General features: G+C 69.0%; 44 protein-coding genes and 1 pseudogene (1 of these 45 cut by a window edge). 27 read left to right on the top strand and 18 right to left on the bottom strand.

Annotation, left to right across the window (positions count from 1 at the left end):
- Positions 1-824, top strand: partial view of a M23 family metallopeptidase gene (locus M2351_RS35955; protein ID WP_264660783.1) — the 3' portion only. 502 nt of this gene lie to the left of the window's left edge; 824 of the gene's 1326 nt are visible here — the last part of the coding sequence; its start codon lies beyond the left edge, outside the window; its stop codon occupies positions 822-824.
- Between the two features lie 30 nt (positions 825-854).
- Here M2351_RS35955 and M2351_RS35950 read toward each other — a convergent pair whose 3' ends face one another.
- Positions 855-1031, bottom strand: a complete 177-nt coding sequence (locus tag M2351_RS35950) for a hypothetical protein (protein WP_264660782.1) — start codon at positions 1029-1031, stop codon at positions 855-857.
- 65 nt (positions 1032-1096) lie between these two features.
- The gene (locus M2351_RS35945) at positions 1097-2101 is read right to left on the bottom strand and encodes a peptidoglycan bridge formation glycyltransferase FemA/FemB family protein (protein ID WP_264660781.1); all 1005 of its coding nucleotides are present in this window, start codon (positions 2099-2101) and stop codon (positions 1097-1099) included.
- Between the two features lie 252 nt (positions 2102-2353).
- Between M2351_RS35945 and M2351_RS35940 the strand changes: the two genes are divergently transcribed.
- Positions 2354-3211 (top strand): ABC transporter substrate-binding protein, encoded by an 858-nt coding sequence (locus M2351_RS35940; RefSeq protein ID WP_264660780.1) that lies wholly within the window; start codon positions 2354-2356, stop codon positions 3209-3211.
- Between the two features lie 56 nt (positions 3212-3267).
- On the opposite strand, the gene motA is transcribed toward M2351_RS35940, so the two are convergent.
- From motA to M2351_RS35925, 3 genes are all read right to left on the bottom strand, one after another.
- A complete protein-coding gene (gene motA, locus M2351_RS35935) occupies positions 3268-4128 on the bottom strand; it encodes a flagellar motor stator protein MotA (protein WP_264660779.1) in 861 nt (286 codons plus the stop codon).
- Between the two features lie 258 nt (positions 4129-4386).
- Positions 4387-6210 (bottom strand): phosphoenolpyruvate carboxykinase (GTP), encoded by a 1824-nt coding sequence (locus M2351_RS35930; RefSeq protein ID WP_264660778.1) that lies wholly within the window; start codon positions 6208-6210, stop codon positions 4387-4389.
- A gap of 384 nt (positions 6211-6594) precedes the next feature.
- On the bottom strand, positions 6595-7482 hold the full coding sequence (locus tag M2351_RS35925; RefSeq protein WP_264660777.1) for a HugZ family pyridoxamine 5'-phosphate oxidase: 888 nt from the start codon (positions 7480-7482) through the stop codon (positions 6595-6597).
- 262 nt (positions 7483-7744) lie between these two features.
- Here M2351_RS35925 and M2351_RS35920 point away from each other — a divergent pair, with 262 nt between their 5' ends.
- The 9 genes from M2351_RS35920 (at position 7745) to M2351_RS35880 (ending at position 16512) form a co-directional block, all read left to right on the top strand.
- Positions 7745-8443, top strand: coding sequence for a response regulator transcription factor (locus M2351_RS35920; RefSeq protein WP_264660776.1), 699 nt, complete (start codon positions 7745-7747; stop codon positions 8441-8443).
- A 16-nt stretch (positions 8444-8459) separates the two neighbouring features.
- Complete coding sequence (locus M2351_RS35915) at positions 8460-10181, top strand: stimulus-sensing domain-containing protein (protein ID WP_264660775.1); 1722 nt, start codon at positions 8460-8462, stop codon at positions 10179-10181.
- A gap of 126 nt (positions 10182-10307) precedes the next feature.
- Positions 10308-10772, top strand: a complete 465-nt coding sequence (locus M2351_RS35910; RefSeq protein ID WP_264660774.1) for a hypothetical protein — start codon at positions 10308-10310, stop codon at positions 10770-10772.
- A gap of 56 nt (positions 10773-10828) precedes the next feature.
- A complete protein-coding gene (locus tag M2351_RS35905) occupies positions 10829-11290 on the top strand; it encodes an HPr kinase/phosphorylase (RefSeq protein ID WP_264660773.1) in 462 nt (153 codons plus the stop codon).
- Positions 11291-11325: 35 nt separating this feature from the next.
- Positions 11326-12222, top strand: a complete 897-nt coding sequence (gene rapZ, locus M2351_RS35900; protein ID WP_264660772.1) for an RNase adapter RapZ — start codon at positions 11326-11328, stop codon at positions 12220-12222.
- Between the two features lie 88 nt (positions 12223-12310).
- Positions 12311-12712 carry a PTS sugar transporter subunit IIA gene (locus M2351_RS35895; RefSeq protein ID WP_264660771.1) on the top strand — a complete coding sequence of 134 codons (402 nt, stop codon included), beginning with the start codon at positions 12311-12313 and terminating at the stop codon, positions 12710-12712.
- Between the two features lie 4 nt (positions 12713-12716).
- Positions 12717-13061, top strand: a complete 345-nt coding sequence (locus M2351_RS35890; RefSeq protein ID WP_264660770.1) for an HPr family phosphocarrier protein — start codon at positions 12717-12719, stop codon at positions 13059-13061.
- Positions 13051-14823, top strand: coding sequence for a phosphoenolpyruvate--protein phosphotransferase (gene ptsP / locus M2351_RS35885; RefSeq protein WP_264660769.1), 1773 nt, complete (start codon positions 13051-13053; stop codon positions 14821-14823). The genes M2351_RS35890 and ptsP overlap by 11 nt, the downstream gene beginning before the upstream one ends.
- Before the next feature lie 39 nt (positions 14824-14862).
- Positions 14863-16512: a tetratricopeptide repeat protein gene (locus tag M2351_RS35880; RefSeq protein WP_264660768.1), complete on the top strand. Its 1650-nt coding sequence runs from the start codon at positions 14863-14865 to the stop codon at positions 16510-16512.
- Positions 16513-16545: 33 nt separating this feature from the next.
- On the opposite strand, the gene M2351_RS35875 is transcribed toward M2351_RS35880, so the two are convergent.
- The gene (locus M2351_RS35875; protein WP_264660767.1) at positions 16546-17490 is read right to left on the bottom strand and encodes a D-2-hydroxyacid dehydrogenase family protein; all 945 of its coding nucleotides are present in this window, start codon (positions 17488-17490) and stop codon (positions 16546-16548) included.
- A 2-nt stretch (positions 17491-17492) separates the two neighbouring features.
- The gene (locus M2351_RS35870) at positions 17493-18473 is read right to left on the bottom strand and encodes a phosphoribosylaminoimidazolesuccinocarboxamide synthase (RefSeq protein ID WP_264660766.1); all 981 of its coding nucleotides are present in this window, start codon (positions 18471-18473) and stop codon (positions 17493-17495) included.
- A 96-nt stretch (positions 18474-18569) separates the two neighbouring features.
- On the opposite strand from M2351_RS35870, the gene M2351_RS35865 reads away from it, so the two are divergent.
- Entirely contained in the window at positions 18570-19307 is a 738-nt protein-coding gene (locus M2351_RS35865) for a 4'-phosphopantetheinyl transferase family protein (protein ID WP_264660765.1), read from the top strand.
- On the opposite strand, the gene M2351_RS35860 is transcribed toward M2351_RS35865, so the two are convergent.
- A complete protein-coding gene (locus M2351_RS35860; RefSeq protein ID WP_264660764.1) occupies positions 19294-21147 on the bottom strand; it encodes an FHA domain-containing protein in 1854 nt (617 codons plus the stop codon). The two genes, M2351_RS35865 and M2351_RS35860, sit on opposite strands and share 14 nt — an antisense overlap.
- A gap of 179 nt (positions 21148-21326) precedes the next feature.
- Between M2351_RS35860 and dacB the strand changes: the two genes are divergently transcribed.
- From dacB to M2351_RS35840, 4 genes are all read left to right on the top strand, one after another.
- Positions 21327-22856: a D-alanyl-D-alanine carboxypeptidase/D-alanyl-D-alanine endopeptidase gene (dacB, locus tag M2351_RS35855; protein WP_264660763.1), complete on the top strand. Its 1530-nt coding sequence runs from the start codon at positions 21327-21329 to the stop codon at positions 22854-22856.
- Between the two features lie 83 nt (positions 22857-22939).
- Positions 22940-23593: a chemotaxis protein gene (locus tag M2351_RS35850; RefSeq protein ID WP_264660762.1), complete on the top strand. Its 654-nt coding sequence runs from the start codon at positions 22940-22942 to the stop codon at positions 23591-23593.
- A 64-nt stretch (positions 23594-23657) separates the two neighbouring features.
- Complete coding sequence (locus M2351_RS35845; protein WP_264660761.1) at positions 23658-24497, top strand: class I SAM-dependent methyltransferase; 840 nt, start codon at positions 23658-23660, stop codon at positions 24495-24497.
- Complete coding sequence (locus M2351_RS35840; RefSeq protein WP_264660760.1) at positions 24497-25492, top strand: endonuclease/exonuclease/phosphatase family protein; 996 nt, start codon at positions 24497-24499, stop codon at positions 25490-25492. Before M2351_RS35845 ends, M2351_RS35840 begins: the two co-directional genes overlap by 1 nt.
- A gap of 25 nt (positions 25493-25517) precedes the next feature.
- On the opposite strand, the gene M2351_RS35835 is transcribed toward M2351_RS35840, so the two are convergent.
- Positions 25518-26186: a hypothetical protein gene (locus tag M2351_RS35835; protein ID WP_264660759.1), complete on the bottom strand. Its 669-nt coding sequence runs from the start codon at positions 26184-26186 to the stop codon at positions 25518-25520.
- An 81-nt stretch (positions 26187-26267) separates the two neighbouring features.
- Positions 26268-26501 (bottom strand): hypothetical protein, encoded by a 234-nt coding sequence (locus M2351_RS35830; RefSeq protein WP_264660758.1) that lies wholly within the window; start codon positions 26499-26501, stop codon positions 26268-26270.
- A 210-nt stretch (positions 26502-26711) separates the two neighbouring features.
- Between M2351_RS35830 and M2351_RS35825 the strand changes: the two genes are divergently transcribed.
- Entirely contained in the window at positions 26712-27572 is an 861-nt protein-coding gene (locus tag M2351_RS35825; protein ID WP_264660757.1) for a cyclic nucleotide-binding domain-containing protein, read from the top strand.
- A 48-nt stretch (positions 27573-27620) separates the two neighbouring features.
- Here the strand turns inward: M2351_RS35825 and panD are convergent, their stop codons facing one another.
- Both panD and M2351_RS35815 read right to left on the bottom strand, forming a co-directional pair.
- Positions 27621-28055, bottom strand: coding sequence for an aspartate 1-decarboxylase (panD, locus tag M2351_RS35820; RefSeq protein ID WP_264660756.1), 435 nt, complete (start codon positions 28053-28055; stop codon positions 27621-27623).
- A gap of 34 nt (positions 28056-28089) precedes the next feature.
- Positions 28090-29739: an electron transfer flavoprotein-ubiquinone oxidoreductase gene (locus M2351_RS35815; protein ID WP_264660755.1), complete on the bottom strand. Its 1650-nt coding sequence runs from the start codon at positions 29737-29739 to the stop codon at positions 28090-28092.
- A gap of 148 nt (positions 29740-29887) precedes the next feature.
- Here M2351_RS35815 and M2351_RS35810 point away from each other — a divergent pair, with 148 nt between their 5' ends.
- The 6 genes from M2351_RS35810 (at position 29888) to M2351_RS35785 (ending at position 37761) form a co-directional block, all read left to right on the top strand.
- Positions 29888-30754, top strand: a complete 867-nt coding sequence (locus M2351_RS35810) for a uracil-DNA glycosylase (protein ID WP_264660754.1) — start codon at positions 29888-29890, stop codon at positions 30752-30754.
- Between the two features lie 384 nt (positions 30755-31138).
- Entirely contained in the window at positions 31139-33211 is a 2073-nt protein-coding gene (locus M2351_RS35805) for a lytic transglycosylase domain-containing protein (protein WP_264660753.1), read from the top strand.
- Positions 33198-33734 (top strand): molybdenum cofactor biosynthesis protein B, encoded by a 537-nt coding sequence (gene moaB / locus M2351_RS35800; RefSeq protein ID WP_264660752.1) that lies wholly within the window; start codon positions 33198-33200, stop codon positions 33732-33734. Before M2351_RS35805 ends, moaB begins: the two co-directional genes overlap by 14 nt.
- 28 nt (positions 33735-33762) lie before the next feature.
- A complete protein-coding gene (locus M2351_RS35795) occupies positions 33763-34752 on the top strand; it encodes a phosphotransferase (RefSeq protein WP_264660751.1) in 990 nt (329 codons plus the stop codon).
- 135 nt (positions 34753-34887) lie between these two features.
- Entirely contained in the window at positions 34888-36663 is a 1776-nt protein-coding gene (locus M2351_RS35790) for a tetratricopeptide repeat protein (protein ID WP_264660750.1), read from the top strand.
- Between the two features lie 81 nt (positions 36664-36744).
- Positions 36745-37761 carry a 4-(cytidine 5'-diphospho)-2-C-methyl-D-erythritol kinase gene (locus M2351_RS35785; protein WP_264660749.1) on the top strand — a complete coding sequence of 339 codons (1017 nt, stop codon included), beginning with the start codon at positions 36745-36747 and terminating at the stop codon, positions 37759-37761.
- 27 nt (positions 37762-37788) lie between these two features.
- Here the strand turns inward: M2351_RS35785 and M2351_RS35780 are convergent, their stop codons facing one another.
- Positions 37789-38289, bottom strand: a complete 501-nt coding sequence (locus M2351_RS35780; RefSeq protein WP_264660748.1) for a glycine zipper 2TM domain-containing protein — start codon at positions 38287-38289, stop codon at positions 37789-37791.
- A 747-nt stretch (positions 38290-39036) separates the two neighbouring features.
- Between M2351_RS35780 and oxlT the strand changes: the two genes are divergently transcribed.
- Together oxlT and M2351_RS35770 are read left to right on the top strand one after the other, a co-directional pair.
- Positions 39037-40362: an oxalate/formate MFS antiporter gene (gene oxlT, locus M2351_RS35775; protein WP_264660747.1), complete on the top strand. Its 1326-nt coding sequence runs from the start codon at positions 39037-39039 to the stop codon at positions 40360-40362.
- 112 nt (positions 40363-40474) lie between these two features.
- Positions 40475-40960 (top strand): hypothetical protein, encoded by a 486-nt coding sequence (locus M2351_RS35770; RefSeq protein ID WP_264660746.1) that lies wholly within the window; start codon positions 40475-40477, stop codon positions 40958-40960.
- 95 nt (positions 40961-41055) lie between these two features.
- On the opposite strand, the gene M2351_RS35765 is transcribed toward M2351_RS35770, so the two are convergent.
- From M2351_RS35765 to M2351_RS35755, 3 genes are read right to left on the bottom strand one after another with little or no spacing between them, the layout of a single operon-like run.
- Positions 41056-41778 (bottom strand): Bax inhibitor-1/YccA family protein, encoded by a 723-nt coding sequence (locus M2351_RS35765; RefSeq protein ID WP_264660745.1) that lies wholly within the window; start codon positions 41776-41778, stop codon positions 41056-41058.
- A gap of 30 nt (positions 41779-41808) precedes the next feature.
- Positions 41809-42666 (bottom strand): anti-sigma factor family protein, encoded by an 858-nt coding sequence (locus M2351_RS35760; protein WP_264660744.1) that lies wholly within the window; start codon positions 42664-42666, stop codon positions 41809-41811.
- Between the two features lie 2 nt (positions 42667-42668).
- Complete coding sequence (locus M2351_RS35755) at positions 42669-43214, bottom strand: sigma-70 family RNA polymerase sigma factor (protein ID WP_264660743.1); 546 nt, start codon at positions 43212-43214, stop codon at positions 42669-42671.
- Between the two features lie 166 nt (positions 43215-43380).
- Between M2351_RS35755 and M2351_RS35750 the strand changes: the two genes are divergently transcribed.
- Both M2351_RS35750 and M2351_RS35745 read left to right on the top strand, forming a co-directional pair.
- Positions 43381-44799: a cation-efflux pump gene (locus M2351_RS35750; RefSeq protein WP_264660742.1), complete on the top strand. Its 1419-nt coding sequence runs from the start codon at positions 43381-43383 to the stop codon at positions 44797-44799.
- 231 nt (positions 44800-45030) lie between these two features.
- Positions 45031-46365 carry an MFS transporter gene (locus M2351_RS35745; protein WP_264660741.1) on the top strand — a complete coding sequence of 445 codons (1335 nt, stop codon included), beginning with the start codon at positions 45031-45033 and terminating at the stop codon, positions 46363-46365.
- A gap of 170 nt (positions 46366-46535) precedes the next feature.
- On the opposite strand, the gene M2351_RS35740 is transcribed toward M2351_RS35745, so the two are convergent.
- Together M2351_RS35740 and M2351_RS35735 are read right to left on the bottom strand one after the other, a co-directional pair.
- Complete coding sequence (locus M2351_RS35740) at positions 46536-47270, bottom strand: amino acid ABC transporter ATP-binding protein (RefSeq protein WP_264660740.1); 735 nt, start codon at positions 47268-47270, stop codon at positions 46536-46538.
- Positions 47248-47500: pseudogene (locus tag M2351_RS35735) on the bottom strand (amino acid ABC transporter permease); the annotation flags it as partial. The gene M2351_RS35740 and the pseudogene M2351_RS35735, both read right to left, overlap by 23 nt.

Here is a 47500-nt window from a genome sequence, read left to right as displayed (position 1 = left end):
AGGCGGGCAGTGCGGCCAACGTCCCGGTTTCGGTGATGATGGCGCTGATCAAGGACTATTCCTACGACATCGACTTCCAGCGCGACCTTCAGCCCGGCGACCGCTTCGAAGTGCTGTACGAGCGCCTGGTGACCGCCGACGGCAAGGTCGCCGGCGAGGGCGACATCCTGTACGCGGCGCTGGTGCTGAGCGGTGAGGAGTTTCCGATCTTCCGGCACAAGAGCCGCGACGGCCGCATCGACTACTACAACCGTGAGGGCGAGAGCATCCGCCGCGCCCTGCTGCGCACACCCATCGACGGCGCCCGGATCACCTCCGGCTTCGGGATGCGCCACCATCCCATCCTGGGCTTCAGCAAGATGCACAAGGGGATGGACTTCGGTGCCCCGACCGGAACGCCGATCTTCGCCGCCGGCAGCGGCGTGGTGGAGGAGGTTGGGCCGCACGGCGGCTATGGGAACTACATCCGCATCCGCCACAACACCCAGATTTCCACGGCCTACGCCCACCTGAGCCGCATCGCCAAAAGCACGAAGCGCGGTGCGCGCATCGACCAGGGCGACGTCATCGGCTATGTCGGCACCACCGGCCGCTCGACCGGCCCGCACCTGCATTACGAGGTGCTGAAGGCCGGCCAGCAGGTGAACCCGAAGAGCGTCGACCTGCCCACCGGCGAAAAGCTGGAGGGTCGCGAGTTGCAGGCCTTCGAGCAGACGGTCCGGTCGGTGGAGAAGTCGTTCGAGCAGGCGCGCAGCGGCATGCAACTCGCGCGCAACCCGGGCGGCCACGACGACAAGAGCTGCACCAAGGCGACGACCTGCTGACGGCCGGCTGTCGCTCCGGCGTCGGACGATCTATTCCTGGTGAAGGAGCTTGCGGATGGCCGAGGCCAGGACCTGCAGCCCCTTCTCCTCGTCTTCGGCCATCTTCCGCAGGCGGTCGCGCACCGCCTGGACTTTCGGCTGGCGCTGGGCCGCCTTGGCGATGGCGAGCTGGGCCTCTTCCGGTGTCATGCCTTTGTCGTCGGCCATGCGCGCCTCCTTGTGCGGGCTCAGGATGCTGCAAGCGGCGGGACGAATCAACGCCCGCCTGTCGCCTACCGGTAGAGACCGATCGTCTCGATCGCCTGCCCTCCCGTGCCGAGCTTGAACTCCGTCACCCCGGGGGCGCTCTCCGGGTTGATGCCGCCGAGGTCGAGCCAATCAACCCCGCGCGCCTTCAGGGCCAACGCCGCCCGCCATAGCACCAGGCGCATAGCCCCGCTCTTGCGCCCGGCGTCGTTCGCCCAGCCGATCTGGTAGGTGGCCGACCGGCCATGGACGTAGAAGAGGCCGCATGCAACCGGCTTGGCGTCCTTCGCCCGGCTTTCCAGGGCCGCGGCCATCAGAACGCCGCCCTTCTTGTTATCGCCCTTTGCGCCATCGCCCTTTACACCATCACCCTTGACCAGAGCGTTGCGGATCCGGATGGCGAGCGGCCCGGTCATCGGCCGGAACTGTTTGGTCAGCGCCTGGTCATGCTCCTGCTTCATCAGCCAGGGAAGGTTTTTCGCCTCCCAATCCAGGTCGACGACCAACCCGGCCTTCTCCGCCGCCTTCAAGCGCTGGCGCCAATCGCGGGCCATGGCGGCGCGCAGTTCTTCCTCGCTGCGGCTGAGGTCGAGCCACACCGTGCGGTAACCCGGGCCGAAACGCCGGAACCCGCAGCGGTCGAGCAGCGCAGCCGTTTCCGGGTCGGCGGGCAGTTCCGGCAGCAGGCTGGCCCGGCTGAGCGGGTTGTCCGGGCAGGCACGGCGCAGGAGGCGGAATGTCTCCTCGCAGGTGGCCGCGTCCGGCGCGACGCCGTCGAACCACAGCGGCCCGCGGTGCATCTGGCGCTGGCGGAACAATCGCAGCAGGCGACGTTCCAGAATCTGAACGAGACCGATGGGCTCCCCATCCCGTCGGATCAAGCCGAGACGTGGCACGAAGCCATGAGTCCGCCCCATGGCCTGGGCATAGCCGAAGCATTGCGGCAGTGTCGAACGGGACACCTGAGCGAAGCACGCGGCCCATTCGCCCATGGTGCCGTCGTTCCAACTTATGGAAACATTCGTCTGCATACAAGTCCTTCGAGTCATAGAATTGAGATTCTGAGCAATATCCGACCCGGAAATCCGTATAGAATTTCGTAATTCCTTAGTGATGGCCATGCAAAAACCATCGAGGTTTGCGCGAACAGTAGCCGTTCGTTGTCGAACATTCTTCCAAGGAAACGCATGATGTGCAAAAGATTTTTCACAATCGTTCTGTTGGCTTTGGCGTTCGTCGGGACTGCCGCCAACGAAGGAGCGGCGGCGGATAAAAAGATCCTGATGCTGCTGTGGCGTGGCATGACCGAGCCGGACGCGGCCTTTCTCAACCGGTTGAAGACGCTTGAGGCGAACGCCGACACCGTGGTGCTGGATTCGAACCAGGATCGCGATACCCTGTCAAGGCACCTGCGCGAGCTGTCCGGCGACATCGAATCGGGAAAATTCGACGCCATCTACAGCTTCGGCACCACCGCGACGCGCGTCACGACCAACTTCGTGAAGGACCGGATCCCAGTGGTCTTCAACGTCGTTTTCGACCCGGTCGAAGCCCAGCTCGTCCAGGCCATGGACCGGCCGGGCGCCAACGTGACCGGCGTCACCAACGGGGTGCCGATCGCGGACCAGTTCAACGCCTTCCAGCGCCTGCTGCCGTTGAAGTCGATGATCGTCCTCTTCAACCCCAAGGAACCGAACTCCAACATGATCGCCGAGCAGGTCGCCCAATGGGGACTCGCCCACGGCGTGCAGGTCATTCCCCGGCGGGTCGGTCCTGCCAGCCCCGCCCTGGACGAGACGCTGGAGGAGATCAAGGCCGGATCGCTGCGGGCCGAAGCGCTCTACGCGGGCGCGGACAGCTATCTCTCGACGAAGGCCGACGCCATCAAGGCGGCGGTCGGCGACCGCATTCCGCTGCTCGGCGGCACGCAGTCCTACACGGCCAATGGTTGGCTCGCCGCCTACGCGCCCACGCTGGCCGACATGGGGGCCGCCGCGGCCGACGTCGCTGACCGCATCCTCAAGGGCGCGGACGCACGGACCCTGCCGGTCGTGCTGCCGCAGCCCAAGATGGTTGTGTCGAAGGCCGCCGCGGCGATCCACCGCATCACGGTGCCGGCCGACGCTCTCCTGGAAAACTGATCGACGAAAGGGGCGCGGGAGGTTGACGGAACGGCGTGGTTCCCACCTCCCCTGCCCTACGCCGGCGGCAGCGCGGATGTCGCCTCTTCGACGTTGGCGAAGGTTGGTCGGTACTCCGGCTCCAGCACATTGCGCGCGTATTCGACGGAAATGGCCGGTGCGTAGCCGGACAGATGCGCGATCAGGCCGGTCTTCATCGCCTGATAGTACTTGCCTTCGGCGTGGTAGACGTTCTTCAGGCCGCTGGCGATCGGCGCCACGAACCCATAGGCCACGAGCACGCCGGTGAAGGTACCGACCAGCGCGCCGCCGATCAGCTTGCCCAGCACTTCCGGCGGCTCGGTGATCGAGCCCATGGTGTGGATCACGCCCAGCACCGCCGCCACGATGCCCAGCGCCGGCACGCCGTCCGCCACCGCCTGGATGGCGTCGGACACGCGCTGGTGCTCGTGGTGCATCGTCTCGATGTCCTCGTCCATCAGGTCCACCAGTTCGTGCGGGTTGTCGGCGCCCAGCGACATCAGGCGGAGGTAGGTGCAGAGGAAGGCGATGGCGTGGTGATCGGCGTAGAATTTTGGGAACTGCTGGAACAGGGGGGAGTCCTCGGGCTTCTCGATGTGCTGCTCCAGCGCCAGCAGGCCCTTGGTCTTCGCGATTTTGAAGACTTGGTACATCATCGTCAGAAGTTCGAGGTAGTCGTCCTTCTTGTATTTCGGCCCCTTGAAGAGGTGACCGATCTCCTTGCCCGTGTGGGTGACCACGCTCTTCGGGTTGGCGATCAGGTAGGCGCCGGCGGCGGCGCCCAGGATGATCAAGTATTCGAAGGGCTGCCACAGCACGCCCATGTGGCCGCCGCCCATGACGTAGCCGCCGAACACGCAGAAGAGCACGACGCCGAAGCCGATGATCACGAACATGTCTTACCGTCCTCCAGCGCCCACACGGTCAGCACCCGCCGGCCGGCCGTCGATGCCCGTTTCCGTTCCGCCGCTACAATGACGGGAAAACCTCTTGAGTTTTTGTAAACTCCTCAAGACACGGGCCTGTAAATTTTCGGTCCGATCCTACCGGTGACCGCCGCCCCTGTCACGAAGGGAGTACCCCGGAAATGAAGAAGGGCCGCCCGAAGGCGGCCCCTCCCCTACCGTTTATAGCGTCCGGCCGGAGCCCAGGGTTCAGCCGATGCGCCACACGTCCGGGCTGGCTTCCAGACGCTTCAGCAGTTCGACGCGCTGCTGCTCGATCTCGTTCGGCAGGTGGCTGCCGAAGCGGTTGAACAGCTCTTCCTGGTCCTTGGCCTCGGCCTCGGCTTCCTTCCGGTCGATGTCCATGATCTTCCGGAACTTGTCCTCGGCGAAGCTCAGGCCGGCCCAGTTCAGGTCCTGGTAATGCGGCATGTAGCCGAACGGGCTCTTCGCCGGCTCCGGCGCGCGGCCGCGGACGCGATCGACGATCCATTTCAGGACGCGCATGTTGTCGCCGAAGCCCGGCCACACGAACTTGCCGTTCTCGTCCTTGCGGAACCAGTTGACGCGGTAGATGCGCGGCAGGTTCTCCACCCGGCCTTCCATCGCCAGCCAATGGTTCCAGTAGTCGGCCATGTTGTAGCCGCAGAAGGGCAGCATGGCGAACGGGTCGCGGCGGATGGCGGCCTGGCCGACGGCGGCGGCGGTCGCCTCCGAGCCCATGGTCGCCGCCCAGTACACGCCCTCACGCCAGTTGTAGGCCTCGAACACCAGCGGGAACGTCTTGGACAGGCGGCCGCCGAAGATGAAGGCGGAGATCGGAACGCCGGCCGGATCCTCCCAAGCCGGGTCGATCGACGGGCACTGCTCGGCCGGGGCGGTGAAGCGCGAGTTCGGGTGCGCGGCGGGACGGCCGGACTCCGGCGTCCAATCGTTGCCCTGCCAGTCGATCAGGTGCGCCGGCTTCTCGTCCGTCAGGCCTTCCCACCACACGTCGCCGTCGTCGGTCAGCGCGACGTTGGTGAAGATAACGTTGGCGTTCAGCGTCTTCAGCGCGTTCGGGTTCGACTTGATGCTGGTGCCCGGCGCCACGCCGAAGAAGCCGGCTTCCGGGTTGATGGCGCGCAGCGTGCCGTCCGGCTGCGGCTTCACCCAGGCGATGTCGTCGCCGATCGTGCGGACCTTCCAGCCGTCGAACTCGGCCGGCGGGACCAGCATGGCGAAGTTGGTCTTGCCGCAGGCCGACGGGAAGGCGGCGGCGACGTAGGTCTTCTCGCCCTCGGGGCTCTCGACGCCGAGGATGAGCATATGCTCGGCCAGCCAGCCCTGCTCGCGGCCCATGGAGGACGCGATGCGCAGCGCGAAGCACTTCTTACCGAGCAGGGCGTTGCCGCCGTAGCCCGACCCGTAGGACACGATCGAGTGGTCCGTGGGGAAGTGGACGATGTACTTGTGCTCGGCGTTGCACGGCCAGGCGACGTCCTGCTGGCCAGGCTCCAGCGGCGCGCCGACGGAGTGCAGGCACGGCACGAAGTCGCCGTCGCCCAGGATGTCCAGCACCTTCTGGCCCATGCGGGTCATCAGGCGCATGTTCACCGCGACGTAGGGGCTGTCGGAGATCTGCACGCCGATGTGCGAGATGTCGGAGCCCAGCGGGCCCATGCTGAAGGGCACCACATACATGGTGCGGCCGCGCATGCAGCCCTCGAACAGGCCGTCCAGCTTCGCCTTCATCTCGGCCGGGGCGACCCAGTTGTTGGTCGGGCCGGCGTCTTCCTTGCGCTCGGAGCAGATGAAGGTGCGGTCTTCCACGCGGGCCACGTCGCCCGCGTCGGACCGGCAGAGATAGGAATTCGGGCGCTTCGCCTCGTTCAGCTTGATGAAGGTGCCCGATGCGACCATCTCGCCGCAGAGACGGTCGTACTCCTCCTGCGATCCGTCACACCAGTAAACCCGCTCGGGCTTGCATTTCGTCGCGATCTCCTCGACCCAAGCCAGGAGCTTCTTGTTCCGCGTGCGCGTCGTTCCGGTCATCCTTTGCCTCTCAACTCATCCCCGGCGTTCCGCCGTCCTGCGACATCAGGGCGCGGCGCCGGAGGTTCTGACGGACGGGCCTGTTCCGACCCTTATGGAATCCGTCGCCAAACGATGGCGGTGTTCACCGCCGGTTCATTGCATCGCCGCCTGCCCGGGGGCGGGGCGGCGCACCATCACCCACAGAAAGGGGGAACGGCGAGCACACCGATGCGCGCGGCCGGCGCATCCGGTTCCCTGGATCGGCAAGAACGGGGAGGCCCGAGAGCCACATACCCGGAACGGCGACAAGTCGGTCCGTTATGGTCCACTGACGTTTTCTCCTGGTTGCGCTGGTGCGCGCCGCTTTGCGCGGCGTCGTGGTTTGACGTCTCACTCTCTCGATCAGAGTCCGGGGCTCCCCGTTCCCACGCCGGTGGTCCCGGTGGGGGGCAGGGTTTGGCGGGCCCGTCGGGCAAGCCCGGCCAAATTGACCCTAGCACTCGCGGGGTCATCCACGCGCTGATCGAAATCAACCCGCGCGATGGTGCCGCCGCAGCGGAGATCGCAGCCGTCCGGATCGAGTCCGGTCATCGTCCAGCCTTGTTCCGCTGTTTCATTCGGCGCCGCTCCACCGGACACGCCGGCGAGCACCGTGGCGTAGAGCCGGACGGCGTCCGCGTGGTCCGCGTTCATGTGCGCCAGAATGTCGCCCTCGGCCTCGGCCAGGGCCGCCGGGACGGCGTAGGGGAGCAGATCGGCGCGCTCGATCCAATGGACGCGCCCGAAGCCCGCGACGTGATGCGCCCGCTCCACCGAAACCGCGTAGATCGCGAAATCGCCGAAGCCGGCGTAGAAGGATGCGGCGGGATGCCGCGCCAGGAAGCGCGCGCGGTGGCGCGGCTCCTCCGACCGCTCGGCCCGGCCGATCACCGACACCCGCGACCCAGCGAGTGGTTGGGCCAGCGGCTGCGCCAGCCCCAGGGTGCCGTCGAACAGAAGCCCGACTCGCGGGTCGGACGCGATGTTCTTCGTGTGGTCCGCCAATGTGGAGAGAAGAAGAAGCGGCGTGCCGTCCAGGTCCAGCGCCACCTGCACCAGCGACGGGTAGGGCCAGCCTTCCGCCTCACCACGAAGCGCGGTCGCCAGCGCCGCCCGGTCGACGGCGCGCATAACGCGCCGCGCCGCGTCGCCCGCCGTCACGGAGGAGGCCGCCACGGTGGAAGCGTCGGACGACGCGGACACGCCCGGACCGCTGGGGCCGCCGGCGTTGGAAGGCTGGTCGGAACTCATGCCCAAAACGAATGCGTTCTCCCGCGCCGCGCCGTTTCTCCGGCGCCGCATTGGTGCCATATTGGCCCAGAAAAATACGTCGGGAAAAGCAAAAACTTGCCGCGTCATGCCATTGGGTCGCCATATGGCTAACATGGCGAAAAGGTCAGACCGCTTTTCGAAATAAGTTGGAACCACTCTTCTGTATCGGGCAAAGGCAATAGGCGGATCCGCTGAACGCCGAGAGTCTGAACTGGGAAGCCGCATTGAGAAGCCGAGGACCATGTCCCACACCGTAGCGCTGGTGGACGACGACCGGAACATCCTGACCTCCGTTTCCATGGCGCTGGAAGCGGAAGGGTTCGAGGTGCGCACCTACACCGACGGGGCCGACGCCCTGCGCGGCCTGACCCAGCGCCCGCCCGACCTGGCCGTGCTGGACATCAAGATGCCGCGCATGGACGGGATGGAGCTTCTCCAGCGGCTGCGCCAGTCAAGCCAGATGCCGGTCATCTTCCTGACCAGCAAGGACGACGAGGTGGACGAGCTGATGGGCCTGCGCATGGGCGCGGACGACTACATCAAGAAGCCCTTCTCGCAACGCCTGCTGATCGAGCGCATCCGCGCGCTGCTGCGGCGGGAGACGCTGACCCGCGACAAGGCGGTGGTGGCCGATCCCAGCCAGGTCCTGACCCGCGGCCCGCTGGCCATGGACGGCGCCCGCCATTCCTGCACCTGGAAGGGCCAGCCGATCGACCTGACGGTCACCGAGTTCCTGCTGGTGAAGGCGTTGGCCCAGCGGCCGGGCCACGTGAAGAGCCGCGACCAGCTGATGGACGCGGCCTATGGCGAGAACGTCTATGTCGACGACCGGACCATCGACAGCCACATCAAGCGACTCCGCAAGAAGTTCAAAGCCATCGACCCCGACTTCTCCCAGATCGAAACGCTCTATGGCGTCGGTTACCGATACAAGGAGTAAGGCGCCGGCCGCCGGAATGGCGGGGTCCAAGCCCGCCCGTCCCGCCATCCTCCGACGGGGCCGCTGGGGCGTGTCGCCGCTGACCCTGCGCATCCTGGCCGTCAACGTGCTGGCGCTGGCGCTGCTGGTGCTCGGGCTGCTCTATCTCGGCCGCTACCAGGACCGGCTGGTCCAGGCGGAGCTGGACGCGCTGGAGACGGAGGCGCGCATCTTCGCCTCGGCGCTGGGCGAGGGCGCGGTGCAGCGCGGCACCGACGAGGCCGAGACGGGACGGGAGAGCTACGAGCTGTCGCCGGAACTGGGGCGCCAGATGGTCCGGCGCCTGGCGCTGGCGACGGACACCCACACCCGCCTGTACGGCGCGGACGGGCATCTCCTGTCGGACAGCCGCGTGCTGACCGGCTCCCCCGGCAAGATCGAGATCCGCGAACTGCCGCCCCCGCCCGCTGGCGACGCGGTGTCGCGCACCGTCAACGACCTCTACAGCCGCTTCATCGACGTGGTGCCGAGTCGCGAGGGGCTGCCGCTCTACCGCGAGCGGTCGTCCGGCAAGGATTCCGTGCCGCCGGACGTGGAGCGCGCGATGGCCGGCGAGAACAGCAAGACGGTCTGGCGCCTGGAGTCGCGCGGGGAGCGCGCCGACCTGCTGCTGACCGTCGCGGTTCCCGTCCAGCGCTACAAGGAGGTGCTGGGCGCGGTGCTGCTGTCGCGCAGCGGGGTCGGCATCGACGACGCCATCCGCTCCGTCCGCTTCGACATCCTGAAGGTCTTCGCGGTGGCGTTGCTGGTCACGGTGGGGCTGTCCTTCTATCTGGCGAGCACCATCGCACGGCCGGTCCGCCGGCTGGCCCAGGCCGCCGACCGGCTGCGCACCGGGCACGGCCGCCACACGGAGATCCCCGACTTCACCGGCCGCGGCGACGAGATCGGGGAGTTGTCCGGGGTGCTGCGCGACATGACCGCCGCGCTGTGGGCGCGCATGGACGCCATCGAGCGCTTCGCCGCCGACGTCGCGCACGAGATCAAGAACCCGCTGACCTCGCTGCGCAGCGCGGTGGAGACCGTCAACCGCATCCAGGACCCAGGCCGCCGGGAACGGCTGATGGCGATCATCGCCGACGACGTGCAGCGGCTGGACCGGCTGATCAGCGACATCTCCAACGCCTCGCGCCTGGACGCCGAGCTGTCCCGCGCCGAGCCGGAGCCGGTGGACGTCGGCGCCATGCTGGGCATGCTGGCCGACATCCACCGCGCGACGGCGGCCTCGGCCCAAGGAGAGGGTGCGGAGGATGCGGAGAACGCGAACCCGCCGCGGGTGGTGGTGCCCCGGGTTGTGGTGGACGTGCCGCCGGGCGGCGGCCTGACCGTACCGGGGCTGGAGGGGCGGCTGACCCAGGTGTTCCAGAACCTGATCGCCAACGCCCTGTCCTTCTCGCCGCCGGGCGGGCTCGTCCGCGTGGCGGTGCGGCGCACGGGCAACGGCAGCCGCGGCATGGTGGAGGTCACCGTCACCGACGACGGCCCCGGCATCCCCGACGGGAAGGAGGAGGCGATCTTCGAGCGCTTCTACACGGAACGGCCGGCGGGCGAGAAGTTCGGCACCCATTCGGGACTCGGCCTGTCGATCTCCAAGCAGATCGTCGAGGCGCACGGCGGCCGGATCACCGCGGCCAACCGCCGCGGCCCGGACGGCGACGTGGCGGGCGCCGAGTTCACCGTACAGCTGCCGCGCCCCTGACAAAGGTGCGGCAAAGTTGCATTGGCCGCGAACCGCCTGGACAATCGCGAGTGCACAACGGATGCTGCTTGCGGTCACGCACCGCTCCGCCGGCCGGCTGGCCTTCGTCCGCACTCACGAGGGGTCATGTCCGAGACAGCGCCTGCGACCGCCCAGGTCCCCGCCCAAGTCACCGCCCAGGTCATCGACCTCCGCCGATACCGGCTGGCCCGGCTGATTCGCAACGCCAGCGGCCAGCAGAACGAGCTGGCGCGGCTGATGCGCGCCTCCGTCGCGGAGCGGACCCAACTGGCCGAGGCCCTGCAGGGCGCGCAGCGGCACCTGTCGCACATCGCCGACAGCTACAAGGTTCTGCTGGTGCGGCTGAAGCGCGAGAAGGACTTCCGCGACGCCTGCCAGGAGGCCGCGGAACTGGACGATTTGGACGAGATGATCCGCCGCCGCGACTCCCTGGTGCGGGAGCTGGAACGGATCCGCGTCGACCGCCGCATCCCGCTTGGTCACCCCGGGGATGCCCCGGCGGGCCCCGCGGTGGACGGCGGCGAGGGCGACGGGACAGACATACCGGGGCATGTCGGCTCCGAGAAATAACGCATTTTCTCCATCCCATTGACAGAACCCGCGCAACGCCTCACCTTCGCGGGATCATGGTGACGATACACGGCACCTGCGTCCTGATTTCGGGCATCGGTGTCCTGCTGCGCGGCCGGTCCGGCAGCGGGAAATCCGATCTGGCCCTGCGGCTGGTCGACGGGGGTGCGCGCTTGGTGGCCGACGATCAGGTGGAGCTGCGCATGGTTCACGGCAGACTGATGGCGACAGCGCCGGCGGCGCTGGCCGGTCTGCTGGAAGCGCGCGGAGTCGGCATCCTGCCTGTCCCCACGGCGGACGGGGCGGAGGTGGGACTCGTCGTCGACCTCGTCCCGCGCGACCGGGTGGAACGGCTGCCGGAGCCGGAGACGGCGCTCCTGCTCGACCGCCCTGTGCCGCGCCTGTCGCTCTGCGCCTTCGACGCGTCGACCCCCGCCAAGCTGCGGCTTGCCGCCGCCGCCGCGCAGGCCGGCACGCTGGGGGTTATTCCGGCAGGAGAGGCTTCGGCACGGCCATGACCCTTCAGCCCCCTCCGGAGTCGCCGAACCCCTCCATGCCGTCCAATCCGTCTGCCCGCCAGCACGGCCGGCTCGTCCTCGTCACCGGCATGTCCGGCGCCGGCATGTCCGTGGCGCTGAAGGCGCTGGAGGACCTCGGCTACGAGGCGGTGGACAACCTGCGCCTGTCGCTGGTGCCGGCGCTGCTGGAGCAGGCCGACCCGCGAAAGCGCCCGCTGGCGCTGGTGATCGACAGCCGCACGCGCGACTTCTCCGCCCACGCGGTGCTGGAGCAGGTCGAGTCGCTGAAGGCGCGCGACGACCTGGACGTCCGGCTGGTCTTCCTGGACTGTGGCGACGAGGTGCTGCAGCGCCGCTTCACCGAGACGCGGCGGCGCCACCCGCTGGCCATCGACCGGCCGGTGCCGGACGGCATCCAGCGCGAACGCGCCCTGTTGTTCCCGCTGAAGCAGGAAGCCGACGTCACCATCGACACCACGCAGCTGTCGATCCACGACCTGCGCCGCCTGCTCGCCGGCAATTTCCAGATCGACGCGCAGACGGCGTTGCAGGTCTTCGTCACCTCCTTCTCCTTCCGGCTGGGATTGCCGCGCGAGGCGGACCTCGTGTTCGACGTGCGCTTTCTCACCAACCCGCATTATGATCCGGACCTGCGGCCCCTGACCGGGCTGGATGCCCGGGTGGCGGCGCGGGTGGAGGGGGACCCCGATTTCGACGCCTTCTTCCGCCATCTGACGGACTTGTTGCAGCCGCTCCTGCCGCGCTACAACCAGGAAGGAAAGAGTTACCTGACCATTGCGGTCGGCTGCACGGGGGGACGGCACCGGTCGGTGTTCGTCGCGGAGCGGCTGGCGGCGTGGTTGAAGGAATTGGGCCTCAAGGTCGGGTTGAGCCATCGGGAATTGGACCGCCAGTCGTCGCGCGCCGGGTGAGAGGGCGCGTGTGCGGGAACGAGCGGTCCGGTCGGTGAAAAACGGGAACAGGCGTGGCCTTGGAGGATCCCAAAGTGAAGGATGTCCCATGATCGGTATGGTTCTGGTGACCCACGGACGCCTCGCGGCAGAGTTCATCGCCGCGCTGGAACATGTGGTGGGCGAGCAGCAGCAGGTGCGGGCTGTCTGCATCGGTCCGGATGACGACATGGAGCAGCGCCGCCAGGACATTCTGAATTCCGTGGCGGAGGTCGACGACGGGTCGGGGGTCGTCGTGCTGACCGACATGTTCGGCGGGACGCCGTCGAACCTGGCCATCTCCATCATGGACAAGGCGAAGGTGGAGGTGATCGCGGGGGTCAACCTGCCGATGCTGATCAAGCTGGCCAGCGTCCGCCGCCAGGAAACCCTGGCCCACTCCGTCGCCGCGGCGCGCGAGGCCGGGCAGAAATACATCAACGTCGCCTCTTCCCTGCTGTCGGACGGATGACCGGATGACCAACCCAGACGAGAAGACGCCCACCGAGGGCGCCCAGATGAACAGCGCCCAAATGACCAGTGGGCACAACCCCGAGATTTGCCAGACCGTCACCATCCGCAACCAGCGCGGCCTGCACGCCCGTGCCGCCGCCAAGTTCGTCAAGCTGGTCGCCACCTTCGACTGCGAGGTGGAGGTGCGCCGCGGCGAGACGCAGGTGTCCGGCGAATCGATCATGGGCCTGATGATGCTGGCCGCCGGCCCCGGCACGTCGGTGGAGCTGTGCGCCTACGGCCGCCAAGCCGAGGACGCGGTGGCCGCCCTCGTCGATTTGATCACGCGCAAGTTCGATGAAGACTGACGTTCCGGCCGCCGGCCAGGGACGGTCGCTGCGCGGGCTGGGCGTGTCGCCCGGCATTGCCATCGGTCCGGCCCATGTGGTGGAGAGCGGCGCCGTCCGTGTTCCCGAATACAGCCTGACCGCCGAGCAGGTGGAGGCCGAGGCGGCGCGCTTCGCCGAGGCCTGCGGGAAAGCCCGGCGCCAGATCCGCAAGTTGAAGAGCAAGGCGCTGGTGCTGCCGGGCTCCGCGTCGGAGGAGATCGGCTTCCTCCTGGACGCCCATCTGGCGATGGTCACCAACTCCCGCCTGACGCGTGGCGTGGAACGCCGCATCCAGGAGGAGCACGTCAACGCCGAAGCCGCCGTCCAGGCGGAGATCGCCGCCATCGCCCAGACCTTCGCGGGCATGGAGGACAGCTACCTCGCCGGGCGCATCGCCGACGTGCGCGAGGTCGGGCGGCGGCTGATCCGCAACCTGATGCGGCACGAGTACACGGCCTTCTCCATGCTCACCCCTGGGGCGGTGATCCTGGCGGAGGAGCTGACGCCCGCCGACACCGCCCTGCTGGACCCGCGCCGCGTCGCCGGCTTCGCCACCGTGCTGGGCGGGGCGGAGGGGCACACGGCCATCATGGCGCGCTCGCTGGGCCTGCCGGCCGTGCTGGGCGCCGCCGGCCTGCTGACCGGCATCAAGAACGGCGTCACCGTCATCGTGGACGGCGTGCAGGGCCGCGTGATCATCGACCCGCCGCCCGAGACTCTGGACGAGTACCGGCTGCGCCAGGCCGAGCGGGAACGCGAGCGCGAACAGCTGAAGAGCCTGCGCAAGCTGCCGGCGGTCACCCGCGACGGCACGGCGATCACGCTGCAGGCCAACCTGGAACTGCCGCGCGACCTCGACCACGCGCTGGAGAACGGGGCGCAGGGCATCGGGCTGCTGCGCACCGAATTCCTCTTCATGAACCGCGACCACCTGCCGGACGAGGACGAGCAGTACACCGTGCTGCGCGCCATCGTGGAGGGCATGGGGGGCCGCACCGTCACCGCCCGCACCATGGACGTCGGGGGCGAGAAGCTGGCCGGCTGGATGGCCGGCCGCTACGGCGAACCCGCCAACCCCGCGCTCGGACTGCGCGCCGTGCGGCTGGGCCTGCGCGAGCCGAAGCTGATGGAGACGCAGCTCGCCGCCATGCTGCGCGCGGGCGTGCACGGGCCGCTGCGCATCCTGCTGCCGATGATCTGCTCGGTCAGCGAGGTGCAGCGCGTGCGCGAGATGATGGGCCAGGTGGCCCGCCGCCTGCGCCGCCGCGGCGTCGCCATCGCCGACCCGCTGCCGCCCGTGGGCGTGATGGTGGAGGTGCCGGGTGCCGCCCTGTCGGCCGACGCGCTGGCCTACGCCGCCGATTTCTTCGCTATCGGCACCAACGACCTGACGCAGTACACGCTGGCCATCGACCGCGGCGACGAGCAGGTGGCCTCGCTCTACGACCCGCTGCACCCGGCGGTGCTGCGGCTGATCCAGTTCACCATCGAAGCGGCGCTGCGCGCCCGCATCCCCGTCTCCGTCTGCGGCGAGATCGCCGGCGACCCGCGCTACACGGCACTCCTCCTGGGGCTCGGCGTGCGCGACCTGTCGATGGTGCCGCCGGCCATCGCCGTGGTGAAGCGGCGCATCCGCACGCTGGACCTGATGGAGGCGAGCCGCCGCGCCAGCGTCATCATGGACCAGAGCGACAGCGGCCGCATCGCGACGCTGCTGGACGACTTCAACGCGGTGGGGTAACAAGCCCCACCGTCTCAACCCGGTTCGCGGGTCCCACCTATGTCGTCGGAAACGCAACAGCGGCTCGCGGCCGCGGTCCAGCTCTTCATCGCGCGGCGCTGGGAGGAGACGAGGGAGCTGTGCGCGGCAATCCTGCGCGACGATCCGGAAACCGCGGACGCTTGGCACCTGCTGGGGCTGATGGACGCCCAGAGTGGCGGCGCCGAGCAGGGCGTCGACCGCTTGCGGCGGGCCATCGCCTGCCGGCCGGCCCACGCGGAGCAACTGAGCAATTTCGCCATCATGCTGAAGGCGGCGCCCGGGGAGGCGGGCCGGGCTTTCGAGCGAGCCTTGGCCGTGAACCCTGCCTTGCCGGCCGCGCGGCTCGGGCTTGGCCGCCTGCTTGTGGCGGGCGGGCGGCACGCGGAGGCGATCACGCACCTGCGGACCCTGGTGGACTCGGCGCCCGGCAACGCCGCGGGCTGGCTGGCCCTGGTTGATGCGCTGGCCGAACTGGGCCGGAGCGAGGAGGCTCTCGCTGCAGCACACGAGAGTGCCGGCCATCATCCCCGCCACGCCGACCTCGCCTACCGCCGCGGAATTCTGGAGCAACGCCGCGGCGACGCCGGGGCCGCGGAGACGGCCTTCCGCCATGCCATCGGCGCCGCCCCCGACCACGCCGGCGCCCTCGCCAACCTTGGCGCGCTGCGGCTGGAGGCCGGCGACGCGCCCGGAACCGAAGCCGCCCTCCGCCGCGCCCTGGCCATCGATCCCGCCCATCGGGTGGCCCTGCGCGGGATGGGCGCCGCCCACCAGCGCGCCGGCCGCTTCGGCCCGTCGCTGCGCTGCTTCGCCGCGCTGCGCGCGCTCGATCCGGCCAACGACGAAGCCTTCTGCGACCTGGCGCTCGCCCTCCAGCTCGCGCAGGCTCCGCAGGCCCGCTGGGCAGCCTATGAGGCGCGGCGCGCCCCGCCGGTGCCCACCACCCTGCACGTCTGTTACCGGATCAGCGACAAGGGGAACAAGGCCGGCAAGCTGGCCAACATTTTCGAGTGCCTGGACAATTTCCTGGAGGTCTTCCGTCCGACCGCCGCCGAGCTGACCGTCCTGGCCGACCAGTGCAGCCCCGCGACCATCGAGGCCCTGGAACGCCGCCTGTCTCGCGCCGGCTGCCTGGCGGAAGGCACGATCCGGCAGACCCGGTTGGGTCACCACGCCTCCTTCCTGCACGCCAAGTCGCTGATGTTGCAACGCGACGCCGGCGAGGACGCGGTGGTCTATTTCCTGGAGGACGACTACCTGCACTGGCCCGGCGCCCGCCCCCTGCTGTGGGAGGGGCTGGAGATCGCCGACTATTTGACCCTGTACGACAGCGCCGACAAATACATCGACCCGCGCGTGTCCGGCCTGCACCGCATCGTCCGCGCAGGCGGCGAGGAAACCCGCGTCGTCCGCACCCCCGGCAGCCACTGGAAATTCACCTCCAGCACGACCATGACCTGGGCCTGCCGCCTGTCCACCCTGCGCGCCGACAGCGCGGTGTGGGACCAGTTCCGCATCGAGAAACGCTCGATCGACTACGTCCTGCACTACACCCTGGCCGCCGCCGGCCGCTTCCTCGCCTGCCCCCTCCCCGGCTGGTCCACCCATGCCGAACCAAACTGGCTGTCCCCCGGAAGGGATTGGCGGTCGCTGGCCCCCCCACCTTGAGTTCCCTCGCCCGCCTCCGGCGGGAGAGGGCTCTTATGCCAGCACCCGCAGCGGGTTGCCCGCGTGCCAGGCCAGGATGTCCTCCAGCGCGTCGCGGTAGAAGACCTCGTAGTTCTCGCGGGTGACGTAGCCCAGGTGCGGGGTCAGCACCGTGTTGGGGGCGTCCAGCCAGGGGCTGCCGGGCGGCAGCGGCTCCACCGGGTAGACGTCGATGCCCGCCCCGGCGATGCGGTGCTCGTGCAACGCGGCCAGAAGCGCCGTTTCATCCACCAAGCCAGCGCGGGAGGTGTTGACGAACAGGGCGGTCGGCTTCATCGCCGCGAACTCCTCCGCCCCCACGACGCCGCGGGTGCGGTCGCTCAGCACCAGATGGACGCTGACGATGTCCGACGTGGCGAACAGCTCCCGCTTGTCCAGGCGGGTGGCGCCCGCGGCGGCGGCGCGTTCGTCGGTCAGGTTGGGGCTCCAGGCCGCCACCTCCATGCCGAAGGCCCGGCCGACCGCCGCCACTTGGGTGCCGAGCTTGCCCAGCCCCACCAGCCCCAGCCGCTTGCCCGCCAACCCCTGCGTCAGGCCCGTCTGCCAGCGCCCCTCACGGAGCGCGCGTTCCTCCGCCGGGATGCGCTTCACCAGGGCCAGGATCAGGCCCCAGGTCAGCTCCGCCGTCGGGGTGCCGACCATGCGCGTCCCGCAGACGGGGATGCCCCGCGCCTTGCAGGCCGCCAGATCGATGGCGTTGTTGCGCTGGCCGGTGGTCACCAGCAGGCGCAGGTTCGGCAACGCCTCAATCAGGGACGCCGGGAAGGGCGTGCGTTCCCGCATGATCACCAGCACGCTGTAGGGCTCCAGCGCGGCCGCGACCTCGTCCGCCGGGATCGGGCGGTCGAAGACGGTCAGCGAACTGCCGTTCGGCAACTGGTGCCACTCCGCCAAGTCACGGGCGACGTTCTGGTAATCGTCGAGGATGGCGATCTTCATGGTCACTTCGGGACATAGGGCGCCAGGTTGGCGCGGATCCGCTCGACGACCGGGGTCACCGCGGCGGGGACCTCGAACGTTTGGCCGGTGATGGTCTCGAAGGCCTCGATGTAGATGCGCGCGGCCTCCAGCACGACCTCGGCCGGGATCTCCGGGATCGGGTCCTTGTAGGGGTCGCAGCGCTGGGTGACCCAGCTGCGCACGAAGTCCTTGTCGAAGCTCTCCGGCCGCTGCCCGGCCTCGTAGCGTTCCGGGTAGCTGGCGGCGAACCAGTAGCGGCTGCTGTCCGGCGTGTGGATCTCGTCGGCCAGGATGATGTTGCCGGCCTCGTCGAAGCCGAACTCGTACTTGGTGTCCACCAGGATCAGGCCGCGCGCCGCCGCCATCTCCCGCCCGCGGGCGAACAGCGCCAGCGCCTTGGCTGTCACCTCATCCCACTGCGCCTGGGTCAGCAGCCCGCGCTCCACGATCTGGGCGGCGGTCAGCTCCTCGTCGTGGCCGGCGTCGAAGGCCTTGGTGGTCGGGGTGATGATGGTCTGCGGCAGCTTCTGGTTCTCGCGCAGGCCGTCCGGGAAGCTGTGGCCGTACATCTCGCGCCGGCCCTTCTTGTACATGGTCCAAAGCGAGGTGCCGGTGGTGCCGGCCAGATAGTCGCGCACCACGACCTCCACCGGCATGATGGTCAGGCGCTTGGCGACCACCACGTTGGGGTCCGGGTATTCCAGAACGTGGTTGGGGCAGAGGTCCTTGGTCGCTTCAAACCAGTGGCGGGCGATCTGGGTCAGCACCTGGCCCTTGAAGGGGATCGCCGTCAGGATGATGTCGAAGGCCGACAGCCGGTCCGTCGCGATGATCACGCGCCGCCCGTCCGGCAGGTCGTAGTTCTCGCGCACCTTGCCCCGGTAATGGTTGGGCAGTTCGGGGATGGCGGCGTCGCGCAGGACGTTCGACAGGTGCGGGGCAAGCTGGGCGGTGTCGACCATGGTTCCAAATCCGGCAAAAGGGAGCCGCATGATAGCGCAATCGCCGCACAGGGCCAGCGCGGTTATGATCCCGATTTCGGCGGATGAGGGCTGCGCATGCTGAGGAACGGGGCGATTCAGGTCTGGTATGCCGATCTCGGCGCCCTGTCGGGCCGGCTGGAGGGCTTCCGCGCCCTGCTTTCCCCCGACGAGGCGGAGCGCGCCGCCCGATTCCGGACCGAAACGCTGCGCGACCGCTGCGTGCTGCGGCGCGGGCTGCTGCGCCATCTGCTCGGCCGGGCGACGGGGCGGGAACCAGCCGGCCTCTCCTTCGCCTACGGGCCGCAGGGCAAGCCCTTCCTGCCGGACGGGCCGGCCTTCAACCTCGCCGACTGCAAGGACGACGTGCTGGTGGCCATCGCCCCGCCCGGCGCGCCGCCCGCCCTGCCGCTCGGCGTGGACATCGAGCGGCTGCGCACCGTCCCCGACGCCGACGGCATCGCCGAACGTTTCTTCGCCCCGGCCGAGCACGCGGCCTTCCAGGCGGTGCCGGAGGCGCTGCGCGCCCAGGCCTTCCTGAACGGCTGGACCCGCAAAGAGGCGGTCATCAAGGCGAACGGGGCCGGCCTGTCCATGCCGCTGGACCGCTTCGCCGTGGAGCTGACCCCCAGAAACCCGCCCCGGCTGCTGTGGATGGACCCGTCCCTGGGCGAAGGCATGGCGGAGGATTGGTCGTTGTTCGACCTGAAGCCCGCCCCGGATCGGGTGGCGGCGCTGGCCGTGCGCGGGGCCGGCTGGTATCCAGAGTTGGGGCCGGTGCTGCGGCCGGTGGCTGAGGCGTTCAGCCCCGGGTGACTTCCCAGGCGATGCGGGCGGGCTCCTCCCCCAGCTCGGGGGCGCCGATGACGATCTCCCCGCGGGGCCCGAGCGGGATCGTGTCGCCCTGCGCCAGCACCTGCGGTTCGGCGCCCGCCACCACAACCCGTGTGCCGTTGCGGCTGAGATCCTCCAGCACGAAAACGCCGTCCTGCTGGAACAGCGACGCGTGCTGGCGCGAGGCCGACGGAACGTCCAGAACGATCCCGCATTGCGACGACCGTCCGATGACCAGCTGCGGTCCATCGTCCGGTATCCTGTGGGTCTGCCCGCGGAAGGACAGGACCAGCCGCACCGTAACCGCCTTTGGTGCCCGCACGTCGACCGTCTGCTCCGCGGAGTGCGCCGTCGGCGCAGGCGATGGTGCGGGCGCGCCGAGCAGCGGCGTGCTGAGCGAGCGCTGCCCGTCGGGGATGGAGGCGATCTTGGCGATCAGCCCCTCGGCCAGGGCGCGCGGGATGCCGGCGGCGCGCAGCCGGCGACCCAGGCCGGCACGCACCTCGTCCACGCTGACGCCGGGTGCCGCCAGTTCGCGGGCGGAGGTCACGCGCTCGAACTCGCCCGCCACCTGCCGGATCAGCACGCTGGCCTTGTGCCGGCCGAAGGGGCTAGTCGCGAGGTCGAGCAGGAAGCCGATGCGCTGCGCCGGCATGGGCAGGCGCCCAGCCAGCCGCTGCACCGTCGCGTCGAAGGCCGCGTCCTGCCCGCCCGCCCCCCAAACCATCTTCGCCCGGCGGGTGAGCGATTCCGCCATCGCCGGGCCGCCCAGATAGCCGTCGAAGCTGGCCAGCCGGTCCAGAAGCGCCTGGAAGGCCTTGCCCTCCGCAGAATCGGACGTCCGGGTCAGCGGCGTCAGCCCGCCCAATCCGCCCTGGACGCGCCGCAGCAGCGCCCCCCGCGTCTCCAAAAAGCCGCCGCCGCCCAGCGCGTTGGACAGGGCCAGCAGTTCGTCCGTCAGGGGAAGCCGGTCGTCCAGGTCGCCGTGGATTGCCGCCAGCAGGCTCTGCAGCGCGGTCCCCAGGTCGGGCGCGTAGCCGATCAGCGCGCGCACCGGCTCCCGCCCGTCCACCGTCTCCGCCAGAAACTGGTCGATGACGCAACCGTTCTCGGTGTCACCCTCCTCGTGGAAGCGCAGGATCGCGGTGACCTTGGACGGCCAGTCGCGGCACGGCTCCAGCACCGCGCCGAAGGCGTGGGTGACCAGCCGGTCGCGCTCCTCAGGCGCACGGTCGAGCGTCGCCGCCAGCAGCCCCGCCACGCCGCCGCGCGCCAGCGCCTGATCGAAGGGGGCGAGCGTGTCGGAGGCCTGCGCAAGCTCCTTCAGCGCCCCGAACAGGCGGAGGATCTGGTCGTGCCGGTCGAAAGGCTTGATTCCCAGCAGCGGCGCCTGGAGCGTGGCCAGCCGCATGATCGCCGGGTTGAACAGCAGCGCTTCGCGTTCGAAGTAGCGCAGCGGGTAATAGCGGTGAAGTTGCTCCGCCGGAATCACCGCCTGCTCGTCCCAATAGCCACGCAGCAACCGCAGCAACACCTTGCGGCTGGCGAAGGAGAAGACCTGAAGGGCATCGGTACAGAGATCGGCGGCGGAAACTTCGGCATCGTCGATGTGCGAGATGGTCGTGGTCTTGGCGCCGCCCGAGGACGCCTTCTGGAAGATGACCTCTTCCTTTCCCGCCCCATTGACCTTCATGATCCGGACAACCGGAAATTTTGCAAGGCGCAGCAAATAGCCGGCCCGTTCCCGCGCCGCCGCCTCGTCCTCGAAGACTCCGTCGATGTTGGGCTTGCCGCCCTGTTCGACGACCACTTCGAATTTCACGTCCCGACGCCGTGACATCATTGGCAGCGTGCCTTTACCCTATTCGCGCGGGGACCCTTTAGACTCGTTATGGTAGGGGAGCTTGGCCTTTTTCGCAGCAAGAATCGATCCGTTCCGCCCCGACAAAACCTCCGAATGCTACCGGCGGGGCCGCGCCCTTTGCGTTAGACTGCCGGACCATGCGCTTCCTGATCATCTCCCTGCGGGTCCTGCTGGTCGGCCTGATGGCGGTTTCCGCCACGGCGACCATCCATGCCCAGACCCTCTCTGGCGCCAGCGTCCCCGGCTCGGCCATCTCCAGTCCGGCCATTTCCAGTCTGGCCATTTCCAGTCCGGATGACCGCGAGGTTGTCGCCCGCTCCGGATTCCGGGCGGAGGATGTCGGCTACATCCTGTTTGATCTGGACAATGGCGCACCCATCGCCACGCGGCAGGCTGACCGACCGTTCGCCCCGGCCTCCGTCGCCAAGCTGCCGACGATTGCCGCGGCCCTGGCGATCCTGGGGCCGGAGCACCGGTTCGAGACCAGCCTGCACATCACCGGCACGCTGCGCGACGGCGTGCTCGACGGTGATCTGGTCCTGAAGGGCGGTGGCGACCCATCCCTGGCCACCGAAGGGCTGATGGAACTGGCGGCGGAGTTGCGCGCCATAGGGATCGCACGGGTCTCCGGCCGGTTCCTGTTCGACACCTCGGCCCTGCCGGAATTGCCGGAGATCGATTCCGGGCAGCCCTGGACGGCCGGCTACAACACCGGGGTCGGGGCGCTGTCGGTCAACTTCAACCGCTTCCAGCTGTCCTGGACGGCTCGCCCGGGGCAACCCGTGCGGGCATCGGCGTGGTCGGTGTCCGACGCGGGGCGTGTGCCGCTGGACAGCGTGGCCGTGGAGATCGCCGCGGGCGAGGCGCTGACCGTCACACCCGTCTCAAACAACGGGTTTTCCGCCAAGGAGGGGGCGACCCGGGAGGGGGAGCGCTGGCGCCTCGCCCCGCGGCCGGGAGCCGCATCCAGCGTCTGGCTGCCCGTCACCCATCCTGGGCTGGCCGCCGCGAATGTCTTCCGCCGCATTGCCGCCGACACCGGCATCGCGCTTCCAGCCCCGGCGCCGGGAATGGTGCCGCCGTCCGCCACGCTCGCCGCCCTGCACCGGAGCGAGGCGCTGGGCGTGCTGGCCCGGCAGGTGCTGCGCTATTCCAACAACCTGTCGGCGGAGCTGATCGGGCTGGCCGCCGCCCGGCGTCTCGACCCCAGGGCGGCAACCCTGTCCCAGTCGGCGGCGGTGCTGTCGGCCCTGCCCATGGCGGCCCTGCCCAAGACCGACTGGACGGGCTGGCGCCTGCTCAACCACTCCGGCCTCAACACCGCGTCGCGGGTGACGCCCGCGCAGATGGCCGCGGTGCTGCGCGCGGCCGGGCCGGACGTCTGGGACCTGCTGCCCGGCGAAGACGAGGGCAAGATCCTGCCCCATGGGGTCCACGCCAAATCCGGCACGCTGGCCTACGCCAAGGCGCTGGCCGGCACGCTGGTCACGGCCGGCGGGCGCCGGCTCGGCTTCGCCTTCTTCGTGGCGGATGAGGGGCTGCGCCGCGCCATGGACGCCGCCATGGACCGCCGCGTCGCCGAGATTCCGCCGGAAGCCCGCGCATGGCTTGCCCGTGCCCGGACGCTCCAAGCCGACCTGCTGGCGCTGTGGATTGCGCAATTGTGAGATCGCGCGCCGGCCGGCCACCGCCGCGGTTGCCAAGCGGGGACGGCGCTGTACACTAGAGGGACGCGCGACCGGGGATTGCCATGCCGATGACACCGACAGGGCCGACCAGCCAAGCGCGGCGGCGCACCGGAAGTCCGGTGGAGCATGGAGACATTGCGGCCAACCGCTACCACGACCGGCGGCTTGGGGCGGAGATGGTCAACATCGTGGTCGGCGGCTGCGTGGTCAGCGACGATCCGAACGTGATCATCACGACCACGCTCGGCTCCTGCGTCGCCGCCTGCCTGTTCGACCCCGTCGCCGCGATCGGCGGCATGAACCATTTCCTGCTGCCGGACCAGGGCAACGACCGGCTGTCCGTTGCCTCGCGCTACGGCAGCGCCGCGATGGAGCAGTTGATCAACCGGCTGTTGTCGGTCACCGGACGGCGCGACCGGCTGCGCGCCAAGATCTTCGGCGGGGCCAGCGTCAACGCGGTCAGCGGCCGCAGCGCCAACGTCGGCCAGCGCAATGTCGAGTTCGTGATGGAGTATCTGGCGACCGAGGGCATCCCGACCATCAGCTGGGACGTCGGCGGCACCGCGCCCCGCGCGGTGCGCTTCTTTCCGACCAGCGGGCGTACGCAGCGCCGCCTGATCGGGGAGGAGACGGTGCGGGACATCGCACGGTCGGAAGCCTCCTTCATGGAACGGTTGCGCACGACCGAGATCGAGGGCGACATCGAACTGTTCTGAACGGGCCGTCTCCCGCCGGGACCCGCCGGTCACAAGATTTGCCGAAGAAGGGTGTTCCGACCGCATGCTCCACGGCCTTTCCCGCCTGCTGCCCGAGATCGAGGAGAGAGGGCTCGACGAGGCCGCCGTCTACCGCCGCGAGGCGCTGTATGAACGGCCGCGCTTCGAACAGGGTCGCGGGCGCCTGACGCCGGCCCGGGGTGCCCTGCTCTGCCCCATCTGTGGGCGGAGCGCGACGCGCTTCCTGCCCTTCGGGCTGGGCGGGCGGCCCAACGCGCGCTGCCCGGAATGCGGGTCGCTGGAGCGGCACCGCTTCCTGTGGACCTTCCTATCGGAACGCACCCCCCTCCTGCGCCGCCGGTTGAGCGTCCTGCACACCGCGCCCGAACCCTGCCTGGAACCCGCCCTTCGGGCCCGGCATGGCCGCCGTTACCTGACTCTGGACCGCTTCAACCCCAAGGCGGACGTTCGGGCCGACCTGACCGACCTGCCCTTTCCGGACGGGCGCTTCGACCTGGTGCTGTCGAGCCATGTGCTGGAGCATGTGCCCGACGATCGCGCTGCGCTCAGCGAGATCGCGCGGGTGCTGAAGCCGTCGGGAATCGCGGTCCTTCTGTTCCCCTTCGACCCCCGCGGGGTCACGCGGGAGGACCCGGCCGTGGACACGCCGGCCAAGCGCCTCGCCGCCTATGGGCACCCCTACCATTACCGCATCTACGGAACCGACACGCCGCAGCGCATGTTCGAAGCCGGGCTGGAGGCGACGCTCGTCGCCTCGGCGGATGTGTTGAGCCCCCACCGGCGACGGCGGCGGCGCATCAACCGAAATCACCTGTTCCTGGCGCGCCCCCTCACCGCGGCGCTGGCCGGGGATGATTCCGAAGGCCTTTCCAGGGGACGTTGATGAGCCGAGAGTTCCGCATCGCCACCTTCAACCTGGAAAGCCTGGATGATTCGGGCGAGCCGCCCTTTGATGAGCGGATCGCCGTCCTGCGCCCGCAGTTGGAGCGTCTCCAGGCCGACATCCTCTGCCTTCAGGAGGTCAACGCCCAGCGGGAGGCGAAGGGGGAACCGCGCACGCTCCGCGCCCTGAACCGCCTGCTGGAGCGAACGGCCTACGCCGGCTACCATGTCACGACGGGGGGCGCAGGGAACAAGGGAGAGGGGCACAAGCTGGCCGACCGCCACAACCTCGTGCTGCTCAGCCGTTGGCCCATCCTGGAGGCCCGGCTTTACCGTCACGACCTCGTGCCGGCCCCGCAGGTCCGGATGGTCACGGCCGATCCCGCACCCGCCGCAGCGGAGTCGGTCAACTGGGACCGGCCAGTGCTGTACGCCGCGGTGGATTTCCCCGGTGGGCGGCGCCTGCACGTCTTCGACCTGCATCTGCGGGCGCCCATCGCCGCCCCAGTGCCTGGGCAGAAGAAGAATGCTTCCACCTGGAAAAGCGTCGGCGGCTGGGCGGAGGGATTCTACCTCGCCTCCCTGAAGCGAGCCGGGCAGGCGTTAGAGACCCGGCTGGCGGTGGATCGGCTGTTTGACGCCGACCCGCAGGCGCTGGTCGTGGTGGCCGGGGACCTGAACGCGGAGTTGGAGCAGACCCCGGTGCGCATCATCCGCGCCGACCTGGACGAGACCGGCAACGGCCACTTGGCCGGCCGGTCGCTGGTGCCGCTGGAACGCTCCGTGCCGGAGGAGCGGCGCTTCTCCGTCCTGCATGGCGGGGAAGCCGTCATGCTCGACCATCTTCTGGTGTCGCGCGCGCTGCTCGGCTGGTTCCGTCGCGCGGAAATCCACAACGAGGCGCTTGGCGACGAGCTGATCGCACACGCCACGGTGAGCCATTCGCCGGAGAGCTACCACGCTCCCCTGGTTGCTCATTTCGAAAAGCCGGAGTGACGGCGGGCCGCGCTCCCCCGCGGCCCTACACCGTTAGCGAAACGAGCCCGCCAGGCGCGCCGCCCGTGGGTCCGGGGCTGGTGGTCACCGCCGCATTCGGAAGACCGGAGGCCGACGGTCCGCGGGGCAACGCTGTGGCCGGATCGCCGGTGGGGGCGCCGCCGGCAGCCCCTGAGTCGGAATGACCCGCGAAAAGGCCGGCGGACACCCCGGATGCCGTCCCGCGCCCCTGGCCCACGCCTGCGCCCGCGTTGGCCGGCCTGTCCCCATCGGTTCCGATGCCGTTTCCCGAAGCCTTTTGATCGGCTTTCTGTCCGTCCGTTCTCCCGGCTGCCGTGTCCGTTCCGCCGCCCAGGCGGAGCAGGTTGCGCCGGTATTGCTCGACCACCCGTTCGGCCGGGATCTGGTCCTTGGTTTCGCCGGTGTCGGTGTCGCGGAAAAACAGCACGGCGACATGCGCCATCTGGTCGTAGCGCAGATACGGGCTGATGTAGCCACCGGTGACGCGCGTGGGCGCCGTCGGTGCGGCGGACAGCGATCCAGCGGGCTGGGAAGCCGCGTCCGGCTGTGTCGTCGGGCTGGGTGACGCCGACACCGCGCCGGTCGCCGGAGTCGTGACGGGCGACTGCACCGCCGCGCCGCCGTTCGGTGCCGAACGGTTCGCTGCGATGCTGGAAAGGCTGCCAATCACCATCGCTGCCCCGCCTCTCCGCTACGGCGGCTGGCTCCGGATCGCGAAGTCGCCCGCGGTCGGGCGCGACCGGAAAGCTCTCGCTCAGGCCGTGATGTTCAGGTTTTGCCCGCGGGTCGGTGTCGTGTATCCGCCGCCGCTCTGCGCCTGTTGGGCCTGCAATTGCTGGGTCTGCTGGTCCTGCCGCCGGCGGTTTTCCTCAGCCGCCGCCGTCTGCGTGGTGGAACCGGCGTCGTCCGTCTTCTGGGCCGCCGTCGGGCCGCTGCTTAACGGTGTGATGTAAGGCTGCTGATAGCCCCCTATGCCGCTGACCCCCATGGCTCGCACTCCTCGCTGGCAGCACCACTACCTCGATAGAGTAGGCAATTTTTGCCGATTCTTCAAGCCGGCTCCGCTCAAGGTGGTTGGGTTTGGCGCGGGCAAGTTGTCGCGCCCGGAATCGGCGCACCGATCGCTCTTTCGGTGCAAGGGTTTCGCAAGCATTCACCCGCCACAGTCGGGGCGTGGCACCATCGGGTGAACGGTGTGATGAGACTTCTTTACCGCAAGGGCGACGTGCTGTTCCGCGAGGGCGATCCCGGCGACTTCGTCGCCCGCGTCCTGGACGGGCGCGTGGCCGTGGAAAAGGATCACGACGGGGAAGCGGTGCGGCTGGGGGATCTCGGTCCCGGCGACTTCGTCGGCGAGATGGGCGTGATCGAGCGCAAGCCGCGCAGCGCCACGGTCCGCGCCCTGACGGAGGTGGTGGTGGAATTGATTCCAGCCGATGCCTTCCTGGAACGGATCGCCGCCGAGCCGGAGACCGCACACGCCCTGCTGTTCCGGCTGAGCGAAAAGCTTCGTACCCTGAGCGAGGAGGTCGTCCGCCTGCATGGCCTCCAGGAAGCCCCGGCGCCGGTTCTGCCGGAACCGACCGTCATACCCGTCGCGCCCTCGTCGACCGGCGGTGCGCTGGTCCCCATGGCACCGGCGGGCATCGTCCTGGAACGGGGCATCCAGCTTTACCAGCGATCCTCGACCGCCTCCACGCGGATCGGGCTGCGCTGCGATCGGCTGTTCGGCGGTCGGACGCTGTGGATCGAGCAGTTGCCGTTCCGAGTCGCCCGCGCCAAGCGTTGGAACGACCCGCCCGCTGCCGCGCCGGGCCTGCTGCGCGTGCCGGACACCGAGCCACACCGCCTGTCCGATCCCCATTTCGCCATCGACCGCGACGACCGGCTGGGTCTGGTCGTGCGCGACTTGGGCAGCGAGTTGGGCACCACCGTAAACGGGCAGTTCCTGGGCGGCATCTTCGCCAAGGACACGCAAATCCTGCACCTCGGCGAGAACAGCGTGGTCGCCGGCGGCGTCAAGTCGCCCTTCGTCTTCCGAATCGACGTAACAGGCTGATCCGTCAGACGGTCGGCGGATGAACACGTCCAGTGCCCGCCGACCGTATCAGGCCGGCTCCGGCGCGAAGAACGCGTCCTCGCGGATGGCGAAGTCGAAGCGGTCGCCACCCAGAGCGGTGACGTCGTAGACCAGGGTCTTGTCGATTCGGTTGTCGGGCAGGAAGGTCAGAACCCGCGGCTTCAGCGTGGCGATCTCCGCCGGCTGGCAGTAGAGGGACGCGGCGATGATCACCTCGTCCCCCGGCTGGCAGGTCCGCGCCGCCGACCCGTTCAGCACGCAGCAGCGCGACCCGCGCTCGCCATAGATCACGTAGGTGCTGATCCGCGCGCCGGAGTTCTTGTTCCAGATGTCCACGAACTCCAGCGGATAGATGCCGACCGCCTCGCACTGCTCAGGATCGAGCGTGATCGAACCCTGGTAGTTCAGGTTCGCATCAGTGACGCGGATGCAGTGCAGCTTGGCGCGAACGACTTTGATCATCAGCCCTCTCCGCTTGGCGGCCAGTCCCGTGAAATCACATGCCGCCGGGGTAGTTCGGCCCGCCGCCGCCCTCTGGCACGACCCAGTTGATGTTCTGGGTGGGGTCCTTGATGTCGCAGGTCTTGCAGTGCACGCAGTTCTGCGCGTTGATCTGCAGCCGCGGGTTGGTCCCGTCCTCGTTGCGCACGATCTCGTACACCCCGGCCGGGCAGTAGCGCGTCTCCGGCGCGTCGTACAGCGCCAGGTTCACCCGGATCGGCGTCTCCGCGTCCTTCAGCGTCAGGTGCGCCGGCTGGTCTTCCTCGTGGTTGGTGTTCGACAGGTACACCGACGACAGCCGGTCGAACGACACCACCCCGTCCGGCTTCGGGTAGGCGATCGCCGGCGCCTCGCTCGCCTTCTTCAGCGTCGCGTGGTCGCCGTGCCGGTGGTGCAGGGTCCAGGGCGACTTGCCCTTGGTCGCCGTCTCATACGCCGCGTTGGCCAGACCCGCCCACAGACCCTTCTGGAAGCCCGGGCGGATGTTGCGCACCTCGTGCAATTCCTTCCACACCCACGACGCCTTCAGCGCCTCCGGGTAGGCCGTCACTTCACGCCCATTTTCGCCGCCGGTCAGGTGCGCGAAGATGGTCTCGGCCGCCAGCATGCCCGACTTCATGGCGGTGTGGTTGCCCTTGATCTTCGGCACGTTCAGGAAGCCCGCCGCGTCGCCGACGATCAGACCGCCGGGGAAGGTCAGCTTGGGGATCGACTGCAAGCCGCCCTCCGACAGGGCGCGGGCGCCGTAGGCGATGCGCCGGCCACCCTCGAAGGTCGGGCGGATGGCCGGGTGCGTCTTGTAGCGCTGGAACTCCTCGAACGGCGACAGGTGCGGGTTCTCGTAGTCGAGCCCGACCACGAAGCCGACCGACACCAGGTTGCCCTCCATGTGGTAGAGCCAGCTGCCGCCGTAGGTCTTGGGGTCCATCGGCCAGCCGATGGTGTGGACGATCAGGCCGGGCTGCGACTTGGCGGGGTCGACCTCCCACAGCTCCTTGATGCCGATGCCGTAGGTCTGCGGGTCGACACCGTCGCGCAGGTCGAAGCGCTCGAACAGCGTCTTGGTCAGCGAGCCGCGGCAGCCCTCGGCGAAGACGGTCTGCCGGGCGTGCAGCTCCATGCCGGGCGTGTAGTTGCCGGTCTTCTCAAAGTCCTTGCCGATGCCCATGTCGCCGGTGGCGACGCCCTTGACCGCGCCCTCCTCGTCGTAGAGCACCTCGGCCGCGGCGAAGCCGGGGTAGATCTCCACGCCGAGTTCCTCGGCCTGGGCGGCCATCCAGCGGGCGAGGTTGCCCAGGGAGATGATGAAGTTGCCGTGATTGTGCATCTGCGGCGGGGTGAAGGGCGACTTCAGCGCCTTGGTCGGGGTGAGGAAGAGGAAGCGGTCCTCGCGCGCCGGCGTGGTGAGCGGCGCGCCCTTCTCCTTCCAGTCCGGGATCAGCTCGTCGAGCGCGTGCGGCTCGAACACGGCGCCCGACAGCAGGTGGGCACCGACCTCCGAGCCCTTCTCGATGACGCAGACCGACAGCTCCTGCCCGGCCTCATTGGCCAGCTGTTTCAGGCGGATGGCCGCGCTCAGGCCCGACGGGCCGGCTCCGACGACGAGGACGTCGTACTCCATCACCTCGCGCGGGTCGCGATCCATATCCCCTAACCTCCGCGTTGTCGTTGCCGCCGCCGGGGTCCTTATCCGCTGGGTCCGGTTCCGTCCGGGGCGGTGGGCGCCATTTCGCACCCGCCAAAAAGGATATCGGGGGCATGAAAGACCACAGGAGCCGTGCTAAGGTCAAACGATGATTGACCAATGCGACATCCTTGCGGCGCTGCGCTGGCACGTGGACATCGGCTGCGACGAAGCCATCGGCGACGAGCCCATGGACTGGGCAAGTTTCACCGCCCGCCCGGTCGTGGCCCGCGCTCCGGCCCCCGCGCCCGGCGGCCCCATGCCCGGCGGCGGGATGAGGGACGACGCGGCGCCAGGGCTCGCGCGCCCAGCTACCGCGGCGCGCCCCTCCTACGCTGCGACTCCGGTGTCGACCCAGCCGTTGGGCGCCAGCGAGGCGGGGGCGAGCGCGCGGGCCCGCGCCAAGGACGCGCGGACTCTGGCGGAGTTGGAAGCGGCACTCCGCGACTTCGACGGCTGCCCGCTGAAGGCGACGGCAATGAACACCGTGTTCGCCGACGGCAACCCGCAGGCCTCCATCATGCTGATCGGCGAGGCTCCGGGGGAGGACGAGGACCGGCAGGGCAAGCCCTTCGTCGGGGTCAGCGGCAAGCTGCTGGACCGCATGCTCGCCCAGGTCGGGCTGGACCGGAGCAAGGTCTACATCAGCAACATCCTGCCCTGGCGGCCGCCCGGCAACCGGTCGCCGACCCAGGCGGAAATCGCCGCCTGCCTGCCCTTCCTGGAACGGCATGTGGAGTTGATCGGGCCCAAGGTGCTGGTGCCGCTGGGCGGGACCTCGGCCAAGACGCTGCTGAACCGGGCGGAGGGCATCACCCGGCTGCGCGGCCAGTGGTTCGACTACGCCTCCCCCGGCCTGCTCGGCCCGGTGCCGGTCATCCCGATGCTTCATCCCGCCTACCTGCTGCGCAACCCCATCGCCAAGCGCGAGGCCTGGCGCGACCTTCTGACGCTGGCGCAGCGCTTCGGGGTGTAGCGCCCGACCCTTTCCGACCGCGATCCGACGTGACTGCCTGGTGCCGGCGCAGGCGGCGCGGGCGTTCGCCCGGTCAAATGCTTAAAATGTTTCGTTTATGCGATCTATTTTCCCGCCCATCATCGAATATTCGACTCTCTAGAATTTCATAATAAACGCTAAATACTCCAATCGATCAGTAAGGTGATCGAAGATCCAGCTATGCGAATGCGCCAAGCCGGACAATGTGATGCATGACCTAGCGCCGAACGGGTCTTCCGTATGAGCTAGGGCCATTTTTCTGGTCATATTAAGTGACTGAAATACATCACGAACGCATCGGCTAGTCCGTCTTTGGAGAATCCTCTACTTGCGATTCCCGGCGTATGCGGTTACACGGAATCCATGCTCCGGAACTTTTGCATCGCAGCGACGACGATCGCGCTGCGGCGGAACCTTCTGGGGGCGCTGGGCACGGTGGCCGTTTTATGCGCGGCACCCGACCCGAACGGCGGTTTCCGTTCGGCCCAGGCAGCCCTCGTGATCCACGCGCCGGACGGACGCCCCGTGATCCCGCCGGGCTTCGAGCGCGCGGACCAGTCCCTGATGCTGGCGACCGACGAGGATGCCCTCTCGGTCCAGATGTCGGAGGAGGAGGCGCACCGCTACCGCCGTATCTTCGCGCTCCAGGAGCGTGCGGAATGGGAGGCGGCCGATTTGGAAATCGCCCAGCTCCGCGATAAGCGGCTGCTGGGCTACGTGCTGCGCCACCGCTACCTGCACCCCGACCGCAAGGCCAGCTACGAGGAGTTGGCCGCCTGGATGCGCGAATACGGCGACCTCGCCGGGGCGGAGCGCGTCCACAGCCTCGCCCAGCGCCGCCAACCCGCCGGACAGCGCGCGCCGAAACCGCCGCGCGGCAACGACGGGGAGCGGCTGACCGGCTCCCTGGAGCGGCTGGGCGGCCTGCGCCCCGATCCCCCGCCGGAACCCACCGTGGATGAGGCAGCCGCCGAGGATACGGCCATCGAAACAGCGGCCGGGGACGAGAACGCTCCGGGCGATGCGCCGACGGAGTCCGCGGACGCGATGGCGGAGAAGGACAAGGAAAAGATCACCGTCGCCCCGCGCAGCCGCACGACGAATCGCCCGCGCGACGACCGCAACGCCGTGGCCCGCGTGCAGGACCTTCTGCGCGCCGGGAAGCCCGGCGCGGCGCTGGCCCTGCTGAGCCAGGACGACATCGGGCGCAAGCTGGACAGCGTGCAGTACGACCGGTCGCGGGCGCGGATCGCTGCGGCGCTCTATTATTCGGGCGAGATCACGCAGGCCCTGTCGCTGGCCTCGGCCAGCGCGGCGCGGTCCGGCGACGTGGTGACGGACGCGCATTGGATTGCTGGGCTCGCGGCGTGGCGGCTGAAGCAGCACGATCGCGCCGCGCGGCATTTCGACGCCATGGCCGCCGCCCGGCCGCGCTCTCCCTGGATGGCCGCGGCTGCCGACTATTGGGCGGCCCGCGCACACGCCCGCAAGGGCCGGGCCGAGGAAGCGCGGGTCCACCTCGCCGCGGCGGCGCGCTTCCCGCACACTTTTTATGGCCTGCTGGCGCACCGCACGCTGGGCGGGATCGGGAACCTGCACTGGCAGACCCCGGACCTGACCGGCCGCCACCTGAAGGCGCTGGCGGACAAGCCCGGCGGCCTTCGCGCCATCGCCCTGCTCCAGGCCGGCCAACGCGACCTGGCGGAACTGGAGCTGCGGCGCATCCACCCGCGCGGCGACGCGCTGGCGGAGCAGGCGCTGGTCGCGCTGGCCGAGCGGGCGGGCCTGCCGTCCCTGGCGCTCCAGGTCGGCAACGCGGTCACGGGGCCGGACGGCGCGCCCTACACGGCGGCGCTCTACCCGGTGCCGCACTGGAAGCCGCGCGACGGCTTCGCCGTCGACCGCGCGCTGCTGTTCGCGGTGATGCGCCAGGAGTCGCGCTTCGACCCGAAGCTGGTCAGCTCCGCCGGGGCGTCCGGGCTGATGCAGATCATGCCCGCCACCGCTCAGCACGTGCAGGAGCGCAACGCCGACATCGGGGAGGCCGACACCAACCGGTCGGGCCTGTTTGACCCCGCCACCAACATGGAGCTGGGCCAGCGCTACCTCGCGGAGCTGCTGAACAGCCCGGACATCGGCAGCAACCTGTTCCTGCTGACCGCCGCCTACAACGCCGGGCCGGGCACGCTCGCCCGCTGGCGCCGGGACATGGCGGAGGTCACCGACCCGCTTCTCTTCATCGAGAGCCTGCCCTACGCCGAGACGCGGGACTATGTGGAGAAGGTCGTCGCCAACTTCTGGATCTACCGTTTGCGCCTGGGACAGGAGATCGGGTCGCTCGACGCTGTTGCGGCCGGGGAGTGGCCACTCTATATGGCAGTGGACGTTCGCCCGACCGCCAGAGCAGCCCAAGTCGCCCAGCATGCCGAAGATTGACGAATCCCGCCCCTTCCTGTCCGTCAACATCGCCGTCGTGACGGTGTCCGACACGCGCACGCTGGAGGACGACCGCTCCGGCGACGCCCTGGTGGAGCGGCTGACCGGCGCCGGCCACCGGCTTGGCGCCCGCGCCATCGTGAAGGACGACATCGCCAGCATCCGCGCCCAGGTCCAGGCCTGGATCGCCGACCCGGAGATCGACGTGGTGCTGACCACCGGCGGCACCGGCGTCACCGGCCGCGACGTGACGCCGGAGGCGGTGGAGGCCCTGTACGAGAAGCCGATCCCCGGCTTCGGCGAGCTGTTCCGGTATCTCAGTTACGCCAAGGTCGGCACCTCGACGATCCAGAGCCGGGCGACCGGCGGCGTCGCCAACGGCACCTACATCTTCGCCCTGCCCGGTTCGCCCAGCGCCTGCCGCGACGCGTGGGACGACATCCTGGTCTGGCAGCTCGACAACCGCCACCGTCCCTGCAACCTCGTCGAATTGATGCCGCGCCTGCGGGAGCATCAGACCTGACGGTGGCCGCGCCGCGCTGGCCGTTCCTATGCTGACTCCTCTGCACGCCGCCCTCACCCGCCTTCCCGGCTTTGCGGACCTCCCGGCCGACGCGCTGGAGCCCATGCCGCGCAAAGGCGTGGCGCACGACCATGTGCGGCTGAAGGGCCGCGGGCTGGTCGCGCGCGTGCCGCGCTGGAGCCAGCTGGGCCTCGACCCGGCGGCCAACCTGGAGCAGCAGGCCACCGCCTTCCGCCGCGCGGCGCCCAGCGGCCACACACCGGAACTGGTAGCCGTTCTGCCGCCCGGCCCAGGACTCTCCATGGGCGCGCTGCTCGTAACGGAGATCGTCGGCCGCACGCCGCGGCTGCCGGACGACATGCCGGCGATCGCCCAGGCCCTGGCGGCGCTGCACGCCCTTCCCCTGCCCGATCCGGCCGACCGGCCGCCCCTGCCGGCACCCGCCGACCCCGCCGCCGCGACCTTGGCGCAGGTGGAACGGCAGGCTGCCTGGTTCGACCGCGCCGGGCTGGCGCCCGAAGCGCTGGCGCGCATCCACGCGGAGCTTGAGGCGGCGCGCGCCTTCCGGCCGGAGATGGCCCAACCCACAACGCTGGTCGGCAGCGACGTGCACCCCGGGAACTTCCTGATCGACGCCTGCGGCAAGGCCTGGTTCACCGACCTGGAGAAGGTGCAGTACGGGCACCCGGCCATCGACCTCGCCCACGCCACCCTCTACACGTCGACGAAATGGGAGCGGGAGGTCGCCGCGGCCCTGACGCCCGAGGAGGGCGCGGATTTCATCGCGGCTTGGCAGGCCGTGGTGCCGGCATCCCTCGCCGAAGCGGTCCAACCGTGGTTCCTCCCCTTGCGCCGGCTGACCTGGCTACGCACCTTGTCATGGATGGCGCGGTGGACGGTCGAAGGGGCGGCGTTGACGCCGGACATGCCCATCTCGCTGGCGGCCTATATGGACGCCCACGCAACCGACGTCCTTCGTCCGGACACCGTCGAACGGGTAAGCCGCGATTGGCGGTAGCGACTCGGGCTTGCCCAAGGTTAATGTTTTTTGCGGATTGCTACAGACCGTCCGCCCCTTCGTGGGTCATGATGGCCTGATGACGTGGGAACATTCGTACTTTTTTGAACCCGGTGGCGTGCAGGTGGACGCGGCATGACGACATTCCGAAGCAGGCCCTTCAACAGTGGCTCCTTCAATGGTGGCCTCTTCAATGATGGACGCGCGGCCCTGGCCGCCCTGCTCCTCTCCACGGTGGGCATCCTGCCGGCCGCCGGTGCGATGGCCGCGCAGGGCGCGGTGGACCGGCCGTCGCTGACCTCGGCAACCGGCAGCTATCTCGCCGGGCGCTACGCCCAGCACCAGGACGATTGGGGCAACGCCGCGCTGTTCATGGCGCACGCCCTGTCGGCGGACCCCGGCGATCTTGCGCTTCTGCGCCGCACCTACCTGCTGAAGCTCGGCGAAGGGCACATCGACGCCGCGATGGATCTCGCCAAGCGGCTGATCGACAAGGACAACGACCCTCAACTCGCCATCACGCTGCTCGCCGCGGACAACTTGGCGCGCGACAAGCTGAACGAGGCGGAGGCAATGGCCGCCCGCATGCCCAAGGAGGGCATGGCGAAATACATCGGCCCGCTGCTCAACGCTTGGCTCGACGCCGCGCGCGGCAAGACCGACGAGGCGCTGCAGGCGCTGGGCCCGCTGGGTCAGGCGAGCGGCTTCAACGCGCTGCACGACCTGCACGCCGGGCTGATCCTCGACCTCGGCGGCCGCAAGGACGAGGCGGCGGAGCGCTACGCCAAGGTGGTGGACAAGGAAGCGCCGCTGCGCGTCGTCCAGATCGTCGGCAACTTCTATGAGCGCGCCGGTCGCAAGGACGACGCGCGCAAGCTCTACGAGGCCTTCCGCGCCGACAACCCCGACAGCCTGATGATCGAGCCGTCTCTGAAAGCGCTCGACAACGGTACGGCCCCGCCTCCGACCGTCGGCGACGCCCGCCAGGGCCTTGCGGAGGCGATGTTCGACCTGGCCAGCGCCGTCCATCATGAAGGGGCGGAGGAAACCGCCCTGCTGTTCGGCCGGATTGCCCTGCACCTGCGTCCCGATCTCGCGCTGGCGCGCCTGATGATCGGCGACGTGATGGAAAGCCGCGACCATCACGCCGACGCGCTCGCCGAGTTCACCGCGCTGGACAAGGACCCCGTGCTCGGCTGGTCGGCCCGTCTGCGCGCGGCCGACACGCTGGCGCGGATGGACCGCAACGACGACGCCATCGCGCTGCTGAACCAACTGTCCACGGAGCGGCCGGAGCGCACGGACGCGACCATCCGGCTCGGCGACCTGTACCGCGGCGCCAAGCGCTTCGACGAGGCCGCAGCCGCCTACACCCGCGCCCTGGACCGCATTGGGAAGCCGGAGGAGCGGCACTGGGCGGTGCTCTACGCTCGCGCCATGTCCTACGACAAGATCGACCGCTGGCCGGACGCCGAGCGCGACCTGATGACCGCGCTGTCGCTGAAGCCGAACGAGGCCTATCTGCTGAACTACCTCGGCTACAGCTACGTGGACCGCAACATCAACCTTGATGAGGCCAAGGGGATGATCGTGCGGGCGGTGGCCTTGCGCCCGAAGGACGGCTACATCGTGGACAGCCTGGGCTGGGCGCTTTACCGCACCGGCGACTTCGAGGGCGCCGTGGAGAAGCTGGAGCGCGCGGTGGAGCTGAAGCCGACCGACGCGACCATCAACGACCACCTCGGCGACGCCTACTGGCGCGTCGGCCGGCGCAACGAGGCCCGCTTCCAGTGGAACCGCGCGCTGCGCACCGCCGACGAGGAGCCGTTGAAGGAGCAGCTCCGCGCCAAGCTCGACCAAGGCTTGGTCGACCCCAAGGCCGCGCAAGCCGCCCACCCGAAGGTGCACTGAGGGCTGGCGTTCCCACGCCCATCGACGATAAAAGTCCCTCTCCCCGGAGGGGAGAGGGAATTGGCATTCTGGGGACGCCGCATGACCGCCATCGCCGAGACCGCACCGGCCAAGCTGAACCTCTACCTCCACGTGGTCGGCCGCCGGCCGGACGGGTACCACGAGTTGGACAGCCTCGTGGCCTTTGCGGAGGTGGCGGACCGGGTCACGGTGCAGCCGGGGATTGCGCGGCTCGCGCTCCGCGGGGTGGACCTTCCGCCGGTCGGGCCGCGGCTGGCGATTTCCGGGCCGTTCGGACCGGTGCTGATGGGGGAAAACCCGGCGCAGAACCTCGTTATCCGCGCGGCCTACGCGCTGGCCAACCGGTTGGGCCGCGAGGCCGACGCGATGATCGGGCTGGAGAAGCTGCTGCCGGTCGCCTCGGGCATCGGCGGCGGGTCGGCCGACGCCGCGGCCACGCTGCGCGCGCTCGCTCGCCTGTGGGGCGTGCCGGTGACCGACCCTCTCCTGTATGAGGTGGGCGCCGCGCTGGGCGCCGACGTTCCGGTCTGCCTCGCCGGGCGCGCCTGCTACTTCGGCGGGATCGGCGAGGTGCTGGACGAGGCCCCCGCCCTGCCGGAAACCCAGGTGGTGTTGGTCAATCCGGGCGTGCCGGTGCCGACCCCGGCCGTCTTCAAAGCACGCACCGGCAGCTTTTCCGAGTCGGCCCGCTTCACCGAGGCGCCGGCCGACGCTACCGCGCTGGCAGCCCTGCTGCGGGAGCGCCGCAACGACCTGACCGCGCCGGCCCTGACGGTGGCGCCGATCATCGCCGACTCGCTGGCCGCGCTGGAGGCGACGCCGGGATGCCTGCTGGCGCGCCTGTCCGGCAGCGGTGCCACCTGCTTCGGCCTCTACGCCGACGCCGGCGAGGCCTCGGCCGCGGCCGCCGCCATCCAGGCGGCGCAGCCGCGCTGGTGGGTCAAGGCGGCCCGCCTGCTGCCCACCCCGGCGGACGCACCGCCGTTGCCCAAGGGAATCGCCGCCGCTCCGGCCGCAGCCGTGGCCCCGCCGCCGCCGGTTCCCTTTCCCGACACCGGCGGCTGGGGCGTGGGCTGACCCCCCTCCTACAGCCGCGAACGAACGTCAGCAGCCACCGCCGCGGGTCATCGCACCGCCGAGCATAGCGCCGCCGAGCGTCCCGGCGGCGGTCGCCGCGAGCTTGCCGTCACCGCGCCCGATCTGAGATCCGACCAGCCCGCCGACGGCGGCACCCCCGAGCACCCCGACCAGATCGCCGTCCAGCAAGCCGCAATCGCGCTGCGGAGCTTGCCGCACGACCCGCCGGGGCTGTTGGACGATCACCGGCGGCGGCTCCTCCACATAGACCGGGGCCGGGGCGTACTGCACCACGGGCGGCGCCTGCCGGACGATCACCGGCGGCGGCCGGCGGACGATCACGACCTCGTCGTCGTCCTCGTAATACTCCCGCTGATGCCCGTGATGGCCATGTTTGGCGCGCCAGCCATGGGCCGGCGCCCAGTCGGGCGGATCGGCCAGGACGGGCGGCGCACCAGCGCCGAGGGCCACCACGCCGGCCACCAGCGCGACGGCGAGGGATTTGGGTGCGAAGCGGACGTGCGACATGGAAGCTCCAAAGGAGTGTTCTTACCCAGATGAACAGCTGGGGCTGAGCGGTTCTTCCATCAATCAACCCGAACGGGGCATGACATTTTGTGGCCTAGAAAATCGATTGGGCGACCGCGCTGGGGCACGGTGCCCCGTAGCCGCAGCGCCTTCCGTAACGCTGATTGTTTGGTTCCCAAATTTTTTTCGTAGCTGACGGATTAACCGCGATCCCGCTTCGTAAACCGTATGTCAGTGAGCGCCCCAATGGTCGCGAACAGCACCATGCCTTTTACTTCTCTGTCTCAGCAAATTCAGTCTATGACCACAAGAAGAGGAATTTTTATCGAAGATCATCTTGCGGAAGATTGCGGCTTTCATTAAATAGACATCGCCGGCGAAGAGCAGACGTTGGCCCTTCGGCCGATCAGGCTGAATGAAGCGATCTCATTGCGAGGCCGCACCGTAACAGGTGCGGCCTTTTTTTGCTTTTCTGTCCAGTACCGGTTGGCAACAAGCGCGGCCATTCTCTGGATTTTTTTTCGCAGACGCGGATTAAGACTCGGATTTCCCCCAAAGAGCCCGCTTGTCTTTCCCGATGATTGTGGTATACCAAGTACCGAATGCGGCACACCAAGCGCTTGTCTCAAGCGCGGCACCGCGAGAACACGAAGGGCGAAACGCCCCGATCAAGGGTCAATGCGACAACGACCAACAGCCCCGCCTGGCTGAAGCGAATTGTTTGAACACCGCATTGGGGAGGACCAGATGAGTCACACCGTAGCCGCACCGCCAGCCGGGCCATCCGCCATGGTTTCCGACAAGGTGCGCTGGATGCAGATCGTCGCCGGCATCGTCTGCATGGTCGCGTCGGCGAACATCCAATACGCCTGGACGCTGTTCGTGCCGGAAATCCAGGCCACCCACGGCTGGACCCGCGCCTCGATCCAGACCGCCTTCACGATCTTCGTGGTCGTCCAGACCTGGCTCACGCCCATCGAGGGCTATTTCATCGACCGCTACGGCCCCCGCGTGATCGTCGCCTTCGGCGGCCTGATGACCGGCCTGGCCTGGGTCGTCAACAGCTACGCCGGTTCGCTGTCCCTGCTCTATGTCGGCTCCGCCATCGGCGGCATCGGCGTCGGCTGCGTCTATGCCACCTGCGTCAACAACGCCCTGAAGTGGTTCCCGGACAAGCGCGGCCTTGCCGTCGGCCTGACCGCGGGCGGCTACGGCGCCGGATCGGCCCTGACGATCCTGCCGATCGCCTCGATGATCCACGCCTCCGGCTACCAGTCCACCTTCTTCTTCTTCGGCCTGCTGCAGGGCACCATCATCTTCATCGCCGCCTGGTTCCTGCGCACCCCGGCCAAAGAAGAGGTGAAGCTGTCCAACAAGGTGGCGCAGAGCCGCCGCGACTACACCCTGTCCGAGGCGTTGCGCACCCCGGTCTTCTGGGTCATGCAGTTGATGTTCATCTGCACGGTCACTGGCGGCCTGATGGCCGTGGCGCAGCTGGGCGTCATCGCCCACGACCTGGGCGTCAAGGAAACCCCGGTCAGCGTGCTTGGCATCACCATGGCCGCCCTGCCCTTCGCCCTGATGCTCGACCGCATCATGAACGGCATCTCCCGCCCGCTGTTCGGCTTCGTCTCCGACCACATCGGCCGTGAAGCAACCATGTTCATCGCCTTCACGCTGGAAGGCCTGGGCATCATCATGCTGAGCCGCTTCGGCCACGACCCGATGATGTTCCTGATCCTGTCGGGCATGGTCTTCCTGGCCTGGGGCGAAGTCTACAGCCTGTTCAGCGCCACCTCGGCCGACACCTTCGGCACCAAGCACGCCGGCAAGATCTACGGCGTCCTCTACTGCGCCAAGGGTGTCGCGGCTCTGCTCGTGCCACTCGGCAACCTGCTGATGGAGGCGACCGGCACCTGGGCGACCGTGCTCTATGTGACGGCGACCATGGACCTGATCGCGGCCTTCTGCGCCATCGCGGTCCTGAAGCCGATGCTGAAGCGCCACCACGCCCGCAACGAGGCCGAGGCCGCCCGGCGCGGCAGCCCGGTCGCCGCCACCGTCAGCCCCTGATCACAGCCCCTGACCACGGCACCATCGCGAAAGGCAAAGGGGGTCACGGCATCCGTGGCCCCTTTTTGCCGTCCGGCGTTATCCAGGTCCGGCCATCGGCAGCGGAGGAAGAATGGGCAAGGGGAGAATGGGTGCGGACGACTGGAGCAACCTGAAGCTGGTCTGCATGTGGGCCATCGGCGGCCTGACCGTCAGCGCAGTGGCGGTCGTAGCGCTCCTCACGGTGCCGAAGCCGCCCGGCGGCGTCATCGTGGAACGGGCGATCCACAACATGGACCAGGACACCTGCGAGCGCCTGCTGCGCCGCTTCGCCGAACAGCCCGCGACGGGATCAACCATGTCGGGATCGCGGGTGCTGTGGCTGTGGGCGGAGGAGTCGACGCCGGGCGTCTACACGGGCGCGCCCTGGACCGCGCAGATCGCCGGCATGCCGCCGGCGGAGGGCACGACCGCCTCGCCCCGCCCTTATGCCTTCGACCCGGCCGCACAGGCGATACCGCCGGAAGCCTGCTCCTTCCCCAACAACTCGCTGTACATCGTGGCGGTGGAGGGGGCGGCCGGCACGAAGGAGGCGTCCGAGCGGACCAAGTCCCCGTGAAGACAAGCGTCGCCATAAAAAAGCGGCCGCGCGAGGCGGCCGCAGTTACCCAAGACAGTGCCGAACTTAACAGAAGGAAACCCGCATCAACCTCATTACTCGTCGCGCTGCCCCATGAGCTGGAGGAGCATCTGGAAGAGGTTGATGAAGTTGAGGTAGAGGGAGAGCGCGCCCATGACGGCGAGCTTGGTGTTGGTCTCGTGGCCGTAGCCCTCGGCGTACTCTTCCTTGATGCGCTGGGTGTCGTAGGCGGTCAGGCCGGTGAAGATGACGACGCCGAGGACGGAGATGGCGAACTGCAGCGCGCTGGAGCCGACGAAGATGTTGACCAGGCCGGCGATGACGATGCCGATCAGGCCCATCATCAGGAACGAGCCCATCTTCGACAGGTCGGCCTTGGTGGTGTAGCCCCACAGGCTCATCGCGGCGAACATGGCGGCGGTGATGAAGAACACCCGCGCCACGCTGGCCCCGGTAAAGACCAGGAAGATCGACGCCATGGAGACGCCCATCACCGCGCAGAAGGCCCAGAAAAGCCCCTGCAGGCCGCTCGCCGACATGCGCTCGAAGCGCCAGGACAGCACCATGATGAAGGCCAGCGGCGCCAGCATCACCACCCACTTCAGCGGCGTCGTGAAGATCGGCACGTACAGCGCCGGCGTGCTTGCCACGAACAGCGCCACCAGCCCGGTCACCCCGAGCCCCAGCATCATGAAGTTGTAGACCCGCAGCATATGCTTGCGCAGGCCCTCGTCGAAGGCAGCACCATAAGTCTGGGCGGCGCCGCCGAAACGTTGTTCGTAATAGGGTCCGCTCATCGTCTCACCGTATGGATTGAAAGAAGGGGATCAGAACCACGCCATCCGCGCGTCGCGGGCGTGGGCCAGGATTTCACGTTCGGACCGCTCGCCGCACAGGGCATAGACGGTGGTCCCGACCTGCCAGTAGGCGACCGAGACCTCGCCGATGCGCTCCGCCTGCGGTTCGGTCACGGCGAAGCTGTCGACCTCGCTGGCGAACAGGGTGATCAGGTCGTTGCGCCCGAAGTGGTAGGCGGCCTGGATCGCCACGCCGCCGTCCCACGCCACCGTGCGCAGCCCGTCCGGGGCGCGCGCGATGTCCAACTCCGGCAACGGAACGGCCGCCGCCGGGTCGGCGGGGCTGTGCAGGCGCTGGAACAGCGAATGCGCGACCTCGGCAAAGGGCTTGAAGGAGATTTCGCTGTGCTGGGCCTGCTGGTGGGTCTGCGCGGCGATGGTGATGTAGTGGGTGGCGGCGTGCGCAGCGGCCACGGGGTTGACCGACAGGTGCTCCATGGTGGCGTGCCCGGCCCAACCCAACCCGATCAGGCACAGAGCCGCCGCCGCGCGGCGCCCCTTCCCGGAGGCAACACGGTCGCGCGCCCGCCTGGGGGCGGGGGGATCCGCGCGCCGCCACAACGACCGCCAGCCGAGCCGGCGCGGCTGCGGTTCCCCCATCGGGACCGCCTGCGGATCCGGAGCCGGCTCCTCCACCTTCGGCGCTGGCACCGGGGCCGGGCTGCCCATGAACAGGACGATCTCGTCGCGCACCCGCATGTCATGCATGACGCGCGCGGCGATCTCCGGGTTGTTCTCCAGATAGGCTTCCACGTCGATGCGCCGCCGGGCATCAAGTTCGCCGTCGATGTAGGCGTTCAGGTCGATGTCGTTGATCGGTTCGTTCATCGTCACTTCACCACGCGAAACGGGGGGCGCCCCTGCTGGGTGCCGGAGGTGGCGGCCGGGAATGAGCCTGCCGGGCGCTCGCCGCTGGTCGCCGCCCGCAGCGCCTCGCGGGCGCGGCCGAGGCGCGACATCAGGGTGCCCACCGGCACGCCCAGGCATTCCGCCGCGTCCTTGTAGGTCATGCCCTCCAGCGCCACGAGCACCAGCGCCTCGCGCTGCTCGACCGGCAGGGTCATCAGCGCGGCGATGGTCTGGCCCAGGTGGACGGCACTCATCTGCGGCGGCGGGGTAGCCTCGTCAGCCATGGACAGCAGGTCGCCGGTCGCCTGCCGCTCGGCTTGCAGCCGGCGCCAGCGGTCCACGAAGGTGTTGTGGACGATCGCCAGAAGCCATTTGCGCAGGTCCCGCCCGTCCATGTAGGACGCCGAACCTTCGATGGCCTTGACGAGCGCCTCCTGGACGAGGTCTTCCGCTTGGTCGGGATCGCGCATCAGGACCAGGGCGTAACGCCGCAGTACGTCCAGATGCTGTCCCAGCTGCTCCTTCATCACCCTTCCCGAACTGTTCTCAACCGCGGGGGCCATCACCGCCCCTCGCATCGCATACGGATGGCGAGACACCATAATCCCGCCCCGGCCGAAAAAATTGGATTCGAGGGAATTGGCATGGATTGGTCTTTTCACTAACGTCGCCCCGGCGAAGGAAGAGGCAAGCATGGCGAACGAAAAGGAAGCGGTGGCGCTCGGCTCGATCCTGGCGAGCGCCGCGATGACCGTGGGCAAGTTCACGGTCGGCATCGCGACCGGCAGTCTGGGCCTGCTGTCGGAGGCGCTGCACAGCCTGCTCGACCTCGGCGCCACGGTGCTGACCTGGTTCGCCGTGCGGATCAGCGACCAGCCCGCCGACGCGGAGCATCCCTACGGCCACGGCAAGGTGGAAAGCGTCAGCGCGCTGGCCGAAACCGGCCTGCTGTTCCTGACCAGCGCCTGGATCATCTACGAGGCGGCGCACCGCCTGATGGCGGACACGGTGACGGTGGAGGCGACCTGGTGGTCGGTGGCGGTGGTCCTGGTGTCCATCGCCATCGACTTCTACCGCGCCCGCGAGCTGTCCCGCGTGGCGAAGGAAACCAACAGCCAAGCGCTGGAGGCCGACGCCCTGCACTTCTCCTCCGACATCCTCAGTTCCGCGGTGGTGCTGGTCGGGTTGGGGCTGGTGTGGCTCGGCTATCCCAAGGGCGACGCGCTGGCCGCCATCGGCGTGTCGATCTTTGTCTGCCTGGCCGGCTACCGGCTCGGCCGCCGCACCATCGACACGCTGATCGACGCCGCCCCCGCCGGTGCCGCGGAGCGGGTGGAGGGCATCGTGCGCGCGGTGCCGGGGATCGCCGCCGTGCAGCGGGTGCGGGTGCGCCCGGCCGGCAGCGCGCTGTTCGTGGACCTGGACGTGGCCGTCGGCCGTGCCCTGCCCCTGAACCGGGTCGCCGAGATTAAGGCCGCCGTCGTGGAGGCCCTGCGCGCCGCCATGCCGGAGGCAGAGGCGACCGTCGCCGCCCACCCGCTGGCGCTCGACGACGAGACGGTGCTGGAGCGCGTGATGGTCTGCGCGGCCGACCTCGGGGTTGGCGTCCACCACGTCACCGTGCAGCGGGTCAGCGGTCGCCTGTCGATCAGCTTCGACCTGGAGGTGAACGGCCGCTTGTCGATCCGCAAGGCCCACGCCCTGTCCTCCCGCCTGGAACGCGCGCTGAAGGAGGAGTTGGGCGACGACATCGAGGTGGAATCCCACATTGAACCCATGCAGGAAGACGGCGTCGACGGTGTGGACATCGCGGCGGAACGGACCGCGGCGATGCAGGCCCGCATGGAGGCCTGGGCCGTCGAGTCCGGCCAGCTTCTCGACGTCCACAACGTCCGCGTCCGCCAGACGCCGTCCGGGCTGGTGGTCAACTTCCATAGCCACGTCCCGCCCGACCTGACCGTGTCGGAGGTGCACGACGCGGTGGACGATCTGGAACGGCACATCCGCCAGCAATGGCCGGACGTCTGCCGCATCGTCGGCCACCCCGAACCCGCCCACGAGCCGGTGGGGGGCGCGGCGTCTGTCACTTCTCCCCTCCGGGGAGAAGGTTAGGATGAGGGGGCGCCCGAAGGGCGGACAGGCACTGCAATGAGCGTGCGTTGTCGGTCTGCGGCCGCCCCCTCACCCAACCCTCTCCCCGCTTTCGGCGGACCAAAGGTCCGCCTGTCGCGTCAGCGCAAACTTCGTTTGCGCGTAAGCAGAGGGGCGAGGGCTTAAACTCCGACCGGACCTGCAATCCGGGCATGCCTCCGTGTGCGGATTGTCCACTAGGCTGATCGCCCCTTGCTGCCTTCCGTCGAGACGATGCCGAACTCCCACTCCGCCCAGCCGGCCACCCAGCCGACGGAAACCGCTACATCCGCCACGCGCACCGTTGCTCCCGGTGATACCCGGGGCGATTTCCGATCCGCCTTCCGGCACCGCGCTTTCGTCCTGTTCTGGTGCGCGCGCATCGCGGCTTGGCTGGCCATGCAGATGCAGGTTGTGGCGGTGGGGTGGCAAATCTACGCGATGACCGGAACGGCGATCAGCCTGGGGCTGGTCGGGCTGCTCCAGTTCCTGCCGACGCTGCTGTTGGTGCTGGTGTCCGGGCACATCGTCGACACCCACGACCGGCGGCGGATCCTCGTCGCCGTGCTGGCGGTGGAGTGCGCGGCCATCGGAGCCCTGTTCGCCTTCACCGCGTCGGGCGCGCTGACCCCGGCGCTGATCTTCGCCATCGTCATCGTGCTGGGCACCGCCAAATCCTTCGAGGGGCCGGCGATGCAGGCCCTCCTGTCGGCGCTGGTCCCGCCGGAGGATCTGCCCAACGCCATCGCCTGGAACTCCTCGGCCATGCAGTCGGCGATGGTCGCCGGGCCGGCGCTGGGCGGCCTGCTCTACGTCGCCGGGCCGGCGGTGGTCTACGCGACCAGCACGGTCCTGCTGGCGCTGGCCACCCTGTTCGTGGTCCTGCTGCGGCCCCGGCCGGTGGAGTTGCCGCGCCGGGCGGTCAGCCTGTCCACGCTGCTGGCCGGCGTCTCCTTCATCCGCAACCAGCCAGCCATCCTGGGCGCCATGTCGCTGGACATGGTCGCCGTGCTGCTGGGCGGGGCCACGGCGCTGCTGCCGGTCTACGCGCACGACGTGCTGCTGGTCGGCCCCTGGGGGCTGGGGCTGCTGCGCAGCGCCCCGGCGGTGGGCGCCCTGCTGATGGCGCTGGGCCTCGCCCGCTTCGGCGTGCGGCGCAACGCCGGCGCCTGGATGCTGGGGGCGGTCGCCGGCTATGGCGTGGCGACGGTCGTGTTCGGCCTGTCCACCTATCCGGGCCTGTCCTTCGTCGCGCTGGCGACGCTGGGGGCGATGGACCAGGTCAGCGTCTTCGTGCGGCAGACCCTGATCCAGCTGTCCACCCCGGACCAGATGCGCGGCCGGGTCGGCGCCGTGTCGTCGCTGTTTATCGGCGCCTCCAACCAGCTGGGCGAGTTCGAGTCCGGAGTCGCGGCCACGTGGCTGGGCGCCGTCCCGGCGGTGGTGGCCGGCGGCGTCGGGGCCTGCGCCATCGCCCTGCTCTGGGCGTGGCGCTTCCCCAGCCTGCGCCGCCTTGATCGCCTCGACCGGCTGAAGCCGCTCGCCTAAAGCGAACTTCCGTTCGCTTTAGATCCAAATGGCCTCATTCGCCGGCTCTCAGCGAATGCCTTTGGCATCCGCCTGCCGCCAGCGGGAACTTCGTTCCCGCGAGAGGCCAAGCTTCGGCCGCATGGGCGGCCGGGACTGCGGTCGCAGTCCAAAGCGGATCGCAATCCGCTTTAGGCCACCAGTTGCGCGCCGAGGAACTGCTGAAGCTCCGGCGTACGGGGGGCGCCGAACACCTCCTCCGGCGGGCCGATCTCGTGGACGCGGCCCTGGTGCATGAAGACGACGCGGTCGCAGACCTCGCGGGCAAAGCGCATCTCGTGCGTTACCATCATCAGCGTCATGCCGTCGGCCGCCAGTTCCTTCACCACGGCCAGCACCTCGTTCACCAGCTCCGGGTCGAGCGCCGAGGTGATCTCGTCGCAGAGCAGGGCCATCGGCTGCATGGCCAGGGCCCGCGCGATGGCGACGCGCTGCTGCTGCCCACCCGACAACTGGTCAGGAAAGGCGTCGAACTTGTGGCCCAGCCCGACGCGGTCGAGCATGCGGCGGGCCATGGCCTCCGCCTCCGTCGCGGGCGTCCTCTTGACGACCATCTGCGACAGCATGACGTTGCGCCCGGCCGACAGGTGCGGGAACAGGTTGAACTGCTGGAAGATCATGCCAACCTTCAGGCGCAACGCCTTCAGGTGCAGCTCGTCCGGGATCAGCTGCGCGCCGGCCACCATGATGGATCCGTCGTCGATCATCTCCAGCCCGTTGACGCAGCGCAGAAGCGTGCTCTTGCCCGAGCCGCTCTTGCCGATGATGGCGACGACCTCGCCGCGCTCGACGTCCAGGTTGATGCCCTTCAGGACCTCGACGTCGCCGAAGCGCTTCTTCACCTCAGTGATGGCGATGAGCGACATTGAACTTCCTTTCCAGAATCTGGCTGCTCTTCGACAGCGGCCAGCACAGGGCGAAGTAGATCAGGGCGACGAGGCCATAGACGGTGAAGGGCTGGAAGGTCGCATTGGTGACCACCGTGCCGGCCTTCGACAGCTCGACGAAGCCGATGATGGAGGTCAGCGCCGTGCCCTTCACCACCTGGACGGAGAAGCCCACGGTGGGCGGGATGGCGACGCGCACGGCCTGCGGC

This window comes from Azospirillum canadense (assembly GCF_025961225.1).
GTDB classification, from domain to species: Bacteria; Pseudomonadota; Alphaproteobacteria; order Azospirillales; family Azospirillaceae; genus Azospirillum; species Azospirillum canadense.
The sequence above is the reverse complement of the archived record's forward strand: the minus strand, read 5'-3'. Positions and strand labels throughout refer to the sequence as shown.

Excerpts from the sequence above, each read along its gene's own strand:
- M2351_RS35950 (WP_264660782.1), bottom strand. The coding sequence starts at position 1,031 with ATGGCCGACGACAAAGGCATGACACCGGAAGAGGCCCAGCTCGCCATC.
- M2351_RS35945 (WP_264660781.1), bottom strand. The coding sequence starts at position 2,101 with ATGCAGACGAATGTTTCCATAAGTTGGAACGACGGCACCATGGGCGAA.
- M2351_RS35940 (WP_264660780.1), top strand. The coding sequence starts at position 2,354 with ATGCTGCTGTGGCGTGGCATGACCGAGCCGGACGCGGCCTTTCTCAAC.
- motA (WP_264660779.1), bottom strand. The coding sequence starts at position 4,128 with ATGTTCGTGATCATCGGCTTCGGCGTCGTGCTCTTCTGCGTGTTCGGC.
- M2351_RS35930 (WP_264660778.1), bottom strand. The coding sequence starts at position 6,210 with ATGACCGGAACGACGCGCACGCGGAACAAGAAGCTCCTGGCTTGGGTC.
- M2351_RS35925 (WP_264660777.1), bottom strand. The coding sequence starts at position 7,482 with ATGAGTTCCGACCAGCCTTCCAACGCCGGCGGCCCCAGCGGTCCGGGC.
- M2351_RS35920 (WP_264660776.1), top strand. The coding sequence starts at position 7,745 with ATGTCCCACACCGTAGCGCTGGTGGACGACGACCGGAACATCCTGACC.
- M2351_RS35915 (WP_264660775.1), top strand. The coding sequence starts at position 8,460 with ATGGCGGGGTCCAAGCCCGCCCGTCCCGCCATCCTCCGACGGGGCCGC.
- M2351_RS35910 (WP_264660774.1), top strand. The coding sequence starts at position 10,308 with ATGTCCGAGACAGCGCCTGCGACCGCCCAGGTCCCCGCCCAAGTCACC.
- M2351_RS35905 (WP_264660773.1), top strand. The coding sequence starts at position 10,829 with ATGGTGACGATACACGGCACCTGCGTCCTGATTTCGGGCATCGGTGTC.
- rapZ (WP_264660772.1), top strand. The coding sequence starts at position 11,326 with ATGCCGTCCAATCCGTCTGCCCGCCAGCACGGCCGGCTCGTCCTCGTC.
- M2351_RS35895 (WP_264660771.1), top strand. The coding sequence starts at position 12,311 with ATGATCGGTATGGTTCTGGTGACCCACGGACGCCTCGCGGCAGAGTTC.
- M2351_RS35890 (WP_264660770.1), top strand. The coding sequence starts at position 12,717 with ATGACCAACCCAGACGAGAAGACGCCCACCGAGGGCGCCCAGATGAAC.
- ptsP (WP_264660769.1), top strand. The coding sequence starts at position 13,051 with ATGAAGACTGACGTTCCGGCCGCCGGCCAGGGACGGTCGCTGCGCGGG.
- M2351_RS35880 (WP_264660768.1), top strand. The coding sequence starts at position 14,863 with ATGTCGTCGGAAACGCAACAGCGGCTCGCGGCCGCGGTCCAGCTCTTC.
- M2351_RS35875 (WP_264660767.1), bottom strand. The coding sequence starts at position 17,490 with ATGAAGATCGCCATCCTCGACGATTACCAGAACGTCGCCCGTGACTTG.
- M2351_RS35870 (WP_264660766.1), bottom strand. The coding sequence starts at position 18,473 with ATGGTCGACACCGCCCAGCTTGCCCCGCACCTGTCGAACGTCCTGCGC.
- M2351_RS35865 (WP_264660765.1), top strand. The coding sequence starts at position 18,570 with ATGCTGAGGAACGGGGCGATTCAGGTCTGGTATGCCGATCTCGGCGCC.
- dacB (WP_264660763.1), top strand. The coding sequence starts at position 21,327 with ATGCGCTTCCTGATCATCTCCCTGCGGGTCCTGCTGGTCGGCCTGATG.
- M2351_RS35850 (WP_264660762.1), top strand. The coding sequence starts at position 22,940 with ATGCCGATGACACCGACAGGGCCGACCAGCCAAGCGCGGCGGCGCACC.
- M2351_RS35845 (WP_264660761.1), top strand. The coding sequence starts at position 23,658 with ATGCTCCACGGCCTTTCCCGCCTGCTGCCCGAGATCGAGGAGAGAGGG.
- M2351_RS35840 (WP_264660760.1), top strand. The coding sequence starts at position 24,497 with ATGAGCCGAGAGTTCCGCATCGCCACCTTCAACCTGGAAAGCCTGGAT.
- M2351_RS35835 (WP_264660759.1), bottom strand. The coding sequence starts at position 26,186 with ATGGTGATTGGCAGCCTTTCCAGCATCGCAGCGAACCGTTCGGCACCG.
- M2351_RS35830 (WP_264660758.1), bottom strand. The coding sequence starts at position 26,501 with ATGGGGGTCAGCGGCATAGGGGGCTATCAGCAGCCTTACATCACACCG.
- M2351_RS35825 (WP_264660757.1), top strand. The coding sequence starts at position 26,712 with ATGAGACTTCTTTACCGCAAGGGCGACGTGCTGTTCCGCGAGGGCGAT.
- panD (WP_264660756.1), bottom strand. The coding sequence starts at position 28,055 with ATGATCAAAGTCGTTCGCGCCAAGCTGCACTGCATCCGCGTCACTGAT.
- M2351_RS35815 (WP_264660755.1), bottom strand. The coding sequence starts at position 29,739 with ATGGATCGCGACCCGCGCGAGGTGATGGAGTACGACGTCCTCGTCGTC.
- M2351_RS35810 (WP_264660754.1), top strand. The coding sequence starts at position 29,888 with ATGATTGACCAATGCGACATCCTTGCGGCGCTGCGCTGGCACGTGGAC.
- M2351_RS35805 (WP_264660753.1), top strand. The coding sequence starts at position 31,139 with ATGCTCCGGAACTTTTGCATCGCAGCGACGACGATCGCGCTGCGGCGG.
- moaB (WP_264660752.1), top strand. The coding sequence starts at position 33,198 with ATGCCGAAGATTGACGAATCCCGCCCCTTCCTGTCCGTCAACATCGCC.
- M2351_RS35795 (WP_264660751.1), top strand. The coding sequence starts at position 33,763 with ATGCTGACTCCTCTGCACGCCGCCCTCACCCGCCTTCCCGGCTTTGCG.
- M2351_RS35790 (WP_264660750.1), top strand. The coding sequence starts at position 34,888 with ATGACGACATTCCGAAGCAGGCCCTTCAACAGTGGCTCCTTCAATGGT.
- M2351_RS35785 (WP_264660749.1), top strand. The coding sequence starts at position 36,745 with ATGACCGCCATCGCCGAGACCGCACCGGCCAAGCTGAACCTCTACCTC.
- M2351_RS35780 (WP_264660748.1), bottom strand. The coding sequence starts at position 38,289 with ATGTCGCACGTCCGCTTCGCACCCAAATCCCTCGCCGTCGCGCTGGTG.
- oxlT (WP_264660747.1), top strand. The coding sequence starts at position 39,037 with ATGAGTCACACCGTAGCCGCACCGCCAGCCGGGCCATCCGCCATGGTT.
- M2351_RS35770 (WP_264660746.1), top strand. The coding sequence starts at position 40,475 with ATGGGCAAGGGGAGAATGGGTGCGGACGACTGGAGCAACCTGAAGCTG.
- M2351_RS35765 (WP_264660745.1), bottom strand. The coding sequence starts at position 41,778 with ATGAGCGGACCCTATTACGAACAACGTTTCGGCGGCGCCGCCCAGACT.
- M2351_RS35760 (WP_264660744.1), bottom strand. The coding sequence starts at position 42,666 with ATGAACGAACCGATCAACGACATCGACCTGAACGCCTACATCGACGGC.
- M2351_RS35755 (WP_264660743.1), bottom strand. The coding sequence starts at position 43,214 with ATGAAGGAGCAGCTGGGACAGCATCTGGACGTACTGCGGCGTTACGCC.
- M2351_RS35750 (WP_264660742.1), top strand. The coding sequence starts at position 43,381 with ATGGCGAACGAAAAGGAAGCGGTGGCGCTCGGCTCGATCCTGGCGAGC.
- M2351_RS35740 (WP_264660740.1), bottom strand. The coding sequence starts at position 47,270 with ATGTCGCTCATCGCCATCACTGAGGTGAAGAAGCGCTTCGGCGACGTC.